General features: G+C 74.4%; 57 protein-coding genes (1 of these 57 running past the window's edge). 28 read left to right on the forward strand and 29 right to left on the reverse strand.

Going from position 1 to position 56,657, the window contains the following annotated elements; genetic code table 11:
- From J3473_RS13450 to J3473_RS13460, 3 genes are all read right to left on the reverse strand, one after another.
- The coding region (locus J3473_RS13450) for a hypothetical protein (protein ID WP_207024204.1) at positions 1–212 on the reverse strand (212 nt) is incomplete at its 3' end.
- A gap of 119 nt (positions 213–331) precedes the next feature.
- Positions 332–1,030 (reverse strand): metal-dependent transcriptional regulator, encoded by a 699-nt coding sequence (locus J3473_RS13455; RefSeq protein ID WP_030528656.1) that lies wholly within the window; start codon positions 1,028–1,030, stop codon positions 332–334.
- A gap of 60 nt (positions 1,031–1,090) precedes the next feature.
- Positions 1,091–2,281, reverse strand: a complete 1,191-nt coding sequence (locus tag J3473_RS13460; protein ID WP_207024207.1) for an MFS transporter — start codon at positions 2,279–2,281, stop codon at positions 1,091–1,093.
- A 164-nt stretch (positions 2,282–2,445) separates the two neighbouring features.
- On the opposite strand from J3473_RS13460, the gene J3473_RS13465 reads away from it, so the two are divergent.
- The 3 genes from J3473_RS13465 (at position 2,446) to J3473_RS13475 (ending at position 4,579) form a co-directional block, all read left to right on the forward strand.
- Positions 2,446–3,126, forward strand: coding sequence for a hypothetical protein (locus J3473_RS13465; protein WP_207024209.1), 681 nt, complete (start codon positions 2,446–2,448; stop codon positions 3,124–3,126).
- Positions 3,123–3,890, forward strand: coding sequence for an SDR family NAD(P)-dependent oxidoreductase (locus J3473_RS13470; protein WP_207024211.1), 768 nt, complete (start codon positions 3,123–3,125; stop codon positions 3,888–3,890). The genes J3473_RS13465 and J3473_RS13470 overlap by 4 nt, the downstream gene beginning before the upstream one ends.
- A 158-nt stretch (positions 3,891–4,048) precedes the next feature.
- On the forward strand, positions 4,049–4,579 hold the full coding sequence (locus J3473_RS13475) for a hypothetical protein (RefSeq protein WP_207024213.1): 531 nt from the start codon (positions 4,049–4,051) through the stop codon (positions 4,577–4,579).
- A gap of 21 nt (positions 4,580–4,600) precedes the next feature.
- Here the strand turns inward: J3473_RS13475 and pdxH are convergent, their stop codons facing one another.
- Entirely contained in the window at positions 4,601–5,278 is a 678-nt protein-coding gene (pdxH, locus tag J3473_RS13480; RefSeq protein ID WP_030528651.1) for a pyridoxamine 5'-phosphate oxidase, read from the reverse strand.
- Positions 5,279–5,356: 78 nt separating this feature from the next.
- Positions 5,357–6,643: an MFS transporter gene (locus J3473_RS13485; protein ID WP_306790187.1), complete on the reverse strand. Its 1,287-nt coding sequence runs from the start codon at positions 6,641–6,643 to the stop codon at positions 5,357–5,359.
- Positions 6,644–6,709: 66 nt separating this feature from the next.
- Here J3473_RS13485 and J3473_RS13490 point away from each other — a divergent pair, with 66 nt between their 5' ends.
- The 5 genes from J3473_RS13490 to J3473_RS13510 all read left to right on the forward strand — a co-directional run bounded on the left by J3473_RS13490 (position 6,710) and on the right by J3473_RS13510 (position 14,484).
- Positions 6,710–7,654, forward strand: a complete 945-nt coding sequence (locus tag J3473_RS13490) for an NYN domain-containing protein (protein ID WP_242525865.1) — start codon at positions 6,710–6,712, stop codon at positions 7,652–7,654.
- 141 nt (positions 7,655–7,795) lie between these two features.
- Complete coding sequence (locus J3473_RS13495) at positions 7,796–8,911, forward strand: citrate synthase 2 (protein WP_030528649.1); 1,116 nt, start codon at positions 7,796–7,798, stop codon at positions 8,909–8,911.
- Positions 8,912–9,004: 93 nt separating this feature from the next.
- Positions 9,005–11,008 carry a PQQ-dependent sugar dehydrogenase gene (locus tag J3473_RS13500; protein ID WP_207024215.1) on the forward strand — a complete coding sequence of 668 codons (2,004 nt, stop codon included), beginning with the start codon at positions 9,005–9,007 and terminating at the stop codon, positions 11,006–11,008.
- Positions 11,009–11,116: 108 nt separating this feature from the next.
- On the forward strand, positions 11,117–12,244 hold the full coding sequence (gene serC / locus J3473_RS13505; RefSeq protein WP_207024218.1) for a phosphoserine transaminase: 1,128 nt from the start codon (positions 11,117–11,119) through the stop codon (positions 12,242–12,244).
- Positions 12,245–12,411: 167 nt separating this feature from the next.
- Positions 12,412–14,484, forward strand: coding sequence for an acyltransferase family protein (locus tag J3473_RS13510; protein ID WP_207024219.1), 2,073 nt, complete (start codon positions 12,412–12,414; stop codon positions 14,482–14,484).
- A 98-nt stretch (positions 14,485–14,582) separates the two neighbouring features.
- Here J3473_RS13510 and J3473_RS13515 read toward each other — a convergent pair whose 3' ends face one another.
- The 3 genes from J3473_RS13515 to J3473_RS13525 form a co-directional block, all read right to left on the reverse strand.
- Positions 14,583–15,890 (reverse strand): MFS transporter, encoded by a 1,308-nt coding sequence (locus J3473_RS13515; protein ID WP_207024221.1) that lies wholly within the window; start codon positions 15,888–15,890, stop codon positions 14,583–14,585.
- A complete protein-coding gene (locus J3473_RS13520; RefSeq protein ID WP_242525866.1) occupies positions 15,887–16,330 on the reverse strand; it encodes a MarR family winged helix-turn-helix transcriptional regulator in 444 nt (147 codons plus the stop codon). The genes J3473_RS13515 and J3473_RS13520 overlap by 4 nt, the downstream gene beginning before the upstream one ends.
- A gap of 168 nt (positions 16,331–16,498) precedes the next feature.
- On the reverse strand, positions 16,499–17,995 hold the full coding sequence (locus J3473_RS13525) for an NCS2 family permease (protein ID WP_207024223.1): 1,497 nt from the start codon (positions 17,993–17,995) through the stop codon (positions 16,499–16,501).
- Between the two features lie 73 nt (positions 17,996–18,068).
- On the opposite strand from J3473_RS13525, the gene J3473_RS13530 reads away from it, so the two are divergent.
- Positions 18,069–18,332 (forward strand): DUF2530 domain-containing protein, encoded by a 264-nt coding sequence (locus tag J3473_RS13530; RefSeq protein WP_030528642.1) that lies wholly within the window; start codon positions 18,069–18,071, stop codon positions 18,330–18,332.
- A gap of 27 nt (positions 18,333–18,359) precedes the next feature.
- Here the strand turns inward: J3473_RS13530 and J3473_RS13535 are convergent, their stop codons facing one another.
- Together J3473_RS13535 and J3473_RS13540 are read right to left on the reverse strand one after the other, a co-directional pair.
- A complete protein-coding gene (locus J3473_RS13535) occupies positions 18,360–19,106 on the reverse strand; it encodes a DUF3027 domain-containing protein (RefSeq protein ID WP_030528641.1) in 747 nt (248 codons plus the stop codon).
- Positions 19,106–19,504, reverse strand: a complete 399-nt coding sequence (locus tag J3473_RS13540; RefSeq protein ID WP_030528640.1) for a cold-shock protein — start codon at positions 19,502–19,504, stop codon at positions 19,106–19,108. The genes J3473_RS13535 and J3473_RS13540 overlap by 1 nt, the downstream gene beginning before the upstream one ends.
- 437 nt (positions 19,505–19,941) lie before the next feature.
- On the opposite strand from J3473_RS13540, the gene J3473_RS13545 reads away from it, so the two are divergent.
- Positions 19,942–21,225 carry an MFS transporter gene (locus J3473_RS13545; protein WP_207024225.1) on the forward strand — a complete coding sequence of 428 codons (1,284 nt, stop codon included), beginning with the start codon at positions 19,942–19,944 and terminating at the stop codon, positions 21,223–21,225.
- Positions 21,226–21,241: 16 nt separating this feature from the next.
- Here the strand turns inward: J3473_RS13545 and J3473_RS13550 are convergent, their stop codons facing one another.
- A complete protein-coding gene (locus J3473_RS13550; RefSeq protein WP_207024227.1) occupies positions 21,242–22,180 on the reverse strand; it encodes a hydroxymethylglutaryl-CoA lyase in 939 nt (312 codons plus the stop codon).
- Between the two features lie 107 nt (positions 22,181–22,287).
- On the opposite strand from J3473_RS13550, the gene J3473_RS13555 reads away from it, so the two are divergent.
- The 6 genes from J3473_RS13555 (at position 22,288) to J3473_RS13580 (ending at position 29,470) form a co-directional block, all read left to right on the forward strand.
- Positions 22,288–23,022 (forward strand): hypothetical protein, encoded by a 735-nt coding sequence (locus J3473_RS13555; RefSeq protein WP_207024229.1) that lies wholly within the window; start codon positions 22,288–22,290, stop codon positions 23,020–23,022.
- A 73-nt stretch (positions 23,023–23,095) separates the two neighbouring features.
- Complete coding sequence (locus J3473_RS13560) at positions 23,096–23,809, forward strand: response regulator transcription factor (protein WP_207024231.1); 714 nt, start codon at positions 23,096–23,098, stop codon at positions 23,807–23,809.
- Positions 23,809–25,254, forward strand: coding sequence for a cell wall metabolism sensor histidine kinase WalK (locus J3473_RS13565; protein WP_207024234.1), 1,446 nt, complete (start codon positions 23,809–23,811; stop codon positions 25,252–25,254). Before J3473_RS13560 ends, J3473_RS13565 begins: the two co-directional genes overlap by 1 nt.
- Before the next feature lie 65 nt (positions 25,255–25,319).
- Positions 25,320–26,726 (forward strand): S1C family serine protease, encoded by a 1,407-nt coding sequence (locus J3473_RS13570; RefSeq protein ID WP_207024236.1) that lies wholly within the window; start codon positions 25,320–25,322, stop codon positions 26,724–26,726.
- Between the two features lie 82 nt (positions 26,727–26,808).
- Positions 26,809–28,782: a DUF2339 domain-containing protein gene (locus J3473_RS13575; protein WP_207024238.1), complete on the forward strand. Its 1,974-nt coding sequence runs from the start codon at positions 26,809–26,811 to the stop codon at positions 28,780–28,782.
- A 31-nt stretch (positions 28,783–28,813) separates the two neighbouring features.
- Complete coding sequence (locus J3473_RS13580) at positions 28,814–29,470, forward strand: metal-dependent phosphohydrolase (RefSeq protein WP_207024240.1); 657 nt, start codon at positions 28,814–28,816, stop codon at positions 29,468–29,470.
- Here J3473_RS13580 and J3473_RS13585 read toward each other — a convergent pair.
- On the reverse strand, positions 29,451–30,224 hold the full coding sequence (locus J3473_RS13585; protein WP_207024242.1) for a DUF4031 domain-containing protein: 774 nt from the start codon (positions 30,222–30,224) through the stop codon (positions 29,451–29,453). The two genes, J3473_RS13580 and J3473_RS13585, sit on opposite strands and share 20 nt — an antisense overlap.
- Positions 30,225–30,552: 328 nt before the next feature.
- Between J3473_RS13585 and J3473_RS13590 the strand changes: the two genes are divergently transcribed.
- A complete protein-coding gene (locus J3473_RS13590; RefSeq protein ID WP_030528630.1) occupies positions 30,553–30,843 on the forward strand; it encodes a WXG100 family type VII secretion target in 291 nt (96 codons plus the stop codon).
- 3 nt (positions 30,844–30,846) lie between these two features.
- On the opposite strand, the gene J3473_RS13595 is transcribed toward J3473_RS13590, so the two are convergent.
- The 6 genes from J3473_RS13595 to J3473_RS13620 all read right to left on the reverse strand — a co-directional run bounded on the left by J3473_RS13595 (position 30,847) and on the right by J3473_RS13620 (position 39,064).
- Positions 30,847–31,365 (reverse strand): GNAT family N-acetyltransferase, encoded by a 519-nt coding sequence (locus J3473_RS13595; protein ID WP_242525867.1) that lies wholly within the window; start codon positions 31,363–31,365, stop codon positions 30,847–30,849.
- A gap of 69 nt (positions 31,366–31,434) precedes the next feature.
- Positions 31,435–33,996, reverse strand: coding sequence for an ABC transporter permease (locus J3473_RS13600; RefSeq protein WP_207024244.1), 2,562 nt, complete (start codon positions 33,994–33,996; stop codon positions 31,435–31,437).
- A gap of 1 nt (position 33,997) precedes the next feature.
- Positions 33,998–34,789 (reverse strand): ABC transporter ATP-binding protein, encoded by a 792-nt coding sequence (locus tag J3473_RS13605; protein WP_030528627.1) that lies wholly within the window; start codon positions 34,787–34,789, stop codon positions 33,998–34,000.
- A complete protein-coding gene (locus tag J3473_RS13610) occupies positions 34,786–36,594 on the reverse strand; it encodes an alkaline phosphatase D family protein (RefSeq protein WP_207024246.1) in 1,809 nt (602 codons plus the stop codon). Before J3473_RS13610 ends, J3473_RS13605 begins: the two co-directional genes overlap by 4 nt.
- 161 nt (positions 36,595–36,755) lie before the next feature.
- Complete coding sequence (groL, locus tag J3473_RS13615; RefSeq protein WP_207024248.1) at positions 36,756–38,384, reverse strand: chaperonin GroEL; 1,629 nt, start codon at positions 38,382–38,384, stop codon at positions 36,756–36,758.
- 212 nt (positions 38,385–38,596) lie between these two features.
- Positions 38,597–39,064, reverse strand: coding sequence for a hypothetical protein (locus J3473_RS13620; RefSeq protein WP_030528624.1), 468 nt, complete (start codon positions 39,062–39,064; stop codon positions 38,597–38,599).
- 144 nt (positions 39,065–39,208) lie between these two features.
- Between J3473_RS13620 and J3473_RS13625 the strand changes: the two genes are divergently transcribed.
- From J3473_RS13625 to J3473_RS13635, 3 genes are read left to right on the forward strand one after another with little or no spacing between them, the layout of a single operon-like run.
- Positions 39,209–40,441: an inorganic phosphate transporter gene (locus J3473_RS13625; RefSeq protein WP_207024250.1), complete on the forward strand. Its 1,233-nt coding sequence runs from the start codon at positions 39,209–39,211 to the stop codon at positions 40,439–40,441.
- 18 nt (positions 40,442–40,459) lie between these two features.
- A complete protein-coding gene (locus J3473_RS13630) occupies positions 40,460–40,756 on the forward strand; it encodes a hypothetical protein (protein WP_207024252.1) in 297 nt (98 codons plus the stop codon).
- Positions 40,753–41,355: a DUF3349 domain-containing protein gene (locus J3473_RS13635; RefSeq protein ID WP_207024254.1), complete on the forward strand. Its 603-nt coding sequence runs from the start codon at positions 40,753–40,755 to the stop codon at positions 41,353–41,355. Before J3473_RS13630 ends, J3473_RS13635 begins: the two co-directional genes overlap by 4 nt.
- A gap of 197 nt (positions 41,356–41,552) precedes the next feature.
- Here J3473_RS13635 and J3473_RS13640 read toward each other — a convergent pair whose 3' ends face one another.
- From J3473_RS13640 to J3473_RS13665, 6 genes are all read right to left on the reverse strand, one after another.
- On the reverse strand, positions 41,553–41,846 hold the full coding sequence (locus J3473_RS13640) for a DUF3263 domain-containing protein (protein ID WP_207024256.1): 294 nt from the start codon (positions 41,844–41,846) through the stop codon (positions 41,553–41,555).
- Positions 41,847–42,028: 182 nt separating this feature from the next.
- Positions 42,029–43,396: an aminotransferase class V-fold PLP-dependent enzyme gene (locus J3473_RS13645; protein WP_242525868.1), complete on the reverse strand. Its 1,368-nt coding sequence runs from the start codon at positions 43,394–43,396 to the stop codon at positions 42,029–42,031.
- A 10-nt stretch (positions 43,397–43,406) separates the two neighbouring features.
- Positions 43,407–44,069: an HAD family hydrolase gene (locus tag J3473_RS13650; RefSeq protein ID WP_207024258.1), complete on the reverse strand. Its 663-nt coding sequence runs from the start codon at positions 44,067–44,069 to the stop codon at positions 43,407–43,409.
- Between the two features lie 159 nt (positions 44,070–44,228).
- Positions 44,229–44,651 (reverse strand): arsenate reductase ArsC, encoded by a 423-nt coding sequence (locus J3473_RS13655; protein WP_207024260.1) that lies wholly within the window; start codon positions 44,649–44,651, stop codon positions 44,229–44,231.
- Positions 44,644–45,717 carry an ACR3 family arsenite efflux transporter gene (arsB, locus tag J3473_RS13660; RefSeq protein WP_207024262.1) on the reverse strand — a complete coding sequence of 358 codons (1,074 nt, stop codon included), beginning with the start codon at positions 45,715–45,717 and terminating at the stop codon, positions 44,644–44,646. The genes J3473_RS13655 and arsB overlap by 8 nt, the downstream gene beginning before the upstream one ends.
- Positions 45,714–46,190 carry an ArsI/CadI family heavy metal resistance metalloenzyme gene (locus tag J3473_RS13665; protein WP_207024264.1) on the reverse strand — a complete coding sequence of 159 codons (477 nt, stop codon included), beginning with the start codon at positions 46,188–46,190 and terminating at the stop codon, positions 45,714–45,716. The genes arsB and J3473_RS13665 overlap by 4 nt, the downstream gene beginning before the upstream one ends.
- A gap of 178 nt (positions 46,191–46,368) precedes the next feature.
- Here J3473_RS13665 and J3473_RS13670 point away from each other — a divergent pair, with 178 nt between their 5' ends.
- The 5 genes from J3473_RS13670 (at position 46,369) to J3473_RS13690 (ending at position 50,054) form a co-directional block, all read left to right on the forward strand.
- Positions 46,369–46,644 (forward strand): metalloregulator ArsR/SmtB family transcription factor, encoded by a 276-nt coding sequence (locus J3473_RS13670; protein WP_030528614.1) that lies wholly within the window; start codon positions 46,369–46,371, stop codon positions 46,642–46,644.
- Positions 46,645–46,703: 59 nt separating this feature from the next.
- Entirely contained in the window at positions 46,704–47,408 is a 705-nt protein-coding gene (locus J3473_RS13675; protein WP_207024266.1) for a uracil-DNA glycosylase, read from the forward strand.
- The gene (locus J3473_RS13680; RefSeq protein ID WP_256437948.1) at positions 47,405–48,250 is read left to right on the forward strand and encodes an SGNH/GDSL hydrolase family protein; all 846 of its coding nucleotides are present in this window, start codon (positions 47,405–47,407) and stop codon (positions 48,248–48,250) included. Before J3473_RS13675 ends, J3473_RS13680 begins: the two co-directional genes overlap by 4 nt.
- A 64-nt stretch (positions 48,251–48,314) precedes the next feature.
- On the forward strand, positions 48,315–49,469 hold the full coding sequence (locus tag J3473_RS13685) for an acyl-CoA dehydrogenase family protein (RefSeq protein ID WP_207024268.1): 1,155 nt from the start codon (positions 48,315–48,317) through the stop codon (positions 49,467–49,469).
- 63 nt (positions 49,470–49,532) lie between these two features.
- Complete coding sequence (locus J3473_RS13690; RefSeq protein ID WP_207024270.1) at positions 49,533–50,054, forward strand: hypothetical protein; 522 nt, start codon at positions 49,533–49,535, stop codon at positions 50,052–50,054.
- A 155-nt stretch (positions 50,055–50,209) separates the two neighbouring features.
- Here the strand turns inward: J3473_RS13690 and J3473_RS13695 are convergent, their stop codons facing one another.
- Both J3473_RS13695 and J3473_RS13700 read right to left on the reverse strand, forming a co-directional pair.
- The gene (locus J3473_RS13695) at positions 50,210–51,556 is read right to left on the reverse strand and encodes a nitrate/nitrite transporter (protein WP_207024272.1); all 1,347 of its coding nucleotides are present in this window, start codon (positions 51,554–51,556) and stop codon (positions 50,210–50,212) included.
- Between the two features lie 176 nt (positions 51,557–51,732).
- A complete protein-coding gene (locus J3473_RS13700; RefSeq protein WP_207024273.1) occupies positions 51,733–52,173 on the reverse strand; it encodes a MarR family winged helix-turn-helix transcriptional regulator in 441 nt (146 codons plus the stop codon).
- Positions 52,174–52,236: 63 nt separating this feature from the next.
- Here J3473_RS13700 and J3473_RS13705 point away from each other — a divergent pair, with 63 nt between their 5' ends.
- The gene (locus J3473_RS13705) at positions 52,237–52,605 is read left to right on the forward strand and encodes a VOC family protein (protein WP_030528607.1); all 369 of its coding nucleotides are present in this window, start codon (positions 52,237–52,239) and stop codon (positions 52,603–52,605) included.
- 99 nt (positions 52,606–52,704) lie between these two features.
- Here J3473_RS13705 and J3473_RS13710 read toward each other — a convergent pair whose 3' ends face one another.
- Both J3473_RS13710 and gabT read right to left on the reverse strand, forming a co-directional pair.
- Positions 52,705–53,508, reverse strand: coding sequence for an SDR family NAD(P)-dependent oxidoreductase (locus tag J3473_RS13710; RefSeq protein ID WP_242525869.1), 804 nt, complete (start codon positions 53,506–53,508; stop codon positions 52,705–52,707).
- A 2-nt stretch (positions 53,509–53,510) separates the two neighbouring features.
- Positions 53,511–54,845, reverse strand: a complete 1,335-nt coding sequence (gabT, locus tag J3473_RS13715) for a 4-aminobutyrate--2-oxoglutarate transaminase (RefSeq protein WP_207024276.1) — start codon at positions 54,843–54,845, stop codon at positions 53,511–53,513.
- A 145-nt stretch (positions 54,846–54,990) separates the two neighbouring features.
- Here gabT and J3473_RS13720 point away from each other — a divergent pair, with 145 nt between their 5' ends.
- Together J3473_RS13720 and J3473_RS13725 are read left to right on the forward strand one after the other, a co-directional pair.
- Positions 54,991–55,263 carry a Rho termination factor N-terminal domain-containing protein gene (locus tag J3473_RS13720; protein ID WP_207024278.1) on the forward strand — a complete coding sequence of 91 codons (273 nt, stop codon included), beginning with the start codon at positions 54,991–54,993 and terminating at the stop codon, positions 55,261–55,263.
- A gap of 219 nt (positions 55,264–55,482) precedes the next feature.
- A complete protein-coding gene (locus tag J3473_RS13725) occupies positions 55,483–56,172 on the forward strand; it encodes a response regulator transcription factor (RefSeq protein ID WP_030528603.1) in 690 nt (229 codons plus the stop codon).
- Here J3473_RS13725 and J3473_RS13730 read toward each other — a convergent pair.
- Positions 56,141–56,657, reverse strand: partial view of a cell wall metabolism sensor histidine kinase WalK gene (locus J3473_RS13730; protein WP_207024280.1) — the final stretch only. It continues 863 nt past the right edge of the window; only the last 517 of its 1,380 coding nucleotides appear in the window; its start codon lies off the right edge, out of view; it ends in the stop codon at positions 56,141–56,143. The two genes, J3473_RS13725 and J3473_RS13730, sit on opposite strands and share 32 nt — an antisense overlap.

The following is a 56,657-nucleotide window of genomic DNA, read 5'->3' on the forward strand; positions in this document are numbered from 1 at the left end:
GCGTCGACGGCGGCGAGCGCCGTCGTGGGCTCGGTCTCGGCGTCGGCGAGCTCGGCGGGGACGGTCAGGGCGACGGCCGCACCGCCGACGACGCAGAGGCCGGCGGCGGACTTGAGGGCCCACGACGCACCGCGGCGCGAGAGGCCGTCGGGGAGTCGTCGGACGCGGCCGGGCGCACGGCGGCGACCGGGGGTACGAGAGGGTGAGGGCACAGCAGATCTACTTCCGGGGCGGGTACGGCTCAGCGGCCACCGTACGTGAGCCGTCGCGCGAAGTCACGTTTCGGTAACGCGCCGGGGCCGGTCGACCGAGCGCGACGGGGGCCGTCCGGTCAGGCCGGGGCGACGAAGACGTGGCCGGCGATGTCGACCGGCAGGGACACCCCGGTGGCCTCCTCGGCGCCCTCGCGGAAGACGACGACGCGGACGCCGTCGCGGCGCACCCGCGCGGGCTGCCCGGGCAGCAGCCCGGCACTCGTGAGCAGGGACAACGCCTCGTGGTCGACCTGCACGGGCTCACCGATCCGCCGCACGACGACGGCCTGCGTCTCGGCGCCGGCAACCTCGTCGAGGGTGCGCAGCCCGGAGCGGAAGTCGACGACCTCGCCGGACTCGCCGAGCTCGTCGAGGCCGGGGATCGGGTTCCCGTAGGGCGACTCGAGGTGGTCGGGGAGGATCGCGAGGATCTTGCGCTCGACGCGGTCGGACATCACGTGCTCCCAGCGGCACGCCTCGTCGTGCACGTACTCCCACTCGAGGCCGATGACGTCGACGAGCAGCCGCTCGGCGATCCGGTGCTTGCGCATCACCCGGGTCGCGAGGAGGCGCCCCTCGTCGCTCAGCTCGAGGTGGCGGTCGCCGGCGACGGCGAGGAGGCCGTCGCGCTCCATCCGGGCGACGGTCTGCGACACCGTCGGTCCCGAGTGGCCGAGGCGCTCGGCGATCCGGGCCCGCAGCGGCGTGATGCCCTCCTCCTCGAGCTCGAAGATGGTGCGGAGGTACATCTCCGTGGTGTCGATGAGGTCGGTCACGCAGGCAAGCCTAATCTGACCTGCCGTCGGGCCCGTCCGCGCCGACCGGTCCGGCGCCGCTCAGCGCTCGGGCTCGTAGCGCGGCAGCCAGCGCAGCAGCCACGCCCCGCCGGCCACGGTGAGGACCCCGACGGTGACGCTCGCGGCCCCGATGGACGCGACCGCCGCCAGCGCCCCGACGACGATCGAGGCGCCGTTGTGGCCGACGAGCGAGAGGAGCCGCCAGAGGCCGAGGAAGGGCGCCCGTCCCTGCTCCGGCGCGGCGTCGGCGCCGAGCGTCATGACGATCCCGGACCCCAGGCCGTTGCCGACCGCCATGACGACGGCCACCGCCCCCACCGCGAGGAGCGTGCTCGTCAGCGGGAGGACGAGCAGGCCGATCCCGAGGAGCACGGTGACGGGGAGGGCGACCCAGATGCGCCCGCGGCGGTCCATCAGCGAGCCCGCCGGGTAGAAGAGGAGGACCTCGACGAGGCCGGCGACCCCGAAGACGAGGGAGGTCTGCGCCGCGGTGAGCCCGACGTGCTCGGCCCACAGCGGGACGACGACGACCCGCGAGGAGCGGGCCAGGCCGATGGCCAGCACCCCGACCCCGACGGTGAGCAGGACCGCCCGGTGCCGCCGCGCGACCTCGCGGACCGGCACGCGCTCCGCCCTCGCCTCGGCGCCCGACCCGCGGGCGTGCGCGCCGAGGTCCGGGGAGGCCGCGGCCAGCGCCGCCGCGGCCAGCCCGCCCGCCACCGCGACCCCGAAGGCCGCCTGGGGCGAGAAGACCGCGACGAGGGGCGCACCGATGAACGGCCCGACGAACAGCCCGATCCGCGCGACCCCGCCGAGCGTCGACATCGCCCGGGCCCGGAGGTGGACCGGCGCGGCGGCGGTGAGGAAGGACTGGCGGGCGAGGAGGAAGACGGCACCGGTCGGCCCGGTGAGCACGACGGCGAGCGCGAGGACCCACAGCGACGGGGCGAGCAGCGCGAGCAGGGAGGCGGCCGCGTCGGCGAGCCCGGCGAGCACGAGGGCCCGCCGCTCCCCCAGCCGGTCGACGACGACGCCGGCGGGGACCGCCGAGACGAGCTCGGAGACCGTGCCGATGCCGACGAACAGCGCCGCCACCGAGACCGAGGCCCCGAGGTCGCGGGCGCTGAGGGCGATGACCGGCAGGACCGCGCCGATGCCGACCGACCACAGGGCCGTCGGTCCGAAGGCGGGCACGGCGATCCGGCGCAGCGAGAACTCCGCGTCGCCCATCCGCCCTCCTGTCTCTCGACATCAAGATCGTTTACGTCGAGACAACCACGTCCGCGTGACGCACGCAACAGGACGGGCCGCGAGCGCGTGGGTACGTTGACCGGGTGGAGCTGACCGTCCCCCGCCGTTTCTGCGGGCCCCCCGAGTCCGGGAACGGCGGGTGGGTGAGCGGTTCGCTCGCCGCCCACGTCCGCACCTCCGGCGCCCTGCCCGCCGTGAGCGTACGCCTGTCCGCGCCGCCGCCCCTGGACCGGCCGATGGCCGTCGTCGGCGACGACCCGGACCCGCTGACCGGCACCTCCGTGCTGCGCCTGCTCGACGGCGACGTCCTCGTCGCGACCGGGACCGCGGTCCCCGAGCTCGACGAGCCCGTGCCCTCCCCCGCCTCCCCGGACGAGGCCGAGACGGCGCAGGACCGCTACGAGGGCGCGGCCGACCACCCCTTCCCCACCTGCTTCTCCTGCGGCACCGGGCGTGCCGAGGGCGACGGCCTCAGGCTGCGCCCCGGCCCCCTCGACGACGGCACCGGCCGCTACGCGGCGCCGTGGACCGTGCCGGACGACGTCGACCGCGCCGTCGTCTGGGCCGCGCTCGACTGCCCCGGCGGCTGGTCGGCCGGGATCGCCGGGCGGCCGATGGTCCTCGGGACGATGACCGCCCGCGTCTGGCGGGTGCCGGCGCCGGGCGAGCGCCTCGTCGTCACCGCCTGGCAGCGCGGCGCCGAGGGGCGCCGGCACTGGTCGGCCAGCACCCTCCACGCCCCCGACGGCGAGATGCTCGGCCGCGCCGAGGCCACCTGGGTCGCCGTCGACCCCGCGTCCGTTCTCCCGAAGGAGCAGCCGTGAGCACCTCGTCCACCGGGGCGGATCGCCCCGTCGCCGTCGTCACCGGCGCGAGCAGCGGCATCGGCGCCGCCACCGCCCGGCGGCTGGCCACCGACGGCTTCCGGGTGGTCTGCGCCGCGCGCCGCGCCGACCGGGTCGAGGCCCTCGCCGCCGAGCTCGACGGCGTCGCGGTCACCTGCGACGTCACCGTCCCCGCCGACGTCGAGCGGCTCGTGCAGGCCGCCGGCGACCGGGTCGCGGTCCTCGTCAACAACGCCGGGGGCGCCCTCGGGCTCGAGCCCGTCGCCGCCGCGGACGTCGAGAAGTGGCGGCGGATGTACGACACGAACGTCCTCGGCACGTTGCAGGTGACCAAGGCGCTGCTGCCCGCGCTCGTCGCGGACGGCGAGGGCGTCGTCGTCAACGTCGGCTCGGTCGCCGGGCTCGTCGCCTACGAGGGCGGCGGCGGGTACACCGTCGCCAAGCACGGGGTCCACGTGATGACCGAGACGCTGCGGCTCGAGCTCGTCGACCAGCCGGTGCGCATCACCCTCGTCGCGCCGGGCATGGTGCACACCGAGGAGTTCTCGCTCACCCGCTTCGACGGCGACCGGGAACGCGCCGACAAGGTCTACGAGGGCGTCCCCGGACCGCTCGTCGCCGAGGACGTCGCCGACGCCGTCGCGTGGGTCGCCACCCGGCCGGCGCACGTCAACGTCGACCTCCTCGTCATCAAGCCCCGCGCCCAGGCCGCGCCGCACAAGGTCCACCGCGTCCCGTCCTGACCCGGCGCAGCCCCACCCCCACCACCCCGCACCTCCACGCACCCCACCCGTCCCTCGCGTATCGGGTCACCCGATACGGCCGCGCCTCACCCCGCAACCGTTCCCGGGCGAGGCGCACCCGTCCCCCGCACAGCGCACCCGGGCCTACGCTCGGCGGCGTGGAGCCGTTCGCCGACGTCCTCGCCGCCGGGGGCCGCTCGAACTCGCTCGGGCGCGCCGGCGAGGTGCTCGCGCTGCTGCGCGACGACCTCGCGCGCCTCGACGAGCTCGTCGCGTGCATCTCCCACGACGACCCGTGGGTCCGGATGCGCGCCGTCGACACCGTCGAGAAGCTCGTCCGCGAGCGGCCGGCCCTCGGGCAGCCGTACCTCCCCCACGTCCTCGACGACCTGACGCGCAGCGGGCAGCCGTCCGTCCAGTGGCACGTCGCCCAGCTGCTCGCGCTCCTCGACCTCGACGACGACCAGCGGGCGAGGGCAGTCCGCTGGCTCACCGACCGGCTGCGGACCGCCGACGTCGACTGGATCGTCGCGGCGCAGTCGATGGCCACGCTCGTCGGGCTGCACCACGACGGGCACGTCGCCACCGACGACGTCGTCGCCCTGCTCGAGGTGCAGACCACCCACCGCTCGGCGTCGGTGCGCCGCAAGGCCGCCGGGTTCCTCACGGCTGTCCGCGAGCGCGGCTGAGCACCGCCCCGGCCCGGCCGGTCACGGCTGGCGGCGCGAGACCTCCCACGACGCGGCGTCCGACAGGTCGCCCTCGCCGACGCGCGTGTAGACGATGCGGTCGTGCAGCCGGTTGCGGCGGCCGGCCCACAGCTCGACCTCGTCGCAGACGATGCGGAAGCCGCCCCAGAAGTCGGGCAGCGGCACGTCGTCGGGTGACCCGTGGTCGGGGAACTCCTCGGCCCGCGCACGGTAGGCGGCCTCGAGGTCCTCGCGCGAGCCGACCGGACGCGACTGGTCCGACGCCCACGCCGAGATGCGCGAGCCCCACGGCCGCGACGCCCAGTACTCCTCGACGGCGTCGCGCTCGAGCTGGACCGCCCTGCCGCGGAACCGGACCGCGCGGTACATCGCGGCCCACGTCAGCCCGGCGGCCGCGTACGGGGTGGCCGTCAGCTCGCGGCCCTTGGTCGAGGTCAGGGCCGTGACGAAGCCGGGCCCCTGCTCGTCGAGGAAGCGCAGGAGCACGGTCCGGACGTTGGGGTGCCCCGTCGAGTCGACCGTGGCGACGGACGCGGCCAGCGGCTCGACGACGTCGCCCTGCTCGTCCGAGCGCCGGACCGCGTCGTCGACCCAGGCGCTCACCTGGGCGAAGGGGGTCTCCAGCAGCTGCTCCTCGGCGAGCCCGTCACCGGAGTAGTCGATGCGTCGTGGGTCCATGCCGCCACCCTAGGACGGGCCACCCCGGCCCGAACGGCCTTGGGCACGACCGCCGTCCCCGCCGTACAGGCCTGCGGCTCAGGGGGTCGGCCGCCGCGCGTCGTAGCGCAGGAACCCGGGCTGCCACACCGACAGCAGCACGACGGCGGCGACGCACGCGAGCCCGCCGCCCACCGCGGTCCACCCCTCGCCGATGCGCTCGGCCACCCCGCCCCCGGCGAGCTCGCCGAGCCGCGGGCCACCGGCCACGACGACGATGAAGACGCCCTGCAGCCGCCCGCGCATCCGGTCCGGCGCCGCGGACTGGAGGATCGTCGTCCGGAAGACGGCGCTCACCGCGTCGGCCGCACCCGCGACGGCCATCGCCGCGAGGGCCAGCAGCAGCGCGTGCTCGCGCGACACGAGCCCGTCGGCGGCGAGCAGCGCGACGCCGAGCCCGCTGATGCCGACGCCCCAGCCGGCGACGCTCACCATGATCGCCAGGCCCTGCCGGCGCACGCCGCCGAGCCGGCCCGAGAGCGTCATCGCGAGGATGCCCCCGACGGCGGTCGCCGCGTAGAGCGCCCCGACCGTCGTGGCGCCGCCCCCGAGGATCACCGCCCCGGCCGCCGGGAACAGCACGCGTGGCTGCGCGAGCAGCATCGCCGCGATGTCGGCGACGAAGGTCATCCGCACGTTGGGGGCCGTGCGCAGGAACCCGAACCCGTCGAGCACCGAGCGCAGCCCCACCCGCCGCGGCCCGTCGTCCCCGGCGTCGGAGCGGTCGGGCGGGATCGGGTGCAGCCGCCAGAGGCTCGTCACCGCGGCGAGGGTGAGCACGGCGTCCGCGGTGTAGGCCAGCCGGTAGCCGCCCCGGTCCACGAGCACGCCGGCGAGCAGCGGCCCGGCCGTCATCGCCGTGTTCATCGCGAAGACCGACAGCGCGTTGGCGGCCGGCAGCTGCGCCGGCTCGAGGATGCGCGGGTAGATGCTCGTGCGCGCCGGCGACGAGACGGCGAAGGCGCCGTTCCAGACCGCGACGATGCCGTAGAGCAGCCAGACCGACGTGTTGCCGGCCCACGCCTGGGCGGCCGCGACGAGGCTCGTCGCGCTGGCGACCAGCGTCGCGACGAGACCGACGAGCCGGCGGTCGTGGTGGTCGGCGAGCGCGCCGCCGTAGAGGCCCATGACGACGAGCGGGACGAGCGCGAAGAGCCCGACGAGGCCCACCGACGCCGTCGAGCCCGTGAGGTCGTAGACCTGCAGCCCGACCGCGACGACCGCCATCTGCGAGCCGACGTTCGACAGCGTGAACCCGGTCCACAGCCGCCGGTAGTCCCGGTTCTCCCGGAAAGGGGTGAGGTCCGGGAGGAGGGAGCGCAGCACCGGCGCATCATCCCCCACGGGACGGACCGGCCCCGCCGCGCGGTGCGCCCGCGTAGCCTCGCGACCATGACGGACGACGCGCGGATCGCGCTGCTCATCGACGCCGACAACGCCCGCGCCCGCCGGCTCGACGTCATCCTCAACGAGCTGGCCGGCCTCGGCGAGACGACCATCCGCCGCGCCTACGGCAACTGGACCAAGTCCGAGCTCAAGGGCTGGCAGGAGATCCTCCACGAGAACGCGATCCGGCCGATGCAGCAGTTCGACCCCTCCAAGGGCAAGAACGCCAGCGACATGGCCCTCGCGGTCGACGCGGTCGAGATCCTCCACACGCAGCGGCCGGACGCCTTCGCCATCGTCTCGTCGGACTCCGACTTCACCCCGCTCGTCATGCACCTGCGCGAGCACGGCGTCGCGGTCTACGGGTTCGGGGACTCCAAGACGCCGGCGCCGTTCCAGAGCGCCTGCACCCGCTTCCTCGTCCTCGACCGGCTCTCGGCCCCGAGCGGCCAGGCGGACGCGACCGACGCCGCGGACACCACGGACGAGGCGGCCACCGAGGCGGCGACCACCCGCAGCCCCCGCCGGGCGACGAAGAAGGCCACGACGGCCGGCACGGCGACCGTCGCCACCGTCGCGGACGACGACACGGACGCGGACGCCCCGCGCCGGACCACCGCGAAGGCCACGAAGGCGGCCAAGGCCCCGGCCAGGACCACCCGTGCCAGCGCGAAGAACGGCAACCCGCCCCCCGAGCGCGCGACCCGCGCCCAGCTGCGGGGCGACAACCGGCTCGTCGCGCTGCTGCGCCGGGCCGTGGAGAGCGCGGCCGACGACTCGGGCTGGGCGAAGATCGGCACGGTCGGCCAGCGCATCTCCAACCAGTCCTCGTTCGACTCGCGCAACTACGGCTACGCGAAGCTGAGCAAGCTCATCGAGGCCTCGGAGCTCTTCGAGATCCGCGACGCCGGCTCCCCCGACATGGCGGTGCGCGACCCCCGCGCCGGCTGACCGTCCGGCGGGCCGTTCGGCGGGCCGCACGACCGGCCGCCGACGACACCGTCCCACCGACCGGTCCAACCGGTCCGGCCCGGGCACCCCGCCGTGCACAATGGGCCAGCCCGACAAGGACGACGAGCGAACGGGGATTCGATGCCCAGCACCACGGACGACCCGAACTTCTATCCCGGACTCGAGGGCGTCATCGCCTTCGAGAGCGAGATCGCCGAGCCCGACAAGGAGGGCGGGGCGCTGCGCTACCGCGGGGTCGACATCAACGACCTCGTCGGCACCGTGTCCTTCGGGCAGGTATGGGGGCTCCTCGTCGACGGCGAGATGGACCCGGGCCTGCCGCCCGCCGAGCCCTTCCCGCTGCCGGTGCACACCGGCGACATCCGGGTCGACGTCCAGTCGGCCATCGCCCAGCTGGCCACCGTCTGGGGGTTCGAGCCGCTCCTCGACATCGACGACGCGCAGGCCCGCGACGACCTCGCCCGCGCCTCGGTCATGGCGATCTCGTTCATCGGCCAGTCCGCCCACGGCCAGGGCCGCCCGATGGTCCCGCAGTCCGAGGTCGACAAGGGCCGCACCATCCCCGAGCGGTTCATGATCCGCTGGCGCGGCGAGCCGGACCCGAAGCACGTCGAGGCCATCGACGCCTACTTCATCTCCGCGGCCGAGCACGGCGTCAACGCCTCGACCTTCACCGCGCGCGTCATCGCCTCGACCGGCGCCGACGTCGCCGCCTGCCTCTCCGGCGCGATCGGCGCCCTGTCCGGGCCGCTGCACGGCGGCGCCCCGAGCCGGGCGCAGCACATGATCGAGGGCGTCGAGCAGACGGGCGACGCGGTCAAGTACGTCAAGGGCGTCTTCGACCGCAAGGAGCGCCTCATGGGCTTCGGGCACCGCGTCTACCGGGCCTACGACCCGCGCGCCGCCGTGCTCCGCGACACCTGCAAGCGGCTCGGCGCCCCGCGCTACGAGGTCGCGCTCGAGCTCGAGAAGGCGGCCATCGCCGAGCTCGCCGAGCGCTACCCCGAGCGCCGGATGGAGACCAACGTCGACTTCTGGGCCGCGGTCCTCCTCGACTTCGCCGAGGTCCCGGGCGACATGATGACGCCGCTGTTCGTCGCCGCCCGCACCGCCGGCTGGTCGGCGCACATCCTCGAGCAGAAGCGCACCGGCCGCCTCATCCGCCCGAGCTCGCGCTACGTCGGCCCGGGCGAGCGTCCCCTCTCGGAGGTCGCGGGCTACCGCGCCAAGGACTGAGGCGGCGCGCTCCCGCTCGCGGGCCGGGGCACGCGGACGTACGCTCGCCGGGCAGGTCGGCCACGTGCGCCGGCCACGGCCCCGGGAGGTCCCGTGCCCCGTCCCCGCACCGCGTCCCCGCTGGCCCTCGTCGCCGCCCTCCTGGGCGCCGCTGCGCTGACGGTGGCGGCGCCCGCACCCACCGCGGTCGCCGCCCCCTCGGTGCAGGTGACGACCGTCGTCCGCGGCCTGAGCATCCCGTGGGACCTCACGTGGGTCGGCGACCTCATGCTCTTCGACCAGCGGGCGGGCACCGTGTGGAGCAGGCGCGGGTCGGCGGCGCCGCGGCAGGTGCGCCTCAGCGGGTTCCCGTCGATCTTCGCCGAGAGCGAGGGCGGCCTGCTCGGGATGGTCGCCGACCCCGCGGCCGCGACCAACCGCCGCTTCTACACCTGCCAGGCGGTCCGCGACGGGGCCGGCCGGCCGCTCGACGTGCGCGTCCTGCGCTGGCGCCTCACGAGCGACACGTCGGCCACCTCCGACGGCGCCCCGGTCGTCACCGGTCTGCCCCTCTCGAGCGGGCGCCACTCCGGGTGCCGGCTGCGCTTCGGCGCCGACGGGAAGCTCTACGTCGGCACCGGTGACGCGGCGGTCGGCACCAACCCGCAGAACCTCTCCTCGCTCGGCGGCAAGGTCCTGCGCGTGAACGCCGACGGCAGCATCCCCGCGGACAACCCGTACGTCGCGCGCGGCGGCAACGCCCGCTACGTCTGGACCTCCGGCCACCGCAACGTCCAGGGCCTGGCGCTGCGCCCCGGCACGAGCGAGATGTGGTCCGTCGAGCACGGCACGAGCCGCGACGACGAGGTCAACCTCCTCGTCAAGGGGGCGAACTACGGCTGGGACCCGGTGCCCGGGTACGACGAGTCCCGCCCGATGACCGACCTCACGAAGTTCCCGTCGGCCCGCCGGGCGATGTGGTCCTCGGGGTCCCCGACCGTCGCGACGAGCGGGGCGACCTTCCTCTCCTCGCCGGCCTGGGGCGCCTGGCGCGGCAGCCTCGCCGTCGCGCTGCTCAAGGGCGAGGGCATCTCGCTCATGCGGATGGACCCGACGCCGTCGGCGAGCCGCGTCGTCCAGGTGGTCCCGCTGCCCCAGGCGCAGGGCTTCGGGCGCATCCGGGCGATGGTCGAGGGACCCGACGGCGCCCTGTGGTTCACGACGTCCAACGGGACCGACGACCGCATCGTCCGGGTCGCCCCGACCGCGAAGCCGCCCGCCGTCGCCGGGGGGAGGCTCGTCTCGCCCACCGGCGTGGCGCTGGCCCGGACCGGCTCCGAGGTCGACCTCTTCTACCGCAGCACCGGGGACGCCGTGCTGCTGCGCCGCAGCACCGACGACGGCGCGTCGTGGGCGGCGGGCGCCGCCACCGGCGTCACGACGACGAATGCGCCCTCGGCCGCCTCCTCGCGGGCCGGCCGCGTCGACCTCGTGACCCGTTCCGCGTCCGGGGGCGTCGTGCACTCCTGGTTCTCGGGGGGCCGGCGGCTGGGCTCGACCGACCTCGGCGGCTCGGTCATCACCCAGCACGTCACCTCCCTCGGCGACGGCACGCTCGACGTCTTCGCGCTCTCCCCCGCGGGGCACCCCAACCGCCGGCACTTCGACGGCGCCCGCTGGGGAGCCTGGACGTACGTCGGCGGGACGTTCACCTCGGGGCTGTCCGCGGCCGCCGACCCCGCCCGTGGGGTCGTCACCGTCACCGGGCGCAGCCTGTCCGGCGCGAGCACCGAGCGCGAGTTCTCGCCGACCGCCACCCTCGGGACCTGGGCCTTCCGGTCCGACGGGCTCTCCGGCTGGTCCGACCGCGCCCTCGGAGACGTGTGGCCGGGGCGACCGCGCCTGGCCGTCGGGGTCGCCGCCGACGGGGCCGTCGTCGTGCAGCGCGGGTCGCTCGTCGTCGCCACACCCTCGCGCTGGACCTCCGCGGGCGACATCGTCTCGCGGCCCGACGGCAGCTACCTGCTCGCCGGTCGCAGCCTGAGCGGCGCCCTGTCGGTCACCTCCGGGGGCCCGTCCGGGTACGGCAGCCGATGGCTCGGCGGCACCGTGCGCTGAGCGACCGGGGGTCGTCACGACCACGGACTGGACCCGCCGCTCACCATGTGGGCAGCGTCGGTGAGGATGGGAACGCCCAGACGGCCCGACCCGACCACGGAGAGACACGTGAGCGACGCCCAGATCACCATCCCCGCCGACCTGCTGCCCCACGACGGTCGCTTCGGGTCCGGACCCTCCAAGGTCCGCCCGGCGCAGGTGGAGGCCCTCGCCGCCATCGGTCGCACGGTGCTCGGCACCTCGCACCGCCAGGCCCCGGTCAAGAACCTCGTGAAGTCGGTCCGCGAGGGCCTCGCGACGTTCTTCGACCTCCCCGAGGGCTACGAGGTGGTCCTCGGCAACGGCGGCTCGACCGCGTTCTGGGACATCGCCGCCTTCGGCCTGGTCCGCGACCGCGCCCAGCACCTCGCGTTCGGCGAGTTCTCGAGCAAGTTCGGCTCCGTCACGAAGAAGGCGCCCTTCCTCGGCGACCCGACGATCATCACGAGCGAGCCGGGCAGCCGCCCGGACCCGGTCGCCGAGGCCGGTGTCGACACCTACGCGTGGGCGCACAACGAGACCAGCACCGGCGTGATGGCCCCGGTCCGCCGGGTCGAGGGCGCCGACGACGACGCGCTCCTGCTCGTCGACGCCACCTCGGGCGCCGGCGGCCTCCCGGTCGACGTCTCGCAGGCCGACGTCTACTACTTCGCGCCGCAGAAGTCCTTCGCCTCCGACGGCGGCCTCTGGCTCGGCCTCTTCTCGCCCGCGGCGCTGGCCCGGGTCGACGAGATCGCCGCCTCCGGCCGCTGGGTGCCCGACTTCTTCAGCCTCCCGACCGCGATCGACAACTCGCGCAAGGACCAGACGTACAACACCCCGGCCGTCGCGACCCTCGCGATGCTCGCCAACCAGGTCGAGTGGCTCAACGAGAACGGCGGCCTCGACTGGGCCACCGGCCGCACCGCCGACTCCAGCGGGCGCCTCTACGAGTGGGCCGAGCGCACCGAGTACACGAGCCCCTACGTCACCGACCCCTCCCACCGCAGCCAGGTCGTCGCGACCATCGACTTCGACGACGCGGTCGACGCCTCGGCGGTCGCGAAGACCCTGCGGGCGCACGGCGTCGTCGACGTCGAGCCGTACCGCAAGCTCGGCCGCAACCAGCTGCGCGTCGCCTGCTTCCCGGCCGTCGAGCCGGAGGACGTGAGCCGCCTCATCGCCTCGGTCGAGCACGTGGTCGAGCGCCTGGCCTGACCCCTCGCGCCGGCCCGCTCACGGGCCGGCCCCGACGCACCCCCGAGCCGCCCCGCCCGCCGACCCCGGCGGGCGGGGCGGCTCGCGGGGTCCTGGCGGGGTCGGGGCGGTCCTACGATGGTCGGCGCCCCACCACCCCACCCCTGTGCACGAGGCACCCACCCGCCATGCCCACCCCTGCCCCCGCGTCGGCACCGCCCGCGACGCCCGCGCCACCCACCGCGGTCCGGTCCGACATCCAGGGCCTGCGCGCCGTCGCGGTCCTCGTCGTGCTCGTCTACCACTTCTGGCCGGGCGGCCTGACCGGCGGCTACGTCGGGGTCGACGTCTTCTTCGTCATCTCCGGGTTCCTCATCTCCTCGCACCTGCTGACCCGCCCGCCGTCCGGGCCGAGGGACCTCGCCGTGTTTTGGGCGCGACGGGTGCGGCGCCTGCTGCCCGCGGCGTCCGTGGTGCTGCTCGCGACGCTGCTCGCCTCCCTCGCGTGGATGCCGTCGTCCCTGCTGCCGGGTGTCGCCCGCGAGATCGGCGCCTCCGCGCTGTCCCTCGAGAACTGGGCGCTGGCCGGCTCGGCCACCGACTACCTCGCGGCCGATAACGCGCCCAGCCCGGTGCAGCACTACTGGTCGCTCTCGGTCGAGGAGCAGTTCTACGTGCTGTGGCCGGTCCTGCTCGCCGTCCTCGGGCTCGTCGGGCGGCGCCGCCCGCTGATGTGGCGGGCGAGCGGCCTCCTCGTCGTCACCGCGGCCTCGTTCGTCGCCTCGGTCGTGCTCACCTCCGCGGACCCGGCGGGCGCGTACTTCGTCACGCACACCCGCATCTGGGAGCTCGGGCTGGGCTCGCTGCTCGCGGTGGCGGCCCACCGTGGGTGGCGGATGCGCGCCGCGCTGCCCCGGGCCGTCGCCGGCTGGCTGGGCCTGGCGATGGTGGCCGCCGCCACCGTCCTGTTCAGCGGGGCCACCGACTTCCCGGGGTACGCGGCCCTGCTGCCGACCGTGGGCGCCGTGCTCGTCATCGCCGCCGCGGGCGACGACGTGCCGGGCTCCCCCCGTCTGCTGCTCTCGCGGCGACCGGCGCAGGTCCTCGGCGACCTCTCCTACTCGGTCTACCTCTGGCACTGGCCGGTCGTCGTCATCGCCCCGTACGCCCTCGGCCGCGACCTGACCTGGGTCGAGAAGCTGCTCGCCGTCGCGGCGGTCCTGCTCGCCGCCGCCCTCACCAAGCGGTTCGTCGAGGACCCCGCCCGCCGTTCACCACGCCTCGTCGGCAGCCTGCGCCTCAGCTTCGCGCTCGCCGCGGCGAGCGCCGTCCTCTTCGCCGGTGTGGGGGTGGGTGTCGTGGTCCGGGCCGACGAGGCGCGCGCCGCCGAGGCCCGCTCGCTGGCCGGGGCCATCGGGGACGACTGCGTGGGGGCCGCCGCCCTGCGCCAGGGGTGCACGCCGGTCGAGGGCGAGCGGCTGCTCAGCTCCCCCGCCTCCGCCGCGGCCGACCGCTCACGCCTGTACGCCGACGACTGCTGGTCCAACCGGCCGTACACGCGGCACCGGGTCTGCTCGTACGGGCCGGAGGCCGCCGACCTGCGCGTGGCCCTGCTGGGCAACAGCCACGCCGGGCACTGGGAGCCCGCTCTGTCCCCCGAGGTCCTCGCTCGCGGTGGCCGGCTGGACACCTACCTCGTCTCCGAGTGCTACCCGGTCGACGTCCCGCTCGACTTCGGCCCGGGCACCGACCGGCTGACCACGACCTGCCGGCAGTGGACCGACTGGGCGCTCGACGCCGTCGGGCGCGGCAACTACGACGTCGTCGTCCTGAGCAACCGCACCTTCCGCCCGCCGCGCGACGTCCCCGAGGACCGGCGCCAGCCGGTGCTCGAGGCGGCCTACGCCCGCACCCTGGCGCGGCTCACCGACGCCGGCGTCCGGGTCGTCGTGGTGCGCGACGTCCCGTCGGCGGTCGACAACGGCCCGGACTGCGTGGCGCAGCACGAGGGCGACCCCGCCGCCTGCGCCAACCCCCGGGCGGAGGCGCTGGAGCCCGACCCGCTCGCCGTCGCTGCCGGGCGGGACACCTCCCAGGACGTCACGCTCCTCGACCCGACGGACCGGTTCTGCGACGCCGAGCGCTGCCACGTCGTCGTCGGTGGCCTCATCGCCTACTTCGACCACGGGCACATGACGACGGCGTTCGCCCGCACCCTGCGGCCGGAGGTCGCCGCGGCCCTCGACCGCGCCCTCGGCTGAGCGGCGGGTCGGTCAGCGACCCATGACGGCGTAGACGACCGCCACGACGACGAGCACCGCGAGCACCCCGAGCGTCATCCGGCGGCGGAACAGCGGCGTCACCGGGCCGGCTCCGGCACGGGCACGCGGCTGTCGTCCCGGTCCTCGGCGCTGGGCACCGTCGTCACGCTGACGCGGGGGCGGCGCTGCGACTCGTAGCTCACCCGGACATTCTCCGCCCGGGCCAGCCAGAACGACACACCGACCAGGGCCAGCCCGACGGCGACCGCCCCGATGCCGATGGTCCAGCGCGGCCCGAACTGCTCCGAGATCCACCCGATGAGCGGGGCGCCGGCCGGCGTGCCGCCCATGAAGATCGCCATGTAGAGGGCCATGACCCGGCCGCGCATCTCCGGGGCGACGCGGGTCTGGACCATCGCGTTGGCCGTCGTCATCGCCGTGAGGGCGGTGAGGCCGACCGGCACGAGCGCCAGCGCGAACAGCCAGTACGAGGGCGCCGAGGCGGCCGCGGTGGCCGACAGGGTGAACCCGACGAGCGCGAGGAGCAGCACCCGCAGGCGCGGCTCCTTGCGCCGGGCCGAGAGCAGCGCGGCGGTCAGCGACCCGACGGCCATGATCGACCCGAGCAGCCCGAACTCGCCGGCGCCCTTGTCGAAGACCTTCGTGGCCATGAGCGCCATCGTGATCTGGAAGTTCATCCCGAACGTCCCGAGCACGAAGACGAGCAGCATGACGAGCTGGATGTCGCGCCGCTGCTTGACGTAGGCGAAGCCCTCGCGGATGCCGCCGCGACCCTTGGCCCGGCGCGGCGAGCGCAGCTGCGAGACGTTGAGCATCGCCAGCGCGGCGAGCACGAAGACGAAGGTCAGGGTGTTGAGCAGGAGCGCCTCGCCGGTGCCCCACCACGCGATGATGAGGCCCGCGGCCCCCGGCCCGATGAGCCGGCCCGCGTTGAAGGACGCCGAGTTGAGCGCGACCGCGTTCGACAGCTTCTCGGGCGGCACCATCTCGGAGACGATGACCTGCCGCGCCGGGTTGTCGATGGCCGTCGTCACGCCCTGCACGAGGGCGATCGCGTAGACGTGCCACAGCTGCGCGGCGCCCGTCACGGCGAGCACCCCGAGCACCAGGCTCGTCAGCGCGAGCATGCTCTGGGTCACGAGGAGGATCCTGCGCCGCGAGAAGCGGTCGGCGATGAGCCCGGTCCACGGCGCGAGGAGGAGGAACGGGAGGAACTGCAGCCCGGTGACGATGCCGAGCGCCGTCGCGGAGCCGGCGGTCAGCACGGTGAGGACGAGCCAGTCCTGGCCGACGCGCCCGATCCAGGTGCCGACGTTGGAGACGAAGCCGCCGAGGAACCACAGCCGGTAGTTGCGGATCTCGAGCGAGGTGAAGGTGGGGCTCATTCGGCGGCCACCCGTTCGAGCAGCGCGGTCGCGTCGGCGAGGAGCGCCCGCTCGTCGTCGGTCAGCCGCTCCAGGCGCGTCGCCAGCCACTGGTCGCGGCGCCTGCGGGTCTCGCGGATGGCCCGGCGCCCCTCCTTGGTCAGCGAGAGGATGACCTGCCGGCCGTCCGTCGGGTCGTCCGCCCGGGCGACGAGCCCGCGCTCGACCAGCCCGTTGACCGTGCGGCTCATGCTGGGCGCCGACACCTGCTCGATCTCGGCGACCTCCTTCGGCGTCCGCGGGCCGTCCTCGAGGCGCACGAGCGCGGAGAACTGGTGCGGCGCCAGGTCGGTCGAGCTCTCGAAGCGCACCCGGCGCGAGATGCGCATGCACACCATGCGCAGGTCGCTCGTCAGGCGGTCCTTCTGCGTACGGGTCATCGTCGGGGCGGGTGCGGGCACGGTGTTCTCCAGCGGTGGTCGTCATCGGTAGTTAGCACAACTCATTACCGTGGCTAACTATTCCACCGCCGGCGGCGCCGTGGGGCCGCATCCGCACGCAAGCCCGCCGGACGTCGAGGCGCCCGCCCCGCGGGGTGCGGGACGGGCGCCTCGGGGGGCGGCTCGGGGTCAGCCGGCGACGACCTCGGTGATCGGCTCGATGAAGAAGTAGACGACGAAGAGCAGGGCCGTCAGCCACATCATCGGGTGGACCTGGCGGACCTTGCCGCGCACGACCTTGATGAGGACGTAGACGACGAAGCCCGCACCGATGCCCGCGGTGATCGAGTAGGTGAACGGCATGAGGATGATCGTCAGGAAGGCCGGGATGGCGATCTCGACGTCGTCCCAGGCGATCTCCTTGACCTGCTGCATCATGAGGAAGCCGACGAGGACGAGCGCGGGGACGGCGGCCTCGTTGGGGATGATCTTGACGAGCGGGGCGAAGACGACCGCGACGAGGAACAGCACGCCCGTGACGACCGACGCCAGACCGGTGCGGGCGCCCTCGCCCACACCGGACGCCGACTCGATGTACGAGGTGTTCGACGAGACGCCCGCGGCGCCACCCGCCGCGGCCGCGACGGAGTCGACGACGAGGATGCGCTGGGTGCCCGGCGGGTTGCCCTCCTCGTCGAGCAGACCCGCCTCGGCGCCGATGGCCGTCATCGTGCCCATCGTGTCGAAGAAGTCGGCGAGCATGAGGGTGAAGACGAGCAGCACGGCCGCGACGACGCCGACGCGCTCGAAGGACCCCAGCAGGTTGAACTCGCCGAGCGTCCCGAAGTTGATCGGGTCGACGACGTCCGGCCACGCCGGCACGTTGAGGTTCCAGCCGAGCGGGTTGATCTTGTTCGTCCCGTCCGCGTTCTGCCCGACGACGGTGGGCCCGACCTTGGCGATCGCCTCGACGACGAAGGCCACGACGGTCATCGCGATGATCGAGATGATGATCGCGCCGCGGACCTTGCGCACCCACAGGGCGACGATGAGGACCACGCCCAGGGCGAAGACGAGGGTCGGCCAGCCGGCGAGCTGCCCGCCGACGCCGAGCTCGACCGGCACCGTGCCCGCCCCCGTGCGCCGCACGAAGCCCGCGTCGACGAGGCCGATGAGCGCGATGAACAGGCCGATGCCCACCGAGATCGCGGTCTTCAGCTGGGCCGGCACGGCGTGGAAGACCGCCTGCCGGAACCCGGTGAGCACGAGGACGAGGATGACGATGCCCTCGAGGACCACGAGGCCCATCGCGTCGGCCCAGGTCATCTTGCTCGCGATCGCGTAGGCCACGAAGGCGTTGAGGCCGAGGCCGGTGGCCAGCGCGAGCGGGAAGTTCGCGACGACACCCATGAGGATGGTCAGCACGCCCGCGACGAGGGCGGTGCCCGCCGCGATGGCGGCGAGGTTCGGGGCGTCGCCGCCACCGAGGAACTTGCCGTCTGCGTCCTGGACGTAGCCGAGGATCAGCGGGTTGAGGACGACGATGTACGCCATCGTGAAGAAGGTGGCGACGCCACCGCGGACCTCACGGCCCACGGTGGAGCCGCGCTGGTGGATGTGGAAGAACCGCTCGAGGAAGCCCGGGTGCGTGGGGCCCGCGTCGGCGGTGGTCGTGGTCTCGGCCATGGCGAGCAGGCTAGTGGCGCCGGGAGCGCCGCGGGTTTCGGGGGTGTGACGGCGAGATCGCTACGCTGGCGCCGTGACCGACGAGCCCACGCGCGCCCCGGACCCCGCCCTCCTCGGGCGCTCCGCCCCGGTCGACCCGCCGGACGTCCCGACCCGCACGCTCGTGCTCGTGGGCTCCGGCGTGTGGGCGGTCGCCCTCGTCGTCACCCTGCTCGTCCCGGCGCTGCACACCGGCGAGCGCTCGTGGTGGCCGTGGGCCTGCGTCACCGGCCTCGCGCTCGGCGCGTTCGCGTGGTGGTACGTCCGCCGCGGACGCGGCAACGCCGCCGGCGCCTGAGGCGGCCGGCGGCGTCGTGGCGCGACGTCAGCTGACGTCGAGCGCGTTGTCGTCGAGGATCGGCGCGGGCACCCGCTCGGCGGGCGGGGCCTCGACGTCGGCCTCGGAGTGGGCCCCGCAGCCGTGGTCGAGGCTGACGACCTTGCCGTCGGAGGGCGACCACTCGTTGGCGCACACCCCGAAGACCGTGCGCAGCGCACCGGCCATCGGCAGGAAGTAGCCGCAGGACGAGCAGGGCATCGGCGCCTTGACCGCGACCGGCGCGGCGGGGCCGTTGTCGCCGTCGTACCAGCGCTGGGCGGCGACCTCGCGGCCCTCGGCCGAGAGCACGCGGACCCGGCCGAGGCCGAGCTCCCACTGCGCGGCGGCGTCGACGTCCTCGTCGCCGGTGGCCTCCCAGCCGGCCTCGAGGTGCGGGTCGGCGTCGACGTACGGGGTGACGTCGCCGGGGCCGAGGTCACCGGGCGCGAGGCGCGAGGCGTAGGGCAGCCACTCGGGGCTGAGCAGCGCGCCCTCGCCCGGGACGAGGTCGGTCTCGCAGACGGTGACGGTCTTGGAGCGGGCGACGCGCGCGACCGACACCGCCCAGCGCCAGCCGCGGTAGGCGGCGGCGTCGCAGGCGAAGTAGTGCGTCGCGAGGCGCTCGTCGACCATCTCCATCCCGAGGTGGTCGCCGACGGTGCCGGGCTCGGCGACGCCGGTCAGCGCCTCGCGGGCGACGTCGACGGCGCCCCGGAGGGTGGCGTCCGGCCGGACCGCGGTGGCGGGCGCCATCAGAGCTCGAGGTCGCCGGCGACGGCCCGCAGGACCTGGGCGACCTTGTTGCCGTGCTGCTTGTCGGGGTAGTGCCCGCGGCGCAGCGACTCCGAGACGTTGTCGAGGAGCTTGATGACGTCCTCGACGATGACGACCATCTCGTCGGCCGGCTTGCGGTCGCGGACGCGACGGTTGGTCGCGACCGACGGGGCGGGGTCGAGGACGCGCACGGCCATCGCCTGGGCGCCGCGGCGACCCTCGGCGATGCTGAACTCGATGCGCTGACCGCCCTTGAGGCCCTGGACGTCGGCGGGCAGGGCGGACGCCGGGACGAACACGTCCCCCTCGCCGGCGTCGCCGGACACGAATCCGAAGCCCTTCTCGGCGTCGAAGAACTTCACCTTGCCAGTCGGCACGGTCCACCTCATCCATCGGTCGTCACGCGGGGCGCCCGGGAGCGGGCACCACGACCAAGGCTAACCGCTGGGGCCGACACCGCGCTGCCGGGTTCTCGCGCCCGCCCACCCCACCCCCACCCCGAGTCCCACGCGTATCGGGTGACCCGATACCGCTGCGCCTCCCCCGACCACCGTTCCCGGGTGGAGCGCGCCCGTCTCGGGTCACCCGACAACGCTGCGCCTCCCCCGACAACCGTTCCCGGGTACAGCGCGCCCGTCTCGGGTCACCCGACAACGCTGCGCCTCCCCCGACAACCGTTCCGGGGTGGAGCGCTCCCGTATCGGGTGACCCGATACGCAGGTGACGCACGTGACGAGCCGTCGGGGTGGTGGCGGCGGGCGGGGCGGGAGGAACCCGGTCGCGGGGTGTCGGCGGGCCGTGGGAGCGTGTCCCGGTGCCCGAGACCGCCTCCCCCGCCACCGACGACGCGCACCTGACCGTGCGCGGGTTCTGGGCGGCGCTGCCCCCGGCCGGGCGCTGGCTGCTGTCGACGACCGCCATCTCCACGCTCGGGCGCGGGATGACACTGCCGTTCACCGCCATCTACATGCACGAGGTCCGCGGCGTCCCCCTGTCGGTCACCGGCCTGCTCATGGGGCTCATCGCCGGCGTGGCCGTCGTCGTCACGGCGCCCGTCGGCGTCATCACCGACCGGCTCGGCGCCCGCCCGGTCGTCATCGCGGGGCTGCTCGCGCAGGTGCTCGGCGCCCTCGTCATGGCCTTCGCGACCACGGTGACCGGCCTCACCGTCGCCGTCGTGCTCCTCGGCATCAGCTTCGGTGTCGGCTGGCCGGCCTTCAACGCGATGATCGCGAGCATCGTCGAGGGCCGCCTGCGCACGCAGTACTTCGGCATCAACTTCGCGCTGGTCAACCTCGGCATCGGCATCGGCGGGGTCGTCAGCGGCTTCCTCGCCGACGTCTCGCGCCCCGGCACCTTCAGCGCGATCTTCGTCGTCGACGCCGTCTGCGTCCTCGTCCCCGTCGCGCTGCTGCTCGGCCCGCTGCGTGCGGTGGCCGGCCGGCCGGTCCCCGCGGCCGAGGGCGAGGGCGGCACCGGCTACCTGGCCATCCTGCGCCGACCGGCCGTACTGTGGCTCACCGCGCTGACCTTCCTCTCGAGCTTCGTCGGCTACGGGCAGATGGAGGCCGGCTTCCCCGCCTTCGCCCGGCAGGTCAGCGAGGTCTCGACCCGCACGATTGGGTTCGCGTTCGCGGCCAACACCGCCGTCATCGTGCTCATGCAGTTCCTCGTCCTGCGCCGCATCGACGGCCGCCGCCGCACCCGCGTCTTCCTCGGCCTCGTCGTCCTCTGGGCACTGGCCTGGGCGCTGCTCGGCGCCACCGGCCTCGTCGCCGGCACGCTCGCGGCGGCCGCGGGCGTCATCGTCTTCCACGTCTTCTTCGGGCTCGGCGAGACGCTCCTGCAGCCGACCGTGCCCGCCATCGTCAACGACCTCGCGAGCGACCACGACCGCGGCCGCTACAACGCGGTGTCGGGGATGGCCTTCCAGGTCGGCGCCATCACCGCGCCGGTGGCCGCCGGCTGGCTGCTCGACCGCCGGCTCGCCGGGGTGTTCGTCGCCGTCCTCCTCGTCTGCCTCGCGCTCGTCGCGGCCCTGGCCCTGGCCCTCGAGCGGCAGATCTCCCCGGAGGTCAACGGGGTCCGGCAGCGCTGAGGCGCAGGGCGACGGCTCAGCCGCCGGTCAGCGCCTTGACCACGCGCGAGGGCGAGGGGCGCCCGAGCACCCCCGCCATCCAGGCCGAGGTCTCGACGAGCGCGTCGAGGTCGACGCCCGTCTCGACGCCGGCGCCCTCGAGGGTCCACACGAGGTCCTCGGTCGCGAGGTTGCCCGTCGCCGACTTCGCGTAGGGGCAGCCGCCGAGCCCGCCGGTCGAGGCGTCGACGACGGTGACGCCGTCACGCAGCGCGGCCAGCGTGTTCGCGAGCGCCTGCCCGTAGGTGTCGTGGAAGTGCACCCCGGTGCGCTCCGGCCCGATGCCGGCGGCGTCGAGCCCCTCGAGCAGCCGGTGCACGTGACCGACCGTGCCCACCCCGATCGTGTCGCCGACCGACAGCTGGTCGCAGCCGAGGTCCATGAGGCGTCGGCAGGCGTCGACGACCTGGGGCACCGGCACCGGTCCCTCCCACGGGTCGCCGAAGCACATCGACACGTAGGCGCGCACCCACAGCCCCTCGGCCCGGGCCCGCTCGACGACGGGAGCGAACATCGCGACCGACTCCTCGAGCGAGCGGTTGAGGTTCTTGCGGGCGAAGGTCTCGGTCGCGCTGCCGAAGATCGCGACGGCGCCGACCCCGGCGGCCAGCGCCCGGTCCAGGCCCCGGACGTTGGGGACGAGCACCGGCCGGCGCGCCCCACGCCCCTCGTCACCGAGCAGCCCGAGGACCTCCTCGGCGTCGGCGAGCTGCGGCACCCACCGCGGGTCGACGAAGGAGGTCGTCTCGACGGTCGTCAGGCCCGCGGCGAGGAGGCGGCGCACGAACTCGGCTTTGACGGCGGCCGGCACGACGGCCGACTCGTTCTGCAGCCCGTCCCGGGGCCCGACCTCGTAGACGGTGACCCGCTCCGGGAGGGAGGGGTCCGGCTCGACCTGCGGCAGTGCACGGCTCACGCCTCGATCCTGACACGCCGGACCTCCACGGGCGACGCCGCCCGCCCCCTATCCTCGTGCGCGGAGGCCGACCCGCGGCCACGCCGACCCGAGGGGACCCCAGCACCGTGAGCAGCAGCGACGACCACCGCGACCCGACCGCGCCCCCGCCGCTCCCCGACTCCACCGAGCCGTCGCCCGCCCCCGGCCCGGACGACACGCAGGTCGTCGGCGCGGAGGCCACGCGCCCCTTCACCCCGCCGGCGCCGCCGGCCCCGCCGTCCTACGAGCAGCCCACCTACTCGACGCCGTCCTACGACCTGCCCGCCTACGGCGCGCCGCAGCAGGACGCCCCGCCGGCGACGGACCCCCACGCCACCCCGGCGCAGAACCCGTACGGCGCGCCGCCGGCCCCGCCCGTCGACCCCTACGGCGCACCGTCGGCGGCCGGCACCTACCCGCCGCCGCCCGCCCCGGGTGCCTCCGTCCCGTCGTACGGCCAGTCCGCGCCGTACGGCCAGTCCGCGCCCTACGGCCCCGCCGCGCCGTACGGCAGCGCCCCCGCCTACGGGCCCGGCTCCCCCTACGCCGCACCCCGCAACAACACGAGCGCCCTCGTCCTGACCATCGTCTCCGGCCTGACGACCGTCATCACCATCGGGTTCTGCGTCGGCATCGTGTTCGTCCCCGCGCTCGTCTTCGGCATCATCGGCCTGACCAAGCAGTCCTCCGACCCCGAGAGCTCCCGGAAGATGTCCCGCTGGGGCTGGATCTCCTTCGGCGTCGCGATCGGCCTCGGGGTCCTCGCGATCGTCGGGATCATCGTCCTCGCGGGCACGAACGGGGCGTTCACGGGCACCTGAGGCGCCGCGGCTCGCCGCTCCTGCCCAGCCGACGTCCAGCGGACTCACAGACTCGGGGTCGAGACTGGGAGACGTGACAGCCACGCAGCCCCCCGAGGCCCGGCTCCTCGTCGTCGAGGACGAGCCGAACATCCGCGAGCTCCTCGCCACCTCGCTGCGGTACGCCGGCTTCGACGTCGCCACCGCCGCGAGCGGCTCGGAGGCCCTCAAGGTCGCCGACGACCACCAGCCCGACCTCTGCGTCCTCGACGTCATGCTCCCCGACATGGACGGCTTCACCGTCACCCGTCGGCTGCGCGACCAGGGCCGGCGCCTCCCCATCGTCTTCGTCACCGCGCGTGACTCGGTCGACGACAAGATCAAGGGCCTGACCGTCGGCGGCGACGACTACGTCACGAAGCCCTTCAGCCTCGAGGAGGTCGTCGCGCGCATCCGGGCGGTGCTGCGCCGCACCCGGGGTGACGTCGACGAGGACCGCCCGGTCCTGCGCTTCGAGGACCTCGAGCTCGACGAGGACAGCCACGAGGTCCGGCGCGGCACTCGCGTCATCGAGACCAGCCCGACCGAGTTCAAGCTGCTGCGCTACCTCATGCTCAACCCGAACCGGGTGCTCTCGAAGGCGCAGATCCTCGACCACGTGTGGGACTACGACTTCCGGGGCGAGTCCGGCATCGTCGAGTCCTACATCTCCTACCTCCGGCGCAAGATCGACGTCGAGGGCGCCCCGCCGCTCATCCACACCAAGCGCGGCGTCGGGTACGTCCTGCGGCTGCCCCCGCAGACCTGATGGCCTCGCTCGCCCGGCCGGTGTCGCGTGTCGTCGGCCGGCTGGAGGCGGTGCCGCTGCGCACCCGCCTCCTGCTCATCGTCGGCGTCCTCGTCGGCGCGGCGCTGATCCTCACGAGCATGGTGACGGCCTACCTGCTCAAGAGCGACCTCGACGCCCGCGTCGACGCCGAGCTGCGCAGCGTCCTCAGCCCGGTCGCGACCCAGGCGATCTCGGACCTCCAGAGCCGCCCCGACGACGCGCTGCCCACGAGCTACGCCTTCGCGATCCAGACCCCGACCTTCACGGCGGTCCGCCCGCCGGTGGGCAGGTACGCCGAGCCGCTCCTGCCCTCGCTCTCCGTGTCCGACCCCCGTGTCCGCACCCAGACCCCGTTCACCGTCGGCTCGAAGAACGACCGGATGACGTGGCGCTTCATCGCCGCCCAGGTCAGCGGGAGCAACGCGGTCGTGGCGGTCGGGGTGCCGCTGGAACCGGTGTCGCACACCGTCACCCGCCTCCTGGTCTCCACCGCCCTCCTCGGCACTCTCGCCCTCGTGCTCTCGCTCGTGCTCGGGCACTTCGCGGTGCGTCGCGCCTTCCGGCCGCTGCGCCGGATCGAGGACACGGCGGCCGCCATCGCCGAGGGGGACCTCACCCAGCGCATCCCCGTCCGGCAGGCCGACGACGAGGTCACCTCGCTGGCCCGCAGCCTCAACGCGATGCTCGCGCAGGTCGAGACCTCCTTCGCCGTCCGCGAGGCCAGCGAGGAGCGGATGCGCCAGTTCGTCGCCGACGCCTCGCACGAGCTGCGCACCCCGCTCGCGACCGTCGGCGGCTACGCACAGCTGTACCGGCAGGGCGCCGTGCGCGACCCCGAGGCCGTCGGGTCGGCGATGGAGCGCATCGAGGCCGAGTCCGGCCGGATGAGCGCGCTCGTCGAGGACCTGCTGACCCTCGCGCGCCTCGACGAGGAGCCCGAGGTCGAGCACACCGACGTCGACCTCACGGTCCTCGCCGCCGACACGGTCGCGGACGCGCGCGCCCGGGCACCCGAGCGGCGCATCCAGCTCGTCGGCTTCGAGGGCGGGGTGGAGCCCTGCGTCGTCCGCGGCTCCGAGCCTCGGCTGCGCCAGGTCGTCACCAACCTCGTCGCGAACGCCCTGCGGCACACACCCGAGGGCACACCCGTCGAGGTCGCCGTGGGCCTGAACGACGGCGTGCCGAGCCTCGAGGTCCGCGACCACGGGCACGGCGTGCCACCGGAGATCTCGACGAAGGTCTTCGAGCGCTTCTACCGCGCCGACCCCTCGCGCGGACGCACCGGCGGGGGCGGCACCGGCCTCGGCCTGGCCATCGTCGCCGCCATCGTCGCGAGCCACCACGGCCGGGTCGGCGTCGCCGAGACGCCCGGCGGCGGCGCGACCTTCGTGGTCCGGTTCGCACAGCGGACTCCCAGCCACTGACCAGCGCACGCCCACCTCGGTGGCGTTGAGTGGGGACCAGTCGAACAGAAGGAGACCCGTCGGCGATGAACGACCAGCAGCCCCGCACCCCGGAGAACCCCGGCCCGTGGACCGCCCCGCAGTGGTACACCCCGCACGGTGGGACCACCACCGCGTCGCAGCCGACGGGCGAGGGCTCGCCGACCACCCCGGTCCCCACCGGGTACCCCCAGAGCACCCCGACCGGTCCGATGGCCCCTCCCCCTCCGTCGGGGCCGTTCGGGCCGGCCGGGGGTGCCGGACCCTCGGGCGTCCCCTCCCGCGGGTCCGGTCGTCGCCGTGGCGCCGAGATCGTCGGCGTCGCGGTGCTTGCCGCCGTCCTGTCCTCCGGCGGCACCCTGGCCGCGACTCGGCTGATGGACGACACCTCGACGACGTCGACGGTGTCCACCTCCCAGTCGGGTCGCGGCACGGACGCCGCGCCGGTGCAGCAGGCCGACGCGTCCGCGCCGAACTGGGCCGCGACCGCCAAGGCGGTCTCGCCGAGCGTCGTCGCCATCACCGCGCAGCTCGCGAACGGCGAGGCGCAGGGCTCGGGCGTCATCATCGACGGCAACGCGCACGTCGTGACGAACAACCACGTCGTCGCCGGCGCGCAGAAGCTGCAGGTGACCCTCGCCGACGGCCGCACGTTCTCGGCCCAGGTGCGCGGCACCGACCCCTCCACCGACCTCGCGGTCATCACCATCGACAACGCCCCCGACGACCTCACGCCGATCTCGATGGGCGACTCCGAGGCCCTCGCCGTCGGTGACCCGGTCATGGCCGTCGGCAACCCCCTCGGCCTCGCCGGCACCGTCACGACGGGCATCGTCAGCGCGCTCAACCGCCCGGTCAGCACGCAGGCCGAGGAGCCCCAGCAGCAGCAGAACCCCTTCAACGGCGGCTTCCAGCAGCAGCAGACGCAGGCGGAGCCGGTCGTCACCAACGCGATCCAGACCTCGGCCGCGATCAACCCCGGCAACAGCGGCGGCGCCCTCGTCGACGCGTCGGGCCGCCTCGTGGGCATCAACTCCTCGATCGCCTCGCTCGGCCAGTCCTCCGGCGGGCAGTCGGGCAGCATCGGCATCGGCTTCGCCATCCCGGCCACCGAGGTGCAGTCGATCGCCAAGCAGCTCATCGACACCGGCAAGGCGCAGCACGCCTACCTCGGGGTCTACCCGCAGGACGGCACCGCCTCGGACGGCTCGGCCACCCGCTCGGGCGCCGAGGTGACCAAGGTCGAGTCCGGCACCCCCGCCGAGAAGGCCGGCCTGCGCCAGGGCGACGTCATCGTCGCCGTCAACGGTGACCCGGTCGACGGCGCGGAGTCGCTCATCGGCTACGTGCGCGAGCAGTCCGTCGGCAGCACCGTCACGCTGACCGTCCTGCGCGACGGCAAGAGCTCGGAGGTCCGCGCGACGCTCGCCGCGGCCGCGAGCAGCCAGGGCTGACCGACGACCCGTCGGGGCGCCGGGACCGGCTGAGTACCGGTGCTCAGGCGCCCCGACGGGCTCCGCCGGGAGTCTTGGGGGCATGACGCACCGGGACGACGTGGCACGCCTCGAGGTCGAGTTCGCCGACGCGATGCAGCGGATGTACGTCGTCGGCAACGGTCTCGCCCGGCTCCGCCACGAGCTCGAGCAGCAGCCGGTCGTCACGACCACCCCCCGCACGGCGTCGGCCGCCGTCCGGTCGGGAGGCCCCGCGCAGGGCGGGGTCGCGGGAGCCGCGCAGGGCGGCCTCCCGCACCACGCCGCCGGGACGGGACACCAGGGAGTCCCCGTCCCGGCGGTGGCCGGAGCACCGGGCCGGACGGCGTCGTCTGCAGGGTCGACGCCGTCCGGCCCGGTGCCACGTCCGTCGACGCAGGCGCCGCCCGCCGGCCCGCCCGTCGTCGGTCCCCCGCCCGTGCCGGGCGGGCCCTGGTACCGGCGCGAGGGTGCCGTGACCCGCGTGCTCGCGGTCTCCGGCGCCGTCGTCACGCTCTCCGGGGTCGCGATGCTCCTCGTCCTGGCCGTCCGTCACGGCTGGTTCGGCCCCGGCGCCCGGGTCTCCGCGGGCGCGCTCCTCGCAGGACTGCTCGGTGGTCTCGGCGTGCGCGGAGGGGCGCGCGACCGCGACCGGGGTTCTCCCGCGGGGAGCGCCCCCGTGGCGCTCGTCGCCACCGGTGCCGCGGTGGCCTACCTCGACGTCGTCGCCGTCACCGCGCTCTACGGATGGCTCCCGGCCTCCGTCGGCGTCGTGCTCTGCCTCGCGGTGAGCGCGCTCGGGTCGCTCGTCGCGCGCCGCTGGGGCAGCGAGCTGCTCGCGGTCCTCCTCGTCGGCGGTGGCGGTCTCTTCGCGCCGGTCGTCGCCGGCCGCGCCGACTGGGTCCTCGCGGCCGTCCTCGCGGTGCTCGCCGCCGTCGGGTGGTGGGCGGGGCACGGCCGCACGACGCCGTGGCTCACGCTCGTCCGGGTCGTCCCCGTCACCCTGGCGCTGCTCGCCGGGGCGGCCGCCACCGCCGGCCGGCCGGGTGCAGCGCCCCTCGTCGCCGTCGGGCTGGTCGTGCTCGCCGCCACCGTCGTCACCTCCGCTCTCTCGGTGCGCCGGGACGCCGACGACATCGCCTCGAGCGCCGCACTGGCGATCGTCGCGACGGGTGCCCTCGCCGCCGCGGCCGCCCTGTCGTCGACCCCGCGCGCCCTCGTCCACGGCGCCGTCGGGGCGGTGCTGCTGCTCGCGGCGACCGCCCTCGGCCGGGCGCCCCTCGGCCGGGTCGCCCCGCACCTGCTCGTGACGACCGCCACCGCGGGCAGCGTCAGTGCGGTGCTGGCCGTCCTCTCCGGCGTCCCCGACGGCTTCGTGCGCAGCGGCCTGCTCGTCCTCGCCCTGGCCCACCTCGCCGTCGCCGGGGCCACCCGCTCGCGGATCGCCCTCGGCCTCGGCGCCGGCGTGGGAGCGCTGGGGGTCCTCGCCTGGCTGCCGGACGCGCTCGCGGTGACGACCGTCCGCCTGGCCACCGACCACGACCTCGCCTCGGCCTTCGTGGCGAGCGTCCTCGCCGCAGCCGTGGCCGTCCTCGCGTGGTGGGCCGCCTGCGCCGTGCGTGGTGTCGCCGAGCCGGTCCGCCGGCTCGCCGCCGTCCTCGCCTGGGCGGTCGGGCTGGTCGCCACCGCCACGGCGCTCGTGAGCGTCGGCACGCTGGCCGGGGTGCGCCTCGGGGCCGGAGCGACGGGCTTCACCGCCGGGCACGCCGTCGCGACCGTCGTCTGGATGACGGCCGCCGCCGGTCTGCTGCTGCACTCGCTCGAGCACCCGTCCGAGTCCGACCTCGCCCTGCGCAGCGGCCTGCTGCTCAGCGCCGTCGCCGTCGCGAAGCTCTTCCTCTTCGACCTCGCCGCCCTCGACGGCGTCGTCCGGTCGGTGGCCTTCATCGCCACCGGGCTCCTGCTGCTGGCCACGGGCAGCCGCTACGCCCGCGCCTGGGAGCGCGCCCGCCCGCGGACGAGCACCGGGGACGCGTGACCGGCGCGGGCCGGTCTGCCAGAGTGGGCTGGTGAGCGGGCTGCAGCGACGGTGGGTTGCCGACTGCGCCGACGCCGTCCCCGGCGCGGACCGCGCCGCCGTCGACCGCCTCGGTGCCGACCTCCTGAGCCGTTGGAGCGAGCCCCACCGCCGCTACCACGACCTCGCGCACCTCGCCGAGGTCCTCGCCGCCGCCGACCTCCTCGCACGACGGGGGCGCGCCCACCGCGCCGACCGGTCCGCCGTCGCGCTCGCCGCGTGGTTCCACGACGCGGTGTACGAGGGCCGGGGCGGGGGCGACGACGAGCGCCGGAGCGCGGACCTCGCCGCTCGTGAGCTGTCCGCCCTGGGCTGCGCCCCGGACCTCGTGGAGCGCGTCGTCACCCTCGTCCTCGACACGCTCGACCACGACGTCGAGGACGCCGAGCCGGACGTCGCGCGAGTCACCCTGCACGACGCCGACCTGTGGATCCTCGCCTCTCCCACAGCGCGGTTCGACGAGTACTGCCGTCAGGTGCGCGAGGAGTACGCGCACGTGCCGGCGGCCGAGTACGCGACCGCCCGCTCCGCCGTGCTGCGGCCCTTCCTCGTGCGGCCGCACGTGTACCGGTCGGCCCACGCCCGGCGCGAGTGGGAGCCCGTGGCGCGCGAGAACCTCGCGCGCGAGCTCACCCGGCTGGCCGGCTGAGCACCGCGTCGACGAGCGGCCACCAGAAGGTGGCGCCGCAGAGTCGCTCCAGCTCGGGCCGGGTGACCCACCGCCGGTCGGAGGTGTCGTCGTGGGCCGACGACAGCGCCGGCCGGACGGACGCCAGGTGCGTCTCGAAGAGCTGGAGCAGGTCGGTGCCGCGCGTCCACGGCCCCTCCCCCTCGACGGCACGGAAGCGCTCGTAGCCGACCGGTCGCAGCGCCGCAGGGTCGAGGAACAGCCCGGTCTCCTCGTGCACCTCACGGACCGCGTTCTCGCGCACCGACTCCCCGGCTTCGCGCCCACCACCCGGCGCACCCCACTCGTCCCTCCACACCGACCGCACGACCACGAGGTCGCCCGCGGCGTCGTGGACGAGGACGAGGGCGGCGAAGACCCGGTCCGGGGTCGCGTCGCGTGGAGAGCGGATGAGGTCGACGTCGACGACGACCCCGGGCAGGCGCACGCCGGTGACGCGGGCCACGCCCTTGTCGCCGCGCCGCTTCTGCATCCGCAGCCCGCTGGCCACGAGGCGGCGCAGCAGCTCGCGGGCGTCCGTCGGCTCGGCGCCGGCCGCCACGACGGCCGCGTAGCGCTCCTCGGGGACGTCGTAGTGGTCGCCCTCGAACCCACGGGCGGGGATGCCGACCCGGCGGGCGAAGTCGTGCAGCTCCGCGAGGCTCGTGTCGCTCACGAGGTGCGACCAGCGCCGGCCGTGCGCCTCGACCCGCGGAGGATCGATGAGGACGGCCACCCGCCGATCGTAGGCCCCGGCCCCGACGCCCCGTCCCCTCCCGACTCCCCGTCCCCTCCTGCCTCACCTTTTCGGGGTCACCCCGAAATGTCCACGAGACAGGACCTCCGAGCCGGGGTCTCGTGGACGAACCGGGGTCTCGAGCAGCGGCGCCGCGATGAGCGCCCGACCACCACCCGCCCCGACCCACACGCGCCCGGCCCGGACCCGGTGCGGGGCGCCGCCCGGTGGCAGGCCTGTGGAAAACTCCGCGGCCGGGTCGGGCGGCCGACCTAGCGTGCAGGCAACGGGTGGCCACCGGGTCGCCCACCAGCCCGAGGGGGTCCTCGTGTCCGCACAGTTCCAGGTCGACACCGACCGCATCACCGCCGCCGCCGGCGACGTCGCCCGCATCTCCGCCGAGGTCGAGGGGCAGGTCGCCGCGATGACCGCCCGGCTCGTCGGCCTCCAGGACGCGTGGACCGGCAGCGCGTCGGCGCAGTTCCAGGGCGTCGTCGAGCAGTGGCGCGGCACCCAGCAGCAGGTGCGCGAGTCGCTCGACTCGATCGGGCGGGTGCTCGGGGCGGCCGGCGCCCAGTACGCCGAGGTCGAGGCCCAGGCGGTGCGGATGTTCTCGTGACCCTCAGCGCAGGTCGAGCTTGAGCCCGGCGTGGGAGTGCACCCAGCCGAGGTCCTCGTAGAAGCGGCGGGCGTCCTCGCGCCGGAGGTCGGTCGTCAGCTGAGCGAGCACCGCCCCGCGGGCGCGACCGAAGGCGGCCGCCCAGGTGATCAGCGCGCGTCCGAGGCCGGACCCGCGGCGGGCGGACGCGACCCGGACGGCCTCGACCTGCAGCCGGGTCGCCCCGCCCCGGGAGAGCCCGTGGAGCAGGGTCAGCTGCAGCGTGCCGACGACCTCGCCGTCGGGGTCCCGGGCGACGACGAGCAGCTGGTTCGGGTCGGCGTCGACGGCGGCGAAGGCCTCGCGGTAGGGGGCGAGGTGTTCGTCGCCGGCGGCGTCCGCGGGCGCCTCCCGGCCAGCGCCGATGGCGTCGTCCCGCAGCAGCGCGACGACGGCGGGCACGTCGGCGACGCGGGCCCGCTCGAGGGTCACGACGTCGTCGCGCAGCGCGAGTCGGTGGGGCAGCTCCGTGGGTTCGTCCACGACGGTGACGCTACCCGCGGGCCCGGCCGCCGCGGGCGGGTGGCGTCACCGGCCCGTCGACCGGCCGGGTCACTCGGTCGCGATCGCCCGCAGGACGTCGAGGCGGGCGGCGCGGCGGCCGGGCCAGACGGCGGCGAGGACGCCCACGACGGCGGCGAGCGCGACGAAGCCGACGAGCTGCAACCACGGGACCGACAGCACGTCGATGCCGTCGTCGGCGAGGGAGCGCTGCAGCGCGACCGCGAAGACCAGGCCCAGCACGACCCCGAGCACCGCCCCGAGGACGGCGATGGCCACCGACTCCAGGCGCAGCATCGTGCGCAGCTGGCGACGGCTGAGGCCGACGGCGCGCAGCAGCCCGATCTCGCGCACGCGCTCGACGACCGAGAGCGCGAGCGTGTTGACGATGCCGAGCACCGCGATGACGACGGCCAGCCCGAGCAGGGCGTAGACGATGAAGAGCAGCTGGTCGATGGGCTTGCGCTGCTCGGCCGCGAACTCTGCCTGGTCGGCGACGCCCACGAGCGGCAGGTCCGCCACGGTGGCGTCGAGCGCCTTCTTCAGGGCCGGCCGGTCGGTCCCGGGCTGCGCGACGACGAAGGCCGTCCGGTCGGTCGGCGGAACCCCGAGCTCGTCGAAGGTGCCGAGCGTGAGGGTGACGTCGGACTGCAGCACGGCGTCCGGCTCGTAGGTCGCGACCACGCGACCCTCGACCTTCGCGCCCGCGAAGGTCGTCGTCACCGCGTCGCCCACCGTCAGGCCCAGGTCTGCGGCCTGGCTCGTCGAGAGCGCGACGTCGCCGTCGCGCAGGGCCTCGAGCGATCCGGCCGTCACGTCGGGGCGGGCCACGCGCACGACCCCGGCCGGGTCGACGCCGGTCGCGAACTCGCGGTCCCCGGCGACCTCGAGCCGCGCCCCGCGCACCCGGACGACCTCCTCGACCCCCGGCACCTTCTCGACCGCGTCGGTGATGGCGGCCGAGAAGCCCTGGCCGACGACGCTCGAGACGACGTAGTCCGCGACGATGTCCTCGGCGAGCGACTTGTCGAGGCTGGCCTTCGCCGAGGCGCCGAGCACCGACATGAGCGTGACGAGCGAGACGCCGATCATCAGGGCGGACGCCGTGGCCCCGGTGCGTCGGGGGTTGCGGCGCGCGTTCTGCTCGGCCATCCGCCCGACGGCCCCGAAGGCCCGGCGGTACAAGGCCCCGAGGACGCCGAGCACCGGCCGGCCGAGCACCGGGCTGAGCAGCGCCGTCCCGACGAGCACCCCGAAGGTGCCGACGCCGAGGACGTAGGTCGGTTCGCTGCCCCACCCGAGCAGGCCCCCGACGATGCCGACCACGCCGGCGAGGAGGAGCATCGCGCCGACGGCGACCCGCCAGCGCAGGCCGCCCTCGGCGAGCACGGCGTCGTCGCGCATCGCCGCGACCGGCGGGACCCGCCCGGCCCGGCGCGCCGGAAGATACGCCGACACGACGGTGACGAGCACGCCGACGGCCAGCGCGACGACGATCGTGCGGCCCTCAAGGACGAGCGGCGTCGACCCGAGGTCGAGCCCCACCCGCCCGAACACCGCCCGGATGCCGATGGCGAGCAGCACGCCGAGCCCGACGCCGAGCGCGGAGCCGACGAACCCGACGATGCCGGCCTCGACGAGCACCGAGCGCGCCACCTGCCGGCGGCTGGCGCCGATGGCCCGCAGCAGGGCGAGCTCGCGGCTGCGTTGCGCGACGAGGATCGAGAACGTGTTGACGATGAGGAACGCCCCGACGGTGAGGGCGACCCCGGCGAAGACGAGCAGGAAGGTCGTGACGAACGAGAGCGCCTCGTCGATGCGGGTCGCGGCGCGCGCCGAGGTGGCGTCGCCGGTGTCGGCGCGGAACCCCTCGGGCAGGACGGCCTGCACCGAGCGCAGCAGCTGGTCCTGCGTGGTGCCGGCGGCGGCCGTCACCCAGACGGTCGACCAGCCGGTGCCGCCGTCGAGGAAGAGCTGCTGCGCCTGCCGTGCGTCGAACATCACGACGCTGGCCCCGACGAGCGAGCTGCCCCCGAACTCGGCGGTGCCGACGAGCGTCGCCTCGATGCGCGGCTGCGCCCCGGCGGTGAGCAGCGGGACGGTGTCGCCGAGCCGCCAGCCGGAGCGCTGAGCGGACGTCGCGTCGAGCACGATCTCCCCGGCCGCGGCCGGGAAGCGACCGCTGACGAGGGTGGCCGACGGTGTCCCGTTGGCCGCCGGGCCGGAGCTGTACGAGACACCGATCCCCGGCGGCCCGCCGCCGCCGACGAGCTTGCCCTGCCGGTCGACGACGAACGTCCCGAAGGTCGTGACCCGCCCGTCCGCCCGAGCGGCCCCGGGCACCCCGGCGAGCGTGCTCACGAGGTCCTCGGGCACGGTGCGGACCGCGGCGGCGCCGAGCGGGCCGCCCCCGCCGCCGGACTCGTCGGCGCTGCCGGGACGGACGATGACGTCACCGACCGCACCGCTCGTCAGCCCCGTGAACGCGCGGTCGAGGGTGTCGGTGAAGACGTACGAGCCGGCGACGAAGGCCACTCCGAGCACGACCGCGACACCGCTGAGCAGCAGCCGCACCTTGTGCGCGAGGATGCCGCGCAGCGTCGCGCGCAGCACCTCAGGCCTCCGACTCGGCCAGTCGCGCCATCCGGTCGAGGACCGCCTCGGGCGTCGGCTCCCGCAGCTCGCCGACGACGTGGCCGTCGGCGAGGAAGACGACGCGGTCGGTCCAGCTCGCGGCGCCGGGGTCGTGCGTGACCATGACGACGGTCTGCCCGTGGGTGTCGACCGAGCGGCGCAGGAAGCCGAGCACCTCGGCGCCGGAGGCGGAGTCGAGGTTGCCGGTCGGCTCGTCGGCGAAGACGACGTCGGGACGGCCGACGAGCGCCCGGGCGCACGCGACCCGCTGCTGCTGCCCGCCGGACAGCTCGCCGGGCCGGTGCCCGAGGCGGGTGCGCAGCCCGACCGTGTCGACGACCTCGTCGAACCACGCCTGGTCCGGCTTGCGCCCGGCGATGGCGAGCGGCAGGACGATGTTCTCCTCCGCCGTGAGCGTCGGGACGAGGTTGAACGCCTGGAACACGAACCCGATGCGGTCGCGCCGCAGCTCGGTGAGGCGGCGCTCCTTGAGGGTCGTGAGGTCGACGTCGCCGAGGTACACGTGCCCCGAGGTCGCCGCGTCCAGGCCTGCGGCACAGTGCATCAGCGTCGACTTGCCCGAGCCGGAGCGACCCATGATCGCGGTGAACTCGCCGGCGTGGAGGTCGAGCGTCACGTCGTCGAGCGCGACGACGCGGGTGTCGCCCGAGCCGTAGACCTTCGAGAGGTTCTCGACGCGGGCGGCGGGCGGACGGGCCGGCGGGGCGGCGGACGCGCCGGCCGGGCCGGGCTGGGACTCGGCGACGCTCATGGGCCCACGCTAGGCGACGTGGCGGAGACCGCTGCCGCGGGGACCGTGCGGTGGTCCGATGGCCCGTCGTCGACCGGTCGATCCGTCACCGTGCCCGGCGCGTCGAGCTGCACCGACCAGACCTCGCGCAGCCAGGGGTGGTCGTGGTCGGCGCCCTGCACCATCCCGGTGACCCACGTGAGGTCCAGCCCGTCCGGCAGTACCCGGCACAGGGCGACGTTGTTGTCGAACCACGGCCCCTCGGTCACCGTCCACGGGTACGCGGGGTCGGGCACGCGCCGCGAGGCCGACGCGAGCAGGCGCATCGGCCGCACGAGGGAGCGGGTGAGCATCGAGATCACGACGCGCACCCCGCGCGGCATCGGGTTGCGGATCGGCGAGCACACCGCCTGGACGATGCGCGAGCGCGCACCGTGGCCGGCGGCGTCGGTGACCTCGGCGAGGTAGGAGTTGTGGACATCGCCCGAGAGGAAGGTGACGGTCTCGGGGGCCGGCCCGCGGTGGCCGCGCGCGAGGTCCATCACCATCTCGAAGACCTCGTCGAAGCCGGTGTTGAACGCGGCCCAGTGCTCGAGGTCGACGACCCGGCGCACCCGCTCGGCCGCGTGGGCCGCCCGGCGACCGTACGCGCCCTGCGCCACCGCCTCGTCGATGGCCTCGAAGTCGTGCAGGCCGGGGGGCAGGAGGAAGGGCAGGGAGGTGCCGACGAAGACGTGCCGGTACCCGCCGCGCAGCGTCGCGTCGAGCCACTGCGTCTCGGTCGCGTCGAGCATCGAGCGACGGTCGGGCTCGAGGTGGCGGGCGGCGCGGGAGTCGAGGACGACGAGCAGGCAGTCGCCGAGCTCCCGCACGTGGCTCCAGCGGTAGGTCTCGGGCTCGGCGTCGGCCCGGGCGGCCAGCGCGTCGAGCGTCGCCGTGAGGTCGAGCTCGTCCTCGACGGCGCTCGAGCCGCGCGCCGCGTGGTCGGCGGCGTGCTCGAGGACGAGCCGGAACGCCTCCTCCTGCGCGAGCTCGGCCGGCGAGAGGTTGCCGATGTGCTGGTGCACCCAGTACGAGGCGAGGCCCGAGACGATGCGCTCCTGCCACCACGTCGTCGCCCGCATCTCGCGGCGCCAGGACCACGAGGTGTTCCAGTCGTCGCGGATGTCGTGGTCGTCGAAGATCATCGCCGACGGCACGGTCGAGAGCAGCCAGCGGATGACGGGCTCGACCCACGTGATCCGGTAGAGCTCGTCGTACTCCGCGTAGTCCTTGATCTCCTCGAACGGCGGCTCGTCGAGGCTGCGCCGCGCGCGCATGAACGCCTCGAGCTCGGGGTGGGGCGTCGTGTCGGCGTACACCTGGTCGCCGAGGAGGACGAGCAGGTCGGGCCAGCCGGCCTCCGGCACGTCGCGCAGCGTCACCGCGAGGCTGCGCAGGGCGTCGACGCCGTGGCGCCGCACGCCCTCGTCGTCGTGCGTGCCCGTCGTGCGACAGGAGCCGAAGGCGAAGTGCGGCATGCGGGCGGGGTCGAGGGTGCGGATGCGGCTCGGCGGTGCGCCGTCGAGGGGCCAGACGCGCTCGTCGTCGACGAGCAGCTCGTACGGGTCGTCGGTGCCGGGCTCGAGGCCGTCGCAGACGACGAGCGCGTAGTGCGACCCGTGGACGCGGAAGGTGGGCGCGCTCCAGCGGCGACCGTCGCGCACGACGGTGACCGTGGCGGCCGCGGCGGTGCGGACCCAGATCGTCGCCGAGACGTCGTCGACGTGGCGGAGCAGCGGGCCGAGGACGAGGGGGTGGGCCTCACCGGGCTCGGGGTGGCTCATGGCCTCATCCTGCCGTCCGAGGCTGGGCGTCGGCTGTGGGTGAGCACCCCGGCCCGACCCCCGTCCACCCCTGACGCGGGCCGGGGAGGGTGGGGACGCCGACGGGCGGCCCTCCCGGAGGAGGACCGCCCGTCGGTCGTGACCCGTGGTGCGTCAGGGGCTCAGAAGCCCATGCCGCCCATGTCGTCGCCGCCGCCCGGCATGGCCGGAGCGGCCTTCTCGGGCTTGTCGGCGATGACGGCCTCGGTCGTGAGGAACAGCGCCGCGATGGACGCCGCGTTCTGCAGCGCCGAGCGGGTGACCTTCGCCGGGTCGATGACGCCCGCCGACACGAGGTCGACGTACTCACCGGTGGCGGCGTTGAGGCCCCAGCCCGACTCGAGGTTGCTGACCTTCTCCGCGACGACCCCGCCCTCGAGACCGGCGTTGATCGCGATCTGCTTGAGCGGCGCCTCGATGGCGACCTTGACGATGTTCGCCCCGGTGGCCTCGTCACCCTGGAGGTCGAGGGACGCGAACGCCTTGGCCCCGGCCTGGATGAGGGCGACGCCACCACCGGCGACGATGCCCTCCTCGACGGCGGCCTTCGCGTTGCGGACGGCGTCCTCGATGCGGTGCTTGCGCTCCTTGAGCTCGACCTCGGTGGCCGCGCCCGCCTTGATGACGGCGACGCCGCCGGCGAGCTTGGCGAGGCGCTCCTGGAGCTTCTCGCGGTCGTAGTCCGAGTCGGTCTTCTCGATCTCGGCGCGGATCTGGTTGACACGACCCTGGATCTGGTCGTTGTCACCGGCACCCTCGACGATCGTCGTCTCGTCCTTGGTGACGACGACCTTGCGGGCGCGGCCGAGGAGCGAGAGGTCCGCGGTGTCGAGCTTGAGGCCGACCTCCTCGGAGATGACCTGGCCACCGGTGAGGATGGCGATGTCGCCGAGCATGGCCTTGCGGCGGTCGCCGAAGCCCGGGGCCTTGACGGCGACGGACTTGAAGGTGCCGCGGATCTTGTTGACCACGAGCGTGCTCAGGGCCTCGCCGTCGACGTCCTCGGAGATGACGAGGAGCGGCTTGCCGGACTGCATGACCTTCTCGAGGAGGGGCAGCAGGTCCTTGATCGAGCCGATCTTGGAGTTCGCGATGAGGACGTACGGGTCCTCGAGCACGGCCTCCATGCGCTCGGTGTCGGTGACGAAGTAGTGGCTGATGTAGCCCTTGTCGAAGCGCATGCCCTCGGTGAGCTCGAGCTCGAGGCCGAAGGTGTTGCTCTCCTCGACGGTGATGACACCCTCCTTGCCGACCTTGTCCATGGCCTCGGCGATCATCTCGCCGATCTGGGGGTCAGCAGCGGAGATCGAGGCCGTGGCAGCGATCTGCTCCTTGGTCTCGACGTCCTTGGCGTTGGCGAGCAGCTCGTCGGAGACGGCGCGGACGGCCTTCTCGATGCCGCGCTTGAGCGCCATCGGGTTGGCCCCGGCGGCGACGTTGCGCAGGCCCTCGCGGACGAGTGCCTGGGCGAGGACGGTGGCCGTCGTCGTGCCGTCACCGGCGACGTCGTCGGTCTTCTTCGCGACCTCCTTGACCAGCTCGGCGCCGATCTTCTCGTACGGGTCGTCGAGCTCGATCTCCTTGGCGATCGAGACACCGTCGTTGGTGATCGTGGGGGCGCCCCACTTCTTCTCCAGGACGACGTTGCGGCCCTTCGGACCGAGGGTCACCTTGACGGCGTCGGCGAGGGTGTTCATGCCTCGCTCGAGACCGCGGCGTGCCTCCTCGTCGAAAGCGATGATCTTGGCCATTCGGGTGGTTCCTCCCACGCGAATCGATGGTGGGACCGGGCGGTGCCCGCGACGGACGGGCCGGGGCCGCGGCTCACGTCACCGTCGGCGCACCTGCCCTCACCGGACCGGTCTGTTCTGTCACTCTCATGATGAGAGTGCTAATGGTCATTATTGGCACTCTCGGGGGGAGAGTGCAAACGCTCACCGGCGGCCCGGGCCGGGTGCGAGCATCAGAGCGCGGGGTCGGCCCCGTCGAGGTGGACGCGCAGCGAGGCGTCGGCCTCCGAGGCCACCGGGTCCTCGAGGTCGGCGACGAAGACGGCGACCGCCTCGCGGGCCGGGTTGCCGTCCAGCTCGGCGAGGACCTCGCGCCACGCGGCGAGGTTGGGGTGCGGCAGGTCCGTGCACGCCTCGGCCGGGGCCAGCGACTCGACGGCCGCCGCGAGGTCCGAGCGCGACAGGGGCAGGGTGGCGGTCGAGCCGTCGTGACCGAGCACCGTCGCGAGGACGACCGTCGCGAGGGCCGGCCGGCCGCCGGGCGTCGCCGTGACGTGCGGAAAGAGCCAGTCCGGCGTCGAGGAGGCCGGTGACAGCCCCACGGCGTGCGCGGCCGGCTCCCGCCATCCGTCGATGCGCTCGACGAGGTGCGCGCGGATCGCGGCGAGTCCGTCCGGGGTGCTCCAGTCCAGGTCGCTCATCACCCCATCCTGACAAAACGGATGCCCCGGCGCCGCCCCACGCGCCCCGGGAGCCGCAGCAGTCCCGCCGCGCCGGGTGAACAACGGGTGAACGACGGGCCCCGTCTTGGTGAAGCCGGGGTTGCCGCCCCACACTGGTGCCTCGTGGACGCAGCGACCCTCATCCTCGTGCTCGTCATCGTGACGGCCCTGGCCTTCGACTTCACGAACGGCTTCCACGACACGGCCAACGCGATGGCGGCGTCGATCTCCACCGGGGCCCTCGCGCCCAAGGTGGCGGTCGGCCTCAGCGCGGTGCTCAACCTCGTCGGCGCCTTCCTCTCCGTCGAGGTGGCCCTCACCGTGTCGAACGCCGTCATCAAAATCCAGGACAAGAGCGGGGCCCCACGGCCCGAGCTCCTGACCGACGGCGGTGAGGCGCTGCTGCTCATCGTGCTCGCCGGCCTCGTCGGCGGGATCGTCTGGAACCTCTTCACCTGGCTGCTCGGCCTGCCCTCGAGCTCCTCGCACGCCCTCCTCGGCGGGCTGACCGGCGCCGGCGCCGCGGGGCTCGGCCTCGCGGGCGTCAAGTGGACCGGTGACGGGACCAAGCTCGACGGCGTCGTCGGCAAGATCCTCCTGCCCTCCCTGCTCTCCCCCGCCGTCGCGCTCGTCGTCGCGTTCATCGGGTGCTGGCTCGTGCACCGGATCACCTCCTCGGTGATGGACCGGCTCAACGAGCGGTACTTCCGCTGGGGCCAGATCGGCAGCGCCTCGCTCGTCTCGCTCGCGCACGGCACGAACGACGCCCAGAAGACGATGGGCGTCATGACCCTCGCCCTCATCGCGAGCGGCCACTGGGACCGCACCGACGCCGTCCCGATCTGGGTCAAGGTGAGCGCCGCGACGGCCATCGCCCTCGGCACGTACATCGGCGGCTGGCGGATCATCCGCACGCTCGGCAAGGGCCTGGTCGACATCACGCCGCGCCAGGGCCTCTCGAGCGACGGCGCCACCGCCGCCGTCCTCCTCGCCTCGAGCCACCTCGGGTTCGCCCTCTCGACGACCCACGTCGCCACCGGCTCGGTCCTCGGTGGTGGGCTCGGCCGCGGCACCCACGTGCGCTGGTCCACCGCCGGTCGGATGGTCGTCGCCTGGGCGCTGACCTTCCCCATCGCCGCCGGGATGGGCGCGCTCATGTGGTGGGTCGGGCACACGCTCGGCGGCGCGCCCGGTGCGCTGCTCGTCTTCGCGATCCTGTGCGCCGCGTCCCTGTTCATGTACCTGCGCTCCAAGCGCGAGCACGTCGGGGCCCACAACGTCACCGAGGAGTGGGGTGCGACGGGCGGCGAGCCCGCGGCCACCACCCCGGCCCCCACCAAGACCCCGACCCGCTGACGGAGAGGACCGACCACCATGCGCAGCATCCAGCTCGCCCTCGAGGGCGCCGGCAACGTCCTGATCGTCGGCCTGCTCTTCGGGGCCGGCCTGCCCGTGATCTACGCCCTCGCCATGCGCGCGCTCGTCGTCGGCGCCGACGAGGCCCCGGACGGTAGCGTGCGGTACTCGCCGCTCGGACGGGCCGTCGCCGGGCTGCTCGTCGGGGTCATCGTCGCCGGGGTCGTGCTCGGCCTCGTGCTCATCGTCGCGAGCGGCTTCGGGAAGGCCGTGAGCTTCGAGCACGTGTTCCCGACCATCGTCGACAAGAAGTGAGTTCCGCCATGCCGCAGCTGTCGCACTCGGTGATCGCCCACATCCGGGCCGGTTTCCCCGACGGCGTCCCCGACGCCGAGGCGGCCGCCCTCGGCGCGGTCCTCCAGGAGCAGCTGGGCACGCACGCGGCGCACGACGTCCTGCGCAAGCTGGCCGGCGAGAAGCTGCTCTCGCGCAGGGCCGTCCGGGCCCTCGTCCCCGAGGACGAGCAGGTCCGCCAGGTCAGCGCCAAGCTCGTCCTCGGCGGCTGGCCGCTCGGTGGCATGGACGAGGAGGAGGACGAGGCCCCGCCGCGCGAGGGCAGCCCGCTCGCCCGCATCGTCAACTGGCTGCGCGAGGGCTACCCGGGCGGCGTGCCCGAGCACGACTACGTGCCGCTGCTCGCGCTCCTCGAGCGCCGCCTGACCCGCTCCGAGGTCAAGAAGATCGCCAAGGCGCTGCGCCGGGCCGACGTCAGCCCCGCCGGGCCGTCGGACATCGCCGCCGCCATCACCGAGTACACGCACGCCGACCCCAGCGAGAAGGACCTGCGCCGGGTGCGCGACCAGCTGGCCAAGAAGGGCTGGCCGGTCGAGTTCCCCGACCCCGACCTCCCCTGACGCCGGGCCCTCACCCCGTCGAGTGAACAGGACACGCCGCCTGCGCCCCCGCGCACGCGGCGTGTCCTGTTCACTCGACGGGTGGGACGTCGCGGACCGCCGGGTGGGACGGCGCTGCGCGGGAGGGGCCGGACAGCAGAGATGCCCGTCCGGCTTCCCTCACGGACGGGCATCTCTGGTTCTGGGGGCCTCCCGGCTCAGGGCTCCATGCCGAGGCGGCGGGCCGAGCGGGCGCGCTGGCGGCTGGCGCGCAGGCGCCGCAGCCGCTTGACGAGCATCGGGTCGTGCGCGAGGGCCACCGGGTTGTCGATGAGCCCGTTGAGCACCTGGTAGTACCGCGTCGAGCTCATGTCGAAGAGCTCCTTGATGGCCGTCTCCTTGGAGCCGGCGTACTTCCACCACTGCCGCTCGAAGGCGAGCACCTCCCGGTCGCGCTCGGAGAGGTCCGAGGCGCTGACGGCAGGGGTGACCTGTTCGGAGGCGGCACTCACGGTGTGTTCTCGACCCTTCGTCGCGTGTGGCTTCGGCCCTCACTGTAGCCGCGGAATGACACCCGTGTCATTCCGCTCGGCGCGTCCCGCGGCGTGTCGGCTGGACACCTCCTCTGCGGCCCGACTCACGAGTCACACGTGACCCACGGCCCCCAGCGGACCCGGTCGACCCGACCGACCGGTCAGGCCATCGTGTCGAGGATGTCCCGGATGTCGTCCTCGGTCGTCGCCGGGTTGACGACGGCGAAGCGCGCCAGCGTCTCGCCCTCGTGCGTCGTCGGGACGACGAACGCGAACTCGTCGGCGAGCATCCGGTCCGACCACGCCTGGTAGTCGGCCGGCGACCACCCGAGGCGCCGGAAGACGACGACCGAGAGGTCGCGCTCGCGGACGAGCTCCAGCTCCGGCCGACGCACGATCTCGGCCTCGGCGTAGCGGGCGACGTCGAGGGTCCGCTCGACGGCGGCCGTGTACGCGTCCGTGCCGTTGACGACGAGGGAGAACCAGAACGGCAGGCCGCGCGCCCGGCGGGTCAGCCCCACCGAGTAGTCGGTCGGGTTCCAGTCGGGCGCCTCGGTGAGGACGTCGAGGTAGCCGGCCTTCTGGGTGTGCGCCGCGCGGGCGAGGGCCGGCTCGCGGTAGAGCAGCGCGCAGCAGTCGAAGGGCGCGAAGAGCCACTTGTGCGGGTCGACGATGAAGGAGTCGCAGTGCTCGATGCCCGCGTAGAGGTCGCGCACCGACGGGGCGGCGAGCCCGGCGCCGCCGTAGGCACCGTCGACGTGGAACCAGATGCCGTGCTCGCGGCAGACCTCGGCGACCGACGCGAGGTCGTCGACGATGCCGAAGTTCGTCGTGCCGGCGGTCGCGACGACCGCGAAGAACGTCTCCGGGCCGTGCTCCTCGAGGGCGCGTCGCAGCGCCGGGCCGGTCAGCCGTCCGGCCTCGTCGGCGGGCACCCCGACGAGCTCGGCGTCCATGACCTCGCAGGCCGACGCGATGGAGCTGTGCGCCCCGGCGGTGGCCGCCACCCGCCACGGGCGCTGGCCGGCCGCCGCGCGGTGGCGGGCCGTCGCGCGCGCCGCGACGAGCGCCGACAGGTTGCCGATCGTGCCGCCGGGCACGAACACGCCGCCGGCGCCCTCGGGCATCCCCACGAGGTCGGCGATCCAGCGCAGGGCCTGGTTCTCGGCCCACACCGCGCCGGACCCCTCGAGCCACGACCCGGCGTAGATCGACGACGCGCCGACGACGAGGTCGAAGACGACCGAGGCGTCGCTCGGCGCGCACGGGATGAAGGAGAGGTAGCGCGGGTGGTCGACCGACAGGCAGGCCGGCGCGAGCTCGTCGGAGAAGATCCGCATCGCCTCGGAGCCGCCGAGGCCTCCCGCGGTGACCGTGCGGCCGAGCGTGGCGTCGAGGTCCTCCTGGGTCCGCACGCGGTCCAGCGGCGGCTCCATCCGGATGCGTTCCTCGGCGTACGCGGTGACGGCGTCGAGGAGGGCCGCGAGCTCCTCGTGGGCGTTCGGGGAGTAGGGGGTGGTGGGGTGCACGGGCGGGAGTCTAGGAGGCCGCGCGGCCGAGCAGGAGCGCCTGCAGGTCGGCGACCTCGTCGACGAGCGCCGTCGGGCCCTGGGCCGCGAGCGCCGCACGGTCGCCGGCGCCCCACGTGACGGCGACGGCGTCCATCCCGGCGGCCTGCGCGGCCTGCACGTCGACCGTCGCGTCGCCGACGTAGACGCAGCGGGCCGGGTCGACGCCGAGCACGGTCGCGCCGCGCAGCAGGGGGTCCGGGGCGGGCTTGTGCCGGTCGGTGTCCTCGAGGCCGGCGACGACCTCGACGAGGTGGTCGATGCCGACGCCCTCGAGCGCGAGCCGGGCGGTCTCCTGGCGCTTCGAGGTGACGACGGCGGTCGTCACGCCGGCCGCGTGCAGGGCCTCGAGCAGCTCGGGGACGCCCTCGTAGCGGCGGATGAGCCGGCCGGTGTTCGCGAGGTTCCACTCGCGGTAAGTCGCGTCGAGCGCGTGGCCGTGCTCGGGGCTCTCCTCGAGCAGCGCCTCGAGCAGCGGCCGGCCGATCCACGCGCGCGCCCGCGTCTCCTCGACCTCCTCGCCGAGCACCGCCCGGAAGGCGTGCTGGTAGGAGGCGACGATGAGCGGGATCGTGTCGGCGAGGGTGCCGTCGAGGTCGAAGAGGACGGTCGGCCAGGGCGGGGTCGCGGTCACCGGTCCAGTCTGACGGGGCGGCGTCGCGGGCCGGACGGCGGTCCACCCCCGGCCGCCACCCCCGTCGAGACCCACCCTCTCGCAGCCCCTTCCCGACTTCTTGCGAGTTGCGCCGCTCGACGCGCCGTTCCGGGGCGTGTCGAGCGGCGGAACTCGCAGTCAGTGGGGCGGATCGGCGGCCGGGACGCCGAGCTCGTCGAGGAGCGCGAGCACCCGCGTCCGGATCTCGTCGCGCACGCCTCGCACCATCCCGATGCCCTGGCCGGCCGGGTCGTCGAGCACCCAGTCCTCGTAGCGGGTGCCCGGGAAGAACGGGCAGGTGTCGCCGCAGCCCATCGTCACGACGACGTCGGACGCCTGCACCGCCTCCGGGGTCAGGATCTTCGGGCGCTCGGCGGCGATGTCGATGCCGACCTCGCGCATCGCCTCGACGGCGACCGGGTTGACGGCGTCGCCGGGAGCGCTGCCGGCCGAGCGGACCTCGACGGCCCCGCCCGAGAGGTGGTGCAGCCAGGCGGCGGCCATCTGGGAGCGGCCGGCGTTGTGGACGCAGACGAACAGGACGGACGGGCGGTCAGCCACGGGAGAACCCCTTCCGGAGGGCGAGCGAGACGTAGACGAGCCCGACGAGCACGGGCACCTCGATGAGGGGGCCGACGACGCCCGCGAGCGCCTGCCCGGAGGTCGCGCCGAAGGTCGCGATGGCGACGGCGATGGCGAGCTCGAAGTTGTTGCCGGCCGCGGTGAACGCGAGGGTCGTCGTCCGCGCGTAGCCGAGGCCGAGGCAACGGCCGAGCACGAACCCGCCGCCCCACATGAGGACGAAGTAGGCGAGGAGGGGCAGCGCGATGCGGACGACGTCGAGCGGCCGGCTCGTGACCTGCTCACCCTGCAGCGCGAACAGCACGACGATCGTGAAGAGCAGTCCGTACAGCGCCCACGGGCCGATGCGCGGCAGGAACGAGCGCTCGTACGCGTCTCTCCCCCAGCGATGCTCGCCGAGCCGGCGGGAGAGGTAACCGAGCACGAGCGGGATGCCGAGGAAGACCAGCACCGACCGGGCGATGTCCCAGGCCGACACGTCGAGGGCGGTCTGCTGCAGGCCGAGCCACCCCGGCAGCACCGACAGGTAGAACCAGCCGAGGCCGGCGAACGCGACCACCTGGAAGACCGAGTTGAGCGCGACGAGCACGGCCGCGGCCTCCCGGTCGCCGCAGGCGAGGTCGTTCCAGATGACGACCATCGCGATGCAGCGCGCGAGCCCGACGACGATGAGCCCGGTGCGGTACTCGGGCAGGTCGGGCAGCAGCAGCCACGCGAGCGTGAACATCAGCGCCGGGCCGAGCACCCAGTTGAGGACGAGGCTCGCGACGAGCATCCGCCGGTCGCCGGTCACGGTGTCGAGCCGGTCGTAGCGGACCTTGGCCAGCACCGGGTACATCATGACGAGCAGGCCGAGGGCGATCGGCAGCGAGACGCCGTCGACCTCGACCGCCGAGAGGCCCTCGCCGAGGCCGGGGACGAGGCGCCCGAGCAGGAGGCCGGCGACCATCGCGAGGCCGATCCACACGGGGAGCAGCCGGTCGAGGGTCGACAGCCGGGCGGCGCCCGCGGGGGCGGGCGCCGGGGCGTCGGTGGGGACCGTCACGGGCAGCAGGTCCCCTCGGCGCCGAGCACCTCGAGGCTGGCCGTCGCGGGCCGGCCGTCGACCGGGTTCTCGTCCTTGACGGTGTAGACCTCCCACGGGGCGCCGGCCGGGTCGTGGACCCACACCTTGTCCTGGAGGGCGTAGCAGCACGTCGTGTCGTCCTCGTCGAAGGCCGCGAGCCCCGCGGCCGAGAACCGCTCGCGCGCCGCGGCGACCTCGTCGGTCGAGCCGACCTCGACCCCGAGGTGGTTGAGCGCGCCGGCGGCGCCGGTGCCGCGCGTGGCCTCGCTCGTCTCGATGAGGACGAGCTTGAGCGGCGGCTGCTCGACGGCGAAGTTGGCGTACCCCGGGCGGCGCTTGTGCGGAGGCACCCCGAACATCGCCGAGTAGAACGCGACCGACGCCTCGAGGTCGCTGACGTTGAGGGCGAGCTGCACGCGGCCGGTGGGCGGCGTGGTGGGGCCGGCGGTCATGGGGGCACCTTCCGGGAGAGGTCTGGCATCGACGGACGTCGATGGGGACAGCGTGGACCACGGCATCGACGTGTGTCAATATGGAGGCCTGTCGATCCAGGAGGTCCCCGTGCCGGTCCGCGAGCTGCCCCTCACGAGCACCACCGGCGCCTGCTGCGGCATCGGCGTCGACGGCGGGATGTCCCGTGCGGACGCCGAGCGCAGCGCGAGCCTCCTCAAGGCCGTCGCCGACCCGGTGCGCCTGCGGCTGGTCAGTGCCATCCGGGCGACCGAGGCCGGCGAGGCGTGCGTCTGCGACCTCACCGACCTCGTGGGCCTCGCCCAGCCGACGGTGTCGCACCACCTCAAGGTGCTGACGGACGCCGGCCTGCTCGAGCGCGAGCGCCGCGGCTCGTGGGCCTGGTACCGCCTCGTGCCGGAGCGCCTCGCCGAGGTCCGCGGCATCCTCGCCTGACCGGACCCGTGCGGGTGCTCCCGGCGGGCCACCAACCGGCGCGTACTAGCGTGGGGCCGATGTCCTCCGCGCCCTCCCCGAGCCCCGCCCGGCCGCTGCACGAGCTGGTCCACCCCTCATGGGCACGGGCCCTGGCCCCGGTCGAGGACACCGTCGCCCGGCTCGGCGAGTTCCTCCGCGGCGAGGTCGCCGCCGGCCGCGGCTACCTGCCGGGCGGCCCCCACGTCCTGCGCGCCTTCCAGCAGCCGCTCGACGCCGTGCGCGTGCTCGTCGTCGGCCAGGACCCCTACCCGACGCCCGGGCACGCGATGGGCCTGTCGTTCTCCGTCGAGCCCGACGTGCGCCCGGTGCCGAAGAGCCTGGTCAACATCTACAAGGAGATGGAGACCGACCTCGGCCTGCCCCGACCGGAGACCGGCGACCTCACGCCGTGGGCCGACCAGGGCGTCCTCCTGCTCAACCGCGTGCTCACCGTGACCCCCGGCAAGCCGGCCAGCCACCGCGGCCGCGGCTGGGAGGAGGTGACCGGCCGGGCCATCGAGGCGCTGACCGAGCGCGGCGGACCCCTCGTCGCGATCCTCTGGGGCCGCGACGCCCGCTCGCTCGCGCCGCACCTGACCGGCGCGGGCATCCCCTGCCTGGAGTCCGCCCACCCGAGCCCGCTGTCGGCGCACGGCGGGTTCTTCGGCTCGCGCCCGTTCTCGCGCGCCAACGCCCTGCTCACCGAGGCCGGCGCCGCGCCGGTCGACTGGAGGCTCACGTGACCACCCACCCCGCCGAGCGCCGGGTCTGGACCCGCTACGTCGCCATCGGCGACTCCTTCACGGAAGGGATGTCCGACCCCGACCCCGACCGCCCGGACGCCTTCGTCGGCTGGGCCGACCGGCTCGCCCACGCCCTCGACGGCGTCGCCGAGGCCGAGCACCTGCCCTTCGGGTACGCCAACCTCGCGGTGCGCGGGCGCACGCTCTCGGACGTCGTCGGCCCGCAGCTCGACGCCGCCCTGCAGATGGCCCCCGACCTCGTCTCGATGGTCGGCGGGGGCAACGACCTGCTGCGCCCCAGCGTCGACCTCGACTCCCTCGCCTCCCGCCTCGAGGACGCGGTGGTGCGCCTGCGGGCCGCCGGCGCCGACGTCCTGCTCGCCACGCCCACCGACACCCGCGACGCCGGCCTCTTCCGCGCACTGCGCGGCCGGCACGCCGTCCACGCCGCGAACATCTTCACGATCGCGCAGGACCACGGCTGCCACGTCCTCAACCTCTGGGGGATGCGGGCGCTGCGCGACTGGCGGATGTGGTCCGAGGACCGCATCCACCTGACGACCGAGGGCCACCGCCGCGTCGCGCTCGCCGCCCTCACGGCGCTCGGCCACGAGACCGACACCGCCGACTGGACCACTCCCCTGCCGCCCGCCGACCGGACCTCGCGCTCCGACGAGCTGCGCCAGCACGCCGAGTGGGTCCGCACGCACGCCGCCCCGTGGGTCGAGCGCCGCGTGCGCGGCACGTCGTCCGGCGACGCCCGCACCGCCAAGCGCCCGGAGCTGGTGCGCTTCCGCGACCCGGACGAGGCCCCGACCCCGCACCGGCCGCCCGTCCTGTGACGGCGGGGCGGTCGGTCCGTCCCGGGTTTTGTTGGACGTCCAACCACCTCGTTACCCTCGGGGCATGGCTGCGACGAGGCTGATGCCGACCGAGGAGGGTCAGGACCTCATCGACCTGACCCGCGAGATCTGCGACAAGACCCTGCGACCGCAGGTCGACGAGGCCGAGCGCGCCGCCGCCACCGGCGAGCAGTTCCCGACCGAGGTCTTCCGCACGCTCGGCGAGGCGGGGCTGCTCTCGCTCCCCCACCCCGAGGAGCACGGCGGCTACGGGCAGCCCTACGAGGTCTACCTCCAGGTCGTCGAGGAGGTCGCGAGCGCGTGGATGAGCGTCGCCGTCGGCGTCTCGGTCCACTCGCTCACCGCCTACCCGGTCACCGCCTTCGGCACGGCGGAGCAGCAGGCCGCTCTTCTGCCGGGGATGCTCTCGGGCGCGCAGCTCGGCGCCTACTGCCTCTCCGAGCCGCTCGCCGGCTCCGACATCGCGTCGATGACGACCCGGGCCACGCGCGACGGCGACTCCTACGTGATCCGCGGCCGCAAGGCGTGGATCAGCCACGCCGGCCACGCCGACTACTACACGACCTTCGCCCGCACCTCCGACGACGGCGGCCGCGGCCTGTCGTGCTTCGTCGTCCCGGCCGACGCCGAGGGCCTGTCGTTCGGCACGCCGGAGAAGAAGATGGGCCTGCACTGCGACACCGTGCGCGAGGTGATGTTCGACGACGTCCGCGTCGCGGCCGACCGCCGCATCGGTGACGAGGGTCAGGGGATGGCCATCGCGCTGTCCGCCCTCGACGCAGGCCGGTTGGGCATCGCCGCGGCGAGCACCGGTCTCGCACAGGGCGCGCTGGACCTCGCGGCGTCGTACGCCAAGGAGCGCAAGCAGTTCGGACGCGCCATCGGCGAGTTCCAGGGCCTGTCGTTCCTCCTCGCCGACATGGAGGCCGCGGTGACGAGCGCCCGCGCGACCTACCTGCACGCGGCCCGCCTCAAGGACGCCGGGCGCGCCTTCAGCAAGGAGGCCGCGGTCGCCAAGCTCGTCGCCACCGACGCCGCGATGAAGGTGACCACCGACGCCGTCCAGGTCCTCGGCGGCGCCGGCTACACCCAGGACTTCCCGGCCGAGCGGTTCATGCGCGAGGCGAAGGTGACCCAGATCTTCGAGGGCACCAACCAGATCCAGCGGCTCGTCATCGGGCGGCACGTCCTGCGCTGAGTGGCGGAACCCGTCGGGCCCCCGGCGCGTCCCACCCCCGGACCTCCACCGGAAGGAACCCTCGTGCGCCTCCCCCTCGTCGTCACCGCGGCCCTGACCGCCACCCTGCTCGCCGCCTGCGGCAGCGCCACCGCCCCCGGAGGGGACACCACCCCCTCCGCGACGGGCACCAGCACCGGCGCCACCACCCCGCCCCCGGCGACCACGCCCTCCCCCGACCCGACGACGAGCCCCAGCGGCCCCGACCCGTCGAGCGGGCCGACCGTCCCGCCGCCCGCGGACGGTGAGGTCCCCGCCGGTCTCGCCGACCGTCCCGAGGTGAAGGCCGCCATGCAGGACGCCGCCGGCCGCGCGGGCATCGTCGCGGGTGACGTGCGGATCGGCGGGTACCTGCCGGTCACGTGGGCCGACGGCTCGCTCGGCTGCCCGCAGAAGGGCATGGCCTACACGCAGATGACGGTCGAGGGCGAGCTCCTGCTCCTGCGCGTCGACCAGCGCACGATGGAGTACCACGCCCGCCTGGGCGGCCCGTTCACCTACTGCGCCACCCCGAGCGGCAGCTACAGCCCCCGCACGGCGGGCTGACGCCGCCACCTCCCCCGGACGCGGGCGGACCGGGCCATCTCATACGTGGCCCGGTCCGTGGTCAACGTTAGGCAGGCGCCGGTGTCCGTGGCGGGTCCGACACGCGACGGGCGCGTGACCGTCGAACGAGCAGCGGGCGTCGGCCGCCGGCGGGCTCAGCCGTCGAGGTCGCGCGAGATGCCGGGCAGCAGGGTCTCGCCCTCGCGCAGCCGGTCGAGCGCGACGGGGTTGACCTCCTCGATGTGCCGCAGGCTGCGCCGCCGGTAGCGGACGAGCTGCACGGCGCCGAGGCCCCAGAAGAGGAACTGCACGGACATCGCGATGCGGAAGTCGTCGAGCGTGTAGTCCTCCGGGCCGCCCGGCGCGAGGTGGTCGAGGACGACGCCGATGAGCGCGATGGCCAGGAGCGACGCGGTGAACCCGCCGATGTTGACGACACCGGTCGCGCGGCCGAGCCGCGAGGACGGGTGGAAGGTCCGGGCGAGGTCGAAGCCCACCATCGAACCCGGGCCGCCGAAGGCGGTGACGACCGCGAGGACGTAGAGCAGCCACGTGGGCGCGGGCCCGGGCCAGAGCAGGACGACGGCCCACGCCGTGGCGATGACGCCGACGATGCCGAGCACGAGCTGCGAGCGGCGGTAGGGCATCCGGGCGGTGAAGGCGGCGACGACCGGCCCGGCGGCCATCGCGGTGACCGTCATCGCGACCAGCACGAGCGAGGCGGCCTGCTGGGTCATCCCCTCGGCGACGAGGAAGGGGAAGCCCCAGAGCATCGTGAAGACCGTCGCGCCGAACTGCGACGAGAAGTGCACCCAGAGGCCGAGGCGCGTCCCGGGGTTGCCCCAGACCTCGGCGAGGGTCTTCGCGAGGGCGCGGACCTTGATCTTCTCGACGGCCTCGCCGCGGTAGGGCGAGTCCTTGACGACGGCGAGGAGCCCGACGGACAGCACCAGGCCGACGCCGCCGGCGGTCGCGAACGACCTCGTCCACCCGAAGGTGGCCAGGGCTGCGGCCAGCGGCGTGGCGGCGGCCACGGCCCCGAGCTGGCCGATCATGCCGGTCAGCTGGGTGACGAACGGCGCCTGCTTGACCCGGAACCACACGGCGACGAGGCGCAGCAGGGACGTGAAGACCATCGCGTCGCCCGCGCCGAGCATGACGCGCGCGGCGACGCCGACCTCGAAGGTGCCGGCGACCGCGAACCACAGCTGGCCGCCGGACATGAGCAGCAGGCCGGTGAGCATGAGCTTCTTGGAGCCGAAGCGGTCCAAGAGCACGCCGACCGGGATCTGCATCGCCGCGTAGACCGCGAGCTGGACGACGGTGAACGTCGACAGCTGGGCGGCGGAGATGTGGAAGCGCTCGGCCGCGAGCAGGCCGGCGACGCCGAGCGAGGTGCGGTGGAAGACGGCGAGCACGTAGACCGACAGGCCGACGACCCAGATCGCCCACGCCCGCCGCTTGCCGATCGTGTGCACCTGGCGCAGGACGGGGCGGGTCACCCAGCGATTCTACGAGCGTCCGAGACCCCTCCCGACCGCTCTCCCGGCCCGCGGGAGAGCCCGCACGTGCGGGGTTGTCGCTGTCCGAACCCCCACCCGACCACGAAAAGCCCGCACGTGCGGGGTTGTCGCTGTCCGAACCCCCACCCGACCACGAAAAGCCCGCACGTGCGGGGTCAGCGCAGGGCGTCGGCCATCGAGCGCAGGAGGCGCAACGCCTCGGCCCTCTCGCTCTCGGAGAGTCCGCCGAGCATCGTCTGCTCCACCTCCCGGACGGCCGCGCTCGCCAGGGCGAGGCGCCGGCGCCCCAGCGGCGTGAGGGTCGCCGGCAGCGTCCTGCCGACCTCGGCCTCCTGCGGCCGCCTGACGTGCCCCAGCTCCTCGAGCGACTGCAGCAGGACGTGCATCGACTGCCGGGTGACGAACGTCCCGCGGGCGAGCTCGGAGCCGGACAGGCCCGGGCGCTGGGCGAGCAGCTCGAGCGTCGAGTAGTGGGTGACCGTCATCCCGAGCGGGCGCAGCGCGTGCTCCATCGCGGCGCGCAGGGCGCTCGAGGCCACCTTGAGCAGGTACCCGACCGAGGTGTCGAGGTCGACGCCGTCGCGCTCTGGACTCATGTCAGAAGTCTGACATACAGTGTCACGTGTCAGAAAACTGACACTCAACCGCAGGAGGAACCCATGCCCGTGACCGGCCCCGACTTCGTCTCGCTCCAGGTCCGCGACCTCGACGCCTCGCAGGCGTTCTACGAGACCTACCTCGGCCTCGTCCGCTCCCCCGCCGGTCCGCCGCACGCGGTCGTCTTCGAGACCCGGCCGATCGCCTTCGCGCTGCGCGACGTCGTGCCGGGCACCGACCTCGGGGCAGGCCAGCGCCCGGGCGTGGGCACCGCGGTGTGGCTGCACGCCACCGACGTCCAGGACATCCACGACGCGCTCGTCGCCGACGGTCACCCCGTCGTGGCCGCGCCCGTCGACGGGCCGTTCGGGCGCACCTTCACCTTCGCCGACCCGGACGGCTACCACGTGACGCTCCACGACCGCGCCTGACGACCGTCACCCACCGACGCCGCCGGGGGTGTTGCCGGATGCGCCGGCAGCTGCGTGCGCATCCGGCAGGAACCGCGGCGGCGCCCGGCACCACGTCGCTCAGCGGGGCAGGCGCTCCTCCGCCACCCCGTTGCCACCGTCGACGACGAGCAGCTGGCCGGTGACGTAGGCGGCACCCGGGCTCGCGAGGAAGGCGACCGCCGCCGCGACCTCCTGCGCCGTCCCCGAGCGACCCGAAGGCACGAGATGGCCCTCGCGCTCCTCCGACGGGGTCTGCGACCCCGTGGCGATCCACCCCGGCGCGACCGCGTTGGCCGTCACGCCGTGCACCGCCTCGTCGACGGCCACGGCCCGCGCCAGGCCGACCACCCCGGCCTTGGCCGCGGCGTAGGCGACGTCCGAGCGCAGCGCCATGACCGGCCCGGCGGTCGACGACACCATGACGACGCGCCCCGACCCGCTGCGGCGCAGGTGGGGCAGGGCGGCCCGCGTCACGAGGTACGCGGTGTCGAGGTTGCGCGCGATCGAGGCCGACCACCGGTCGGGCGGCGTCCCCTCGAGGTCGCCGCCGAGGTAGTCGCCGCCGGACGCGACCGAGACCATCCCCGCGTTGTTGACGAGCACGTCGAGCCCGCCAGCGAGCTCCAGCGCGGCCGCGACGGCTGTCGAGGCCCCGTCCGGCGTCGTGAGGTCGGCCACGACCCCGGCCGCGTCGTGGCCCTCGGCCCGCAGCTCGGCGGCCCGCTCGTGCGCGCGGTCGGTGGTGGCGCCGACGACGACCCGGGCGCCGCACTCGGCCAGCAGGCGCGCGCAGGCCATCCCGATGCCGGTCGGTGAGCCGGCACCGGTGACGAGCGCCGTGCGCCCGGAGAGGTCGAACGCGGCGGGCAGGGAGGTGGCCACGCTCAGGCCAGCGCCGCGCCCATCGACTCCTCGAGGACGTCCATCGCCTCGTGGAGCAGGTCGTCGCCGATCGAGAGCGGCGGCAGGAAGCGGAACACGTTGCCGTAGGTGCCGCAGGTCAGCGTGACGACGCCGCGCTCGTGGCAGCCCTTGTTGACGGCGGCGGCGAGGGCGGCCGCGGGCTCCTTCGTCGCGGGGTCGGTGACGAGCTCCATCGCCATCATCGCGCCACGGCCACGGACGTCGCCGATCTCGGGGTGCTTCTCGGCGAGCGAGCCGAGCCGGTCGCCGAGGATCTTGCCGATGCTGCGCGCCCGGCCGGCGAGGTCGTCGACCTCCATCGACTCGATGCTCGCGAGCGCCGCCGCGCAGGCGACCGGGTTGCCCCCGTAGGTGCCGCCGAGGCCGCCGCCGTGGACGGCGTCCATGAGGTCGGCGCGGCCGGTGACCGCCGCGAGCGGCATGCCGCCGGCGATCCCCTTCGCGGTCGTGATGAGGTCAGGGACGACACCCTCGTGGTCGCTGGCGAACCAGTCGCCGGTGCGGCAGAACCCGGACTGCACCTCGTCGGCGACGAAGACGATGCCGTGCTCGCGGCAGTACTCGGCCAGGCCGGGCAGGAAGCCCTCCGGCGGCACGATGAAGCCGCCCTCGCCCTGGATCGGCTCGATGACGACGGCGGCGGTGTTCTCCTCGCCGACCTGCGCGTGGATCATGTCGGTCACCGTGCGCAGCGCCTCCTCGGCGCAGCGCTCCGGGCCGCCGGCCCAGCGGTACGGGTAGGCCATCGGCACGCGGTAGACCTCGGGTGCGAACGGGCCGAAGCGGTGCTTGTAGGGCATGTTCTTCGCGGTCATGCCCATCGTCAGGTTGGTGCGACCGTGGTAGCCGTGCTCGAACACGACGACCGCCTGCCGGCCGGTGGCGTGCCGGGCGATCTTCACGGCGTTCTCGACGGCCTCGGCGCCGGAGTTGAACAGGGCCGAGCGCTTCTCGTGGTCGCCGGGGGTCAGCGCGTTGAGCTTCTCGCAGACCTCGAGGTAAGGCTGGTACGGCGTCACCATGAAGCAGGTGTGCGTGAACCGGGCGATCTGCTCGGTCACGGCGTCGACGACCCGCTGGTTGCCGTTGCCGACGGTCGTCACCGCGATGCCGGAGCCGAGGTCGATGAGCTGGTTGCCGTCGACGTCGCGGATGATGCCGCCCGCGCCGTCCGTCACGTAGACCGGCAGGCCGGTGCCGACGCCGGAGGCGACCGCGGCCGTCTTGCGCGCCTGGAGCTCCTGGGAGCGCGGGCCGGGGATGGCGGTCGCGAGGATCCGCTGCTGCTCGATCATGGCGGCATCCTAACCGCGCGAAATCGCTGCCGAAACCCGCGGAATCCGTCGTCCCACGGGGCGTGCGAGGGTCGGTTCCGCGCCGGGAGCGTGACCGGGGCCGGGAGGGGGTAGGAACGACGGACCAGCGACGAAGGAGGCGGCCGTGCCCGCACGCAAGGATCCCGGACCCTCGGTCAAGGACCCCGAGCTCTACGAGAAGCTGCGGGACGAGGGCAACAGCAAGGAGAAGTCGGCGCGCATCGCCAACGCCGCCGCCAACACCTCGCGCTCCGCCGTGGGCCACAAGGGGGGCTCGTCCCCGGCCTACGAGGAGTGGACGAAGAAGGAGCTCCAGGAGCGCGCCCGGGAGCTCGAGGTCGAGGGCCGCTCGTCGATGACCAAGGACGAGCTGATCGAGGCGCTGCGCGACCACTGAGCGCCGGCCCGGCGCTCCACGCCCGACGAATAAGATTCCCCCACAACGGAAGACGCCCGGGAGCTGCGTGCAGGGGGTTCGCAGCTCCCGGACGCCGGTCCGAGGTCCGGAGCGCCTCTCGGCCGACCGGACCCGAGTACTGTACCTGACGTCCGGAGCGTCCGACGACGCGCGGGGGGTAGGGTCCCGCAGCACGACGACCGCACGGAGGGAGACGCGATGAGGCTGCTCCTCGTCGAGGACGAGAAACCCCTGGCCGCGGCGCTGGGCGACGCCCTGCGCGAGGCCGGCTGGGTCGTCGACCATGCCGAGGACGGCATGGAGGGGCTGCGGCTCGGCCTCTCCAGCCAGTACGACGCCCTCGTCCTCGACATCATGCTGCCGGGGATGAACGGGTACGACGTCCTCAAGCACCTGCGCCACCAGAAGGTGTGGACGCCCGTGCTCATGCTCACCGCCAAGGACGGCGAGTTCGACCAGACCGACGCCTTCGAGCTCGGCGCCGACGACTACGTCACCAAGCCCTTCAGCACCCCCGTCCTCCTCGCCCGGCTCCAGGCCCTGGCCCGGCGCGGCGCCCCCGAGCGGCCGGTCGCCCTCCAGGCGGGTCCGCTCAGCCTCGACCCCACGACCCGGCGGGTGACCCGCGAGGGGCAGGAGATCCAGCTGACCGCCCGCGAGTACGCGCTCCTGCACCACCTGATGCGCAAGGTCGGGCTCGTCCAGAGCAAGGCCGAGATCCTCGAGAACGTCTGGGACTCCGACTACCCGGGCGCCGACAACGTCGTCGAGGTCTACATCGGGTACCTGCGCCGGAAGATCGACGCGCCCTTCGACACGAAGGTCATCGAGACCGTGCGCGGCCTCGGCTACCGGCTCAACCCGACGGAGCCTGCACCGGGAGCCTGACCGCGAAGCGGCACCATCCCTCGGGGCTCTCGGTGGCCTCGACGGTGCCGTCGTGCGCCGCCACGACCTCGGCGACGATGGCCAGACCGAGGCCGGTGCCGCCCGTGCCGCGGGTGCGCGAGTCGTCGAGGCGCACGAAGCGGTTGAAGACGCGGTCGCGGTCGGCCGGCTCGATGGGCGGGCCGTCGTTGTCGACGGTGAGCACGGCGGCCTCCCCGTCGTGGCCGAGCCGGACGCGGACGACCTCGTTGCGGTGCCGCTCGGCGTTCTCGAGGAGGTTGCGCACGACCCGCCCGAGCCGCGCGGGGTCGCCCTCGAGGCGCACCGGCTCGACGGCGACCGAGACGGGCATCCCCCGCGCCCGCAGCGCCCCGGTCTCGGCGAGGACGACGTCGTCGAGGTCGATCTCGGCGCGGTGCAGGACCATCGCGTGCTCGTCGGCGGAGGCGAGGGTCAGCAGGTCCTCGACGAGGACGGCCAGGCGG

It is taken from the genome of Phycicoccus sp. DTK01 (assembly GCF_017312765.1).
GTDB classification, from domain to species: Bacteria; Actinomycetota; Actinomycetes; order Actinomycetales; family Dermatophilaceae; genus Phycicoccus; species Phycicoccus jejuensis.

Bases quoted from the DNA above. Each gene is read 5' to 3' on its own strand.
- J3473_RS13460 (WP_207024207.1), bottom strand. From the start codon at position 2,281: ATGGGCGACGCGGAGTTCTCGCTGCGCCGGATCGCCGTGCCCGCCTTC.
- pdxH (WP_030528651.1), bottom strand. From the start codon at position 5,278: ATGGACCCACGACGCATCGACTACTCCGGTGACGGGCTCGCCGAGGAG.
- J3473_RS13490 (WP_242525865.1), top strand. From the start codon at position 6,710: ATGACGGACGACGCGCGGATCGCGCTGCTCATCGACGCCGACAACGCC.
- J3473_RS13495 (WP_030528649.1), top strand. From the start codon at position 7,796: ATGCCCAGCACCACGGACGACCCGAACTTCTATCCCGGACTCGAGGGC.
- J3473_RS13510 (WP_207024219.1), top strand. From the start codon at position 12,412: ATGCCCACCCCTGCCCCCGCGTCGGCACCGCCCGCGACGCCCGCGCCA.
- J3473_RS13515 (WP_207024221.1), bottom strand. From the start codon at position 15,890: ATGAGCCCCACCTTCACCTCGCTCGAGATCCGCAACTACCGGCTGTGG.
- J3473_RS13525 (WP_207024223.1), bottom strand. From the start codon at position 17,995: ATGGCCGAGACCACGACCACCGCCGACGCGGGCCCCACGCACCCGGGC.
- J3473_RS13535 (WP_030528641.1), bottom strand. From the start codon at position 19,106: ATGGCGCCCGCCACCGCGGTCCGGCCGGACGCCACCCTCCGGGGCGCC.
- J3473_RS13565 (WP_207024234.1), top strand. From the start codon at position 23,809: ATGGCCTCGCTCGCCCGGCCGGTGTCGCGTGTCGTCGGCCGGCTGGAG.
- J3473_RS13570 (WP_207024236.1), top strand. From the start codon at position 25,320: ATGAACGACCAGCAGCCCCGCACCCCGGAGAACCCCGGCCCGTGGACC.
- J3473_RS13575 (WP_207024238.1), top strand. From the start codon at position 26,809: ATGACGCACCGGGACGACGTGGCACGCCTCGAGGTCGAGTTCGCCGAC.
- J3473_RS13605 (WP_030528627.1), bottom strand. From the start codon at position 34,789: ATGAGCGTCGCCGAGTCCCAGCCCGGCCCGGCCGGCGCGTCCGCCGCC.
- J3473_RS13610 (WP_207024246.1), bottom strand. From the start codon at position 36,594: ATGAGCCACCCCGAGCCCGGTGAGGCCCACCCCCTCGTCCTCGGCCCG.
- groL (WP_207024248.1), bottom strand. From the start codon at position 38,384: ATGGCCAAGATCATCGCTTTCGACGAGGAGGCACGCCGCGGTCTCGAG.
- J3473_RS13620 (WP_030528624.1), bottom strand. From the start codon at position 39,064: ATGAGCGACCTGGACTGGAGCACCCCGGACGGACTCGCCGCGATCCGC.
- J3473_RS13630 (WP_207024252.1), top strand. From the start codon at position 40,460: ATGCGCAGCATCCAGCTCGCCCTCGAGGGCGCCGGCAACGTCCTGATC.
- J3473_RS13665 (WP_207024264.1), bottom strand. From the start codon at position 46,190: ATGACCGCCGGCCCCACCACGCCGCCCACCGGCCGCGTGCAGCTCGCC.
- J3473_RS13670 (WP_030528614.1), top strand. From the start codon at position 46,369: ATGTCCCGTGCGGACGCCGAGCGCAGCGCGAGCCTCCTCAAGGCCGTC.
- J3473_RS13675 (WP_207024266.1), top strand. From the start codon at position 46,704: ATGTCCTCCGCGCCCTCCCCGAGCCCCGCCCGGCCGCTGCACGAGCTG.
- J3473_RS13685 (WP_207024268.1), top strand. From the start codon at position 48,315: ATGGCTGCGACGAGGCTGATGCCGACCGAGGAGGGTCAGGACCTCATC.
- J3473_RS13700 (WP_207024273.1), bottom strand. From the start codon at position 52,173: ATGAGTCCAGAGCGCGACGGCGTCGACCTCGACACCTCGGTCGGGTAC.
- J3473_RS13705 (WP_030528607.1), top strand. From the start codon at position 52,237: ATGCCCGTGACCGGCCCCGACTTCGTCTCGCTCCAGGTCCGCGACCTC.
- gabT (WP_207024276.1), bottom strand. From the start codon at position 54,845: ATGATCGAGCAGCAGCGGATCCTCGCGACCGCCATCCCCGGCCCGCGC.
- J3473_RS13725 (WP_030528603.1), top strand. From the start codon at position 55,483: ATGAGGCTGCTCCTCGTCGAGGACGAGAAACCCCTGGCCGCGGCGCTG.